This is a genomic window from Streptomyces sp. NPDC002574 (genome assembly GCF_042889545.1).
Lineage (GTDB): Bacteria > Actinomycetota > Actinomycetes > Streptomycetales > Streptomycetaceae > Actinacidiphila.
The window spans coordinates 134,007-189,753 of record NZ_JBIARB010000006.1 but is presented as its reverse complement, the minus strand read 5'-3'; the positions used below and the strand labels follow the sequence as shown (position 1 = coordinate 189,753).

Sequence of the window (55,747 nt, the reverse complement as noted above, 5' to 3'; positions counted from 1 at the left end):
GGTCAGCGGTTGGCGACCGCCTGCTTCACCAGTGTCCTGCCGAACTCCCACATCAGGCCACCGCCACCGTGTGCGTCGTCCATCACGGCGGTGAAGGCGGTCACGAAGCGGTCCACCTCCTCCTCACCGATGATCAGCGGCGGGATCAGCTTGATCACCTCCAGGTGGTCGCCGGAGACCTGGGTGAGGATGCGGTGCCGCTGCAGCAGCGGCACCACCACCATCTGCGCGAACAGCCCCTTGCGGGCCGCCTGGAGCATCGTCCAGCGGCTGCGCAGGCCGAGCGACTTCGGGCGGCCGAACTCGATGCCGATCATCAGGCCGCGGCCGCGGACCTCGTGCAGCAGCTCGTAGCGGTCCACCAGGGCGGCCAGCCGCGTGCGCAGCAGGTCGCCGCTGACCCGGGCGTTGGCCACGATCTGCTCGTCCTCCATCACGGACAGTGTGGCCAGGCCCGCCACCATCGCCTGCGCGTTGGCGCCGAAGCTGGCGGAGTGCACCAGCACCCGGTCCATCGAGGAGTAGACCTTCTTGAAGATCCAGTCCTTGCCGAGGGTGGCACCGACCGGCACGTAGCCGCCGGAGAGCGCCTTGCTGACGCACACCAGGTCCGGCTCCACGCCCTCCTCGTGCTGATAGGCGAAGAAGTCGCCGGTGCGGCCGAGGCCGGTCTGCACCTCGTCAGCGATCAGCAGGGCCTTGTGGCGGTGCAGCAGGTCCTGCGCGGCCCGCAGGTAGCCCGGGGGCGCCGCGTGGACGCCCTTGCCCTGGATGGGCTCGACGATCAGCGCCGCGACGTCCCCGCGGGCCAGCTCGCGCTCCAGAGCGGCGAGGTCGCCCAGCGGCACCGCAGTGTCCGGCAGCAGCGGGGCGAAGCCGTCGCGGAAGCCGCCCTCGCCGTTGACGGACAGGGAGCCCGTCGTCAGCCCGTGGAAGGCGTGGTCGCAGTAGAGCACCCGCGGCCTGCCGGTGACGAAGCGGGCGAACTTCAGGGCGGTCTCCACCGCCTCCGTGCCGCTGTTGCCGAAGAACACCCGGTCCAGGTGGGGGGTGTACGACAGCAGCTTCTCGGCGAGCAGTCCGGGCAGCGGCTGGCAGTCGAAGCGCGTGAGGTCGGCCAGCCCGGCGTCCAGGACGTCGTGCAGGGCCTTGCGGACGACGGGGTGGTGACGGCCGAGGCCCATCACCCCGAACCCGGCGAGCATGTCCAGGTAGTCCTGGCCCTCGTCGTCCCAGAAGTACGCGCCCTCCGCCCGCTCGTAGACCTTGTCGAAGCCGATGGTGTGCAGCATCCGCGGCAGTTGGTGGTTGAGGTAGCGGCCGTGCAGGTCGTAGCGCTCAGCGCCCCGCTCGGCCAGCAGCGTCGCCAGGTCGAAGCCCTTCGGCTCAGGATCGGGCGGTGTCATCGCTCGTGTACTCCTCGGTCCGTTGCTCCGTGTGCGCCCCGATACGGGCGAGGGTCGCGCCGATGCGGCCCGCGATCTCCGCCGGCGTGAGCCCGATGTCGGCCAGCAGTTCACCGCGCTTGGCGTGGGCGAGGAACTGCTGCGGGATGCCGAAGTCACGCACCGGCACATCCGCGTCGGCGTCCCGAAGGGCCTGGGCCACCGCCGAACCGACGCCCCCCGCACGGCCGTTGTCCTCGACGACGGCCACCATGCGGTGCCCGGCCGCCAGCCCTGGCAGGGCCGCGTCCAGCGGCTTGACCCAGCGGGGGTCGACGACGGTGACGCCGATGCCCCGCTCGCGCAGCAGGGCGGCCGCGGCGAGGCAGACGTGCCCCAGCGCGCCGACGGAGACCATGAGGACGTCGGGCCGCTCGCCGCGGTGCAGGACGTCCATGCCGCCGACCCGGTCGATGGCCGGCAGCGGCTCTCCGACCGTCTCCTTCGGGAAGCGGACGACGGTCGGCGCGTCGTCCACGTCGACCGCCTCGCGCAACTGGGCGCGCAACTGGTCGGCGTCGCGCGGGGCGGCGATCCGCAGGCCGGGCACGACCTGGAGGATCGACATGTCCCACATGCCGTTGTGCGAGGCACCGTCGTCGCCCGTCACACCGGCCCGGTCCAGGACGAAGGTGACCCCGCACCTGTGCAGCGCCACGTCCATCAGCACTTGGTCGAAGGCCCGGTTGAGGAACGTCGCGTAGACCGCGACGACCGGGTGCAGGCCACCGGTGGCCAGACCCGCGGCCGACACCGCGGCGTGCTGCTCGGCGATGCCCACGTCGTACACGCGGCGCGGGAATGCCTTGGCGAACTTCTCCAGACCCACCGGCTGCAGCATCGCCGCGGTGATCGCCACGACGTCCTGCCGCTCGGCGCCGATCTTCAGCATCTCGTCACCGAAGACCGAGGTCCACTTCGGACCGCTCGACGGGGTCAGCGGCTCGCAGGTCAACGGGTCCATGGCGCCCACCGCGTGGAAGCGGTCGGCCTCGTCGCGCTCGGCGAAGGCGTACCCGCGGCCCTTCTCGGTGAGGCAGTGCACCAGGACCGGCCCGCTGAAGCGCCGGGCCCGGCGCAGTGCGGACTCCACCGCCGCGACGTCGTGGCCGTCGATGGGACCGACGTACTTCAGGCCCAGGTCCTCGAACATGCCCTGCGGCGCGAAGGCGTCCTTGAAGCCCTTCTTGGCGCCGTGCAGGGACTCGTAGAGCGGCTTGCCGACGACCGGGGTCTGGTTGAGCACCTGCTTGCCCCAGGCGAGGAAGCGTTCGTAGCCGTCGGTGGTGCGCAGTGCGGCCAGGTGGTTGGCCAGGCCGCCGATGGTCGGCGCGTAGGAGCGCTCGTTGTCGTTGACGACGACGATGAGCGGGCGGTCCTTCGCGGCGGCGATGTTGTTCAGCGCCTCCCACGCCATGCCGCCGGTCAGCGCGCCGTCACCGATGACGGCCACGACGTGGTCCTGGCGGCCCAGCACCTGGTTGGCCTTGGCGAGGCCGTCCGCCCAGCCCAGCACCGTGGAGGCGTGGCTGTTCTCGATGACGTCGTGCTCGGACTCGGCGCGCGACGGATAGCCGGAGAGCCCCCCCTTGCCGCGCAGCTTGGAGAAATCCTGACGTCCCGTCAGGATCTTGTGCACATAGGACTGATGACCCGTGTCCCACAGGATCCGGTCGGCCGGCGAGTCGAAGACCCGGTGCAGCGCGATCGTCAGCTCGACCACGCCGAGATTGGGCCCCAGGTGACCACCGGTTCTGGCGACCGCCTGCACCAGGAAGTCACGGATCTCCACGGCGAGTTCGTCCAGCCGCTCCTGCGGGAGGACCTTCAGATCGCGCGGACCACGGATGTTTTCGAGCAGCGACACTTTCCCACCTCGCTCCCCTCCGGGGATGGTTCGCTCAACTCACACTGATCTGCGGCTCCCCTGACGGGACCCCGTCGGCCTCCATCTGCTCGGCGAGCTTCATGGCCTCCTCGATGAGGGTCTCCACGATCTTCGACTCCGGCACGGTCTTGATGACCTCGCCCTTCACGAAGATCTGCCCCTTGCCGTTGCCCGAGGCCACCCCCAGGTCCGCCTCACGCGCCTCACCCGGGCCGTTGACGACACAGCCCATCACCGCGACCCGCAGCGGGACCTCCATGCCCTCCAGACCCGCCGTCACCTCATCGGCCAGCTTGTACACATCCACCTGCGCCCGCCCGCACGACGGGCACGACACGATCTCCAGCCGCCGCTGCCGCAGGTTCAGCGACTCCAGGATCTGGATACCGACCTTGACCTCCTCCGCCGGAGGAGCCGACAGCGACACCCGGATCGTGTCCCCGATGCCCTCGCTCAGCAGCGCGCCGAACGCCACCGCCGACTTGATCGTGCCCTGGAACGCCGGACCCGCCTCGGTGACCCCCAGGTGCAGCGGATAGTCGCACTGCTGCGCCAGCAACCGGTAGGCGTTGACCATCACGACCGGGTCGTTGTGCTTCACCGAGATCTTGATGTCACGGAAGCCGTGCTCCTCGAACAGCGAGCACTCCCACAGCGCCGACTCCACCAGCGCCTCGGGCGTGGCCTTGCCGTACTTCTCCAGCAGGCGCTTGTCCAGGGAACCGGCGTTCACGCCGATCCGGATCGGGGTACCGGCGTCGGAGGCCGCCTTGGCGATCTCCTTCACCTTGTCGTCGAACTGCCGGATGTTGCCCGGGTTCACCCGCACCGCCGCACAGCCCGCGTCGATCGCCGCGAACACGTACTTCGGCTGGAAGTGGATGTCCGCGATCACCGGGATCTGCGACTTCCTCGCGATCTGCGGCAGCGCGTCCGCGTCGTCCTGCGAGGGGCAGGCGACCCGCACGATCTGGCAACCGGCCGCCGTCAGTTCGGCGATCTGCTGCAGCGTCGCGTTGACGTCGGCGGTCAGTGTCGTCGTCATCGACTGGACGGAGACCGGCGCGTCGCCGCCCACCGCCACCGGCCCGACCTGGATGCGCCGCGAACGGCGGCGCTCCGCGAGCGGTCGGGCCGGTACGGAGGGCAGGCCGAGCGACACACGCTCGACTGCTGTCATCGCGACGTCACTTCCCGCGGTTTCCGGCGACAGTCTCGCGGCTCGCCCTGATGGACTCCTTCAGGGAGGTCATCGTGGCCAGGACGGCGGTCGGCTCGTAGCCGCAGTGCGCCATGCAGTTGGCGCAGCGCGGGTCCTTGCCGCGGCCGTACTTGCTCCAGTCGGTGTCCTCGATGAGCTCCTTGTACGTGGTCACGTACCCGTCGCTCATCAGGTAGCAGGGGCGCTGCCAGCCGAAGAGCGAGTAGTTGGGGATGGCCCACGCCGTGCAGGGGAAGTCGACCTTCCCCTCCAGGAAGTCCAGGAAGAGCGGACTGTGGTTGAGCCGCCACCGCGCCCGGTTGCCGCCGGAGAAGGCCTTCCGGAACAGCTCGCGGGTCTGCTCCACGCCGAGGAAGTGCTCCTGGTCGGGAGCCTTCTCGTAGGCGTACGCCGGCGAGATCATCATCTCGTCGACCTGGAGCTCGTCATTGAGGAAGTTGAGCACCTCGATGATGGTCTGCGGGGTGTCGGTGTTGAAGAAGGTCGAGTTCGTGGTGACCCGGAAACCGCGCCGCTTGGCCTCCTTGATCGCCTCGACGGCCTCGTCGAAGACGCCCTCCTTGGCGACCGATTCGTCGTGCCGCTCACGCAGGCCGTCGATGTGCACGGCGAACGCGAAATACCGCGACGGCGTGAACTTCTCCAGCTTCTTGCGCAGCATCATGGCGTTGGTGCAGAGGAAGACGTACTTCTTCTTCGCCACCAACTGCCGCACGATCTCGTCGATCTGCGGGTGCATCAACGGTTCTCCACCGGCGATGGAGACCATCGGCGCACCGGATTCCAGTACGGCGCCGACCGCCTGGGCGACGGGCATGCGCTGCTTGAGCACGCCGGCGGGGTGCTGGATCTTCCCGCAGCCCTCGCATTTCAGGTTGCAGGCGAAGAGCGGCTCCAGTTCGACGATGAGAGGGAACTTCTCGCGCCTGCGGAGCATTTTCTGTTCGAAGAGATAGGTGCCGACCCGGATGGACTGACGAAGAGGCATGGCCATCTAGCTCACCTCCAGGGGAGCGCGGTAGAGCGGTGCCAATCAAGAAACGCGGGAAGAAGATCCCTCAGTACACGGAACGCGGTGATCCCGGTGCGGAGGGTGCCGAGGCGCACGAGCTCGAACTCGGGCGTGTCGACGACCACACGGGCCGCCGCGACGGGGCGTGGGCCCCGGGCGAGCGCGGCCCGCATCATCGCCGCCGACTCCATGTCGACGGCGATGGCGCCGGTGGACCGGAGCGCCAGCCGCTCCGGTCCCCGTACCACATGGTCGGACTCCGCGAGCCGGCCGATGTGCACGGTGTGTCCGGCCGCCTTGAGCGCGGCGGCCAGTGTTGCACCGTCCTGCGGACCGTCGGCGACGACCACGTCGCCGGGCCGCATTCCGGTGGCCAGTCCGGCACAGAAGCCGGTGGTGAGGACGGGGGCCCCGTCGAGCGCGGGGTCGCGCAGCGCCTCCGTGACGGCGCGCTCGGCCGCCTGCGGTCCCATGCCCGTGCGCACGAAGACGACCGGAGGTCCCTCCCCCTTAGCGCGACGCGGGTAGGCCCCCGCCGCGGCGCGCGCACGGCCGCCGCCGCGCAGTGCGAACCGTTCCATCCGCAGCGCGCAGACGATGAGCAGAGGTGGGCCGGACGGCCCCATCAGTCCCCCTTCCGTACTCCGCCGAAGGGCTCCCCGTGCACATAGCGCCCGAGGGCGGTGAGCGGGAACACCATGCGGTAGAGGTGGTAGTTGATGGAGAAGTCGCGCGGGAAGCCGGTGCCCGTGAAGTACGGCTCGTCCCAGGAGCCGTCCTCCTTCTGCGTGTCGACGAGCCGGCGCACACCGCGCACGACGGCCTCGCTCTCCCGCTCCCCGGCCGCCAGCAGGGCCATCAGCGCCCAGGCGGTCTGGGAGGGGGTCGAATCGCCGCGGCCGACCCAGTCGGCGGAGGAGTAGGACCGCAGGTCCTCGCCCCAGCCGCCGTCCTCGTTCTGCACGGACTCCAGCCAGGACACGGCACGCCGGACTGCGGGGTGACTGCCCGGCAGCCCGGCCGCGACGAGGGCGGGGACCACCGACCCCGTTCCGTAGACGTAGTTGACGCCCCAGCGGCCGAACCAGGCCCCGTTGGGCTCCTGTTCGGCGAGCAGCCAGTCGATGCCGCGGCGGGTGTGGGGGTCGTGCTCCAGACCGAGGGCGGCCAGCATCTCGACCACGTGCGCGGTCACGTCGGCCGACGGCGGGTCGATGACCTCGCCGAAGTCGCAGAAGGGCAGCCGGTTGGGGAAGCGGCTGGTGTTGTCGGCGTCGAACGCGCCCCACGCACCGTTCTTGGACTGCATGCCCAGGTTCCAGCGCACGCCGCGCTCGACCGCGGACCGCACCCTGCCCGGCTCGGGGTGGTCGACGCGCAGCAGCGCGAGGACGACCTCGGCCGTGTCGTCGATGTCGGGGTAGGTGTCGTTCTCGAACTCGAACGCCCAGCCCCCGGAAGGCAGGTCGGGCCGCTGCACGGCCCAGTCGCCGCGCTTGCTGATCTGCTCGCCCAGCATCCACTCGGCCGCCTTGACCAGGGCCGGGTCGTCGGCCGGGACCCCCGCGTCGGCGAGGGCGATGGCGGCCAGACAGGTGTCCCAGACCGGCGACTGGCACGCCTCGATCATGCGCGTGTCCTCGTCCGGCCAGACCGCGAAGTCGTCCAGCGCCCGCAGGCCGGCGCGGAGCACGGGGTGGTCCAGGTCGTAGCCGAGCAGGTGGAGCGCGATCACCGAGTAGACGGCGGGAGGCTGGATGCCGCCGAAGCAGCCGTCGTTCTCCTGCCGCTCGATGATCCAGCGGGCGGCGGAGCGCAGTGCGGCCTGGCGCAGCGGGCGGACGCTGACCTTGCGGTAGGCGTGCAGGGCCCGGTCGATCCGCTGGAACACCCCGTCCCAGCTGCCGACGAAGGCGCGCTTGGCCGGCGGATTCGGCCGCGCCGGGTCGACGTGCAGTTCGTCGAGTCCGAAGGAGACCGGCCGCACCGGCCGGTGGGCGGCGACGACGGTGAGCGGCACGATGGTCTGCCGGGCCCAGCTGGCGAACGAGTAGATGTTCAGCGGTGCCCACTTGGGCAGGAAGATCAGTTCCGGCGGCAGCTCGGGCAGGTCCTCCCAGCGCCACCAGCCGAACAGGGCGAGCCAGATCCTCGTGAACACCCGGGCCCTGGCGACACCGCCCTGCTCGCGCACGAAGGCGGAGGCCGCGGACATCCACGGGGCGTCAGGCGCGTCCCCCGCGAGCCGGAGCGCGACGTACGCCTCGACGGTGGCCGAGACATCGCCGGGCCCGCCGTGGAACGTCGGCCAGGCACCGTCGCCGCGCTGCTGGGACCTGATCCAGCGGGCGGCGGCCGCGACGATCCGCTCGTCCTGGATACCGAGGAACTGACGGAGCAACAAGTCCTCGGCGTCCATCGTCACGTTGGTCTCGAGGTCGCCCTTCCACCATCCCTCAGGATGCTGACGGGCCAGCAGGTGGTCGGTGGCGCGGCGCGCCGCGTATGCCGCCGCCTCCACGACCGGACGTGTCGTACCGTCCCGAGACGAACCGGACGTCTGATACGTCGGTCTGCCCGCTGCCTTCGTGCTGGCCGAGGGTGTCCCGGAGGCCGCGATGCCCCCGGAACCGCCGTCGGTCGTCGCTGTCATGGCTTCCCCTTTGCACAGTCGTTCTGTCTGCGGTGTTGGGGCTGCCGTCGGCCGCTACTCGCTACCGGCCGGCGACGTACTGCGCTCCACCTACGTCCTTACTTCTCGCGAACCACCACAAAATCCGCCAGACCCACGAGCTTACGGCGAACTTCACCCGACATGTCCATTTTGTCGAGCGCGGAAATTGCGGTGGCGTACTGGCGTCGGGCCTCCTGGGATGTCCACTCCCGACCCCCAGCCTCCTCGATCAACGCCGCCCTCGTCGCGAACTCTTCCTCGTCGAAGGACTCAATATCATTACGGTCCAACGAATCCGCGGCCTTCGCATCCGCTGCCAGCAGCTCGGCCAGGCGCTCCGAGGCCGGACCCCCCGCGGCCAGCGCGGCCACCACCGGCAGCGACTTCTTGCGCTGGCGCAGGTCGCTCCAGGTCTGCTTGCCGGTCGCCGCCGGGTCGCCCCAGATGCCCAGCAGGTCGTCGATGGCCTGGAAGGCCAGACCCAGGTGGTACCCGTACTCCTCCAGGGCGTCGGCGTCCGCCTCGGAGGCGCCGCCGAGCACCGCGCCGATGGAGGAGGCGCAGGCCAGCAGGGCGCCGGTCTTGTTGCCCTCCATCTCCAGGCACTCCTGGACGGTGACCCGCTCGCGGTGCTCGAAGGAGATGTCCTGCGCCTGACCGTCGATCAGCTTCCGGGTGGCGGTGGTGATCCGCCGGGTGGCGCGGCCGGCCTCAGCGGTGCCCTGCTCCAGCAGGATCTCGTTCGCGAGCGCGAACAGCGCGTCGCCGACCAGGATCGCCTGGGCCGGACCGTGCACCTTCCAGACCGTGTCGCGGTGCCTGCGCTGCTCGTCGCCGTCCATCAGGTCGTCGTGCAGCAGCGAGAAGTTGTGCACCAGCTCGACCGCGACCGCGCCGGGGATGCCGGTCTCCGGGCCCGCGCCCGCGGCCTCGGCGGAGAGCAGGGCGAGTGCGGGACGGACGGCCTTGCCGCTGTCCCCGTGGGTGGGGTTGCCCGCGGCGTCGATCCACCCGAAGTGGTAGGCGGCGACGGTGTCCATGGGGGGTGCGAGACGGTCCACGGCGGCGCGCAGCACCGGCGTGGACAGCTCGCGGCCGCGCTCCAGCAGCGCGGTCACGGTCGCTCTGTCGACGCCCGCGTTCATCTGCTCGTGGCCAGCGGTCACATTGTCTCCTCTGGTTGCACTGGTGAGGCTCATGCCGGCTCCAGGCCTTCGATTTCGAAGGGGCGTGGGTCGAAGGGATGGCGGAGTGCGGTCAAAGCTGCTCGGGAGGCTTGCAAACCGCTGCGGACCGCACTTTCCATGGTCGCGGGCCAGCCGGTGGCAGTCCACGCACCGGCGAGCCAGACGCCCGGTGCCCCGGTACGGGTCCCGGGGCGCAGGGCACCGACACCGGGGGCCGGCGCGAACGTCGCCGTCCGCTCCCGGGTGACGAAGAAGTCGCGTACGACGGCGTCGCGGGCGGCCGGGAGCAGCCGCTCCAGCTCGGGCAGGTAGCGCTTGCGCAGCTCCGCCACCGGGAGGTCGATCTCCTCCTCGGCCGCGGACTGGGACAGGGCGAGGTACTGTCCGCCGCCCGTGAGCCCGGAGGGCTCCGTACGGTCGAAGACCCACTGCACGGGGCTGCCGAGGGCCGCGAAGAACGGCTGCCGCAGCACCTCGCGGTCGTAGACGACGTGGACGTTGAGGATCGGCGCGGTGCCGATGCGCAGCAGGGCGCCGGGGTCCTCCAGGGCGCCCGCGGGCAGCAGTCCGTGCGCCTCCTGCTGCGGGACGGCCAGCACCACGACGTCGGCGGTGATGCGCTCGCCGCGGCCGGGGCCGGTCTCGGCCTCGACCTCCCAGACCGCGCCGCTCTCGCCGCTCCCGCGGGTGTCGGCGGCCGCCCCGGACCGTACCGGCTCGGCCGCGTCCGTGCGGGTGACCGAGGTGACGCGGGCGCGCAGCAGGGTGCGCACCCCGGCCTTGTCCAGGGCCGTGCGGGCGCGGTCGTCGTGCAGCTCGCCGAGCGGCCGGGCGGCCCAGCCGATGTCGGCGGCGCCGGGGTCGGAGAGCAGGCCGGTCTTGAAGACCTTGGCGGCCAGGGCGAGCGAGGAACGGTCCGCGGTGGCGTTGAGCGTCGCGACGCCGACCAGGTCCCACAGGGCCTCGATCGTGCGGGCCGACTGGCCGCGCCGGCTCAGCCAGCTGCCGAAGTCCACGGCGTCCAGCGCGGGATCGTCGAGGTCCAGTCCGCGCAGCGCGAGCGCGGCCCGGCCGACGGAGGCGCGCTCGGCGAGCGACAGGTGCGGGTAGGTGGCCAGGCTCGCGGCCAGGTGCAGCGGGACCGGGAGCGCGGCCCGGCGCAGCCGGCCGAGCCGCGGCCGCGCGCCGCCGACGTCGAGCACGGGCACGTCGAGCCGGTCCTGCACGGTGACGAGGTCGGCCGCGTCGATCCGGTCCAGGAACCCGCGGTACGCGTCGCAGCAGCGCAGGAAGACGTGCTGGCCGTTGTCGACGGTCAGGTCGCCGCGCTGGAAGGAGAAGGCGAGGCCGCCCAGCCGGGGCCGCGTCTCCAGCAGGGTGACGCGCAGCCCGGCGTCGGCCAGGGCCAGGGCCGCGGTCGTGCCCGCGAGCCCGCCCCCGACCACGACAGCCGTGTGCTCAGCCATGCGTCCTCCCCCTCGGCCCGCCCCGTGGGGCGCACCGTACCGTTGCCGACAGTGACGCGCCGGACACGGTGCCGGTTGCCACGCCGGGGCGGAAAAACCCGTTCGTCCGCGGCGGGGCGGATTGCGTGCCCGGTTCGGACGCGCCGCCGGGAGCGGCGGCGCCCGTGGCCGCTGGGGCGGGTGTCACACGCGCCTCCTGGCCGCCCGGCGGGCGTCGAGTCCGGCCAGGCCGCGGGCCGCGACGTACGCCTTCTCGTGGGCGGGCAGCGAGACCCGGCCGCGCAGCACGGCCTCGGGGTCGGCGGCGATGCGCTCCAGCAGTCGGCGGTAGATGCCCGCCATCGCGGAGACGCAGGCGCCGCTGCGGCGGTCCAGCATGGGCAGCAGCCGGTAGCCGTCGGCGAACAGGGCGCGGGCCCGGCGCACCTCGAACTCGATCAGGCCGGCGAAGTCCGCGCCCCGCGGCGGGGTGTCGGAGTGGAATCCCTCCGAACAGCCGAACTTGGCCAGGTCGTTGGCGGGCAGGTAGGTGCGCCCGTTGCTCGCGTCCTCGCGCAGGTCCCGCAGGATGTTGGTGAGTTGCAGGGCGAGCCCGAGGGTGTCGGCGTACTCGGCGGCGCGCTCGCGCTCCTCCGCGGAGGTCGCCGTCCCGAAGACGCCGAGCGACAGCCGGCCGATGGCCCCGGCGACGCAGCGGCAGTAGGCCGCCAGGTCCTCCCAGGTCTCGTAGGTGTCGCCGCGCAGGTCCATCTGGACGCCGTCGATGAGCTCGTCGAGCCCGCCGAGCGGGATCGGGAAGCGCCGCGCGGAGTCGGCCAGGGCCACCGCCACGGGGTCGGTGTCCTCCTCGGTGACCTCGCCGGCGCGCACCCGGGCCAGCGCCGCGCGCGTCTGGTCCAGCCTGGCCTGCTTGTCGGCGGGCGCGAGGTCGCCGTCGCCGATGTCGTCGACCCGGCGGGAGAAGGCGTACAGGGCCGACATCGCCTGCCGTTTGGGGGTGGGCAGGAGCCGGATGCCGTAGGCGAAGTTGCGGGCTTCGTGGCCGGTGACACTCTCGCAGTAGGCGTACGCCGCGAGCACCGGTCCGGACATGCGATCGGAGCCGTTCACTGTCCGGCTCACCCCTCTCTTCGCAATGTCGACCCCACCTCGCGCAGGAGGCTGTACTTGCCCGCCTTCGGCGGCCCAGGCAGCACGTCGTACCCGGCGTCCGCGATCGCCCGGAGGGCGGCGCGGCCTCCCCCGACGAATCCGGCGAGCAGCAGCTTGAGCCTGCCGTGGACGCTACCCACCAAGGGGGTGCCTTCATTCAGAAGATCGCGGGCGCGTTCCGCTTCATGGGCCACCAGCGCGCGCACCGATGCGCCCGCGGTCGCGGCGGTGAGATCGGTTTCGGTCACGCCGAAGTGCTTCATGTCCTCGGCGGGCAGGTAGATGCGGTCGCGGCCGAGGTCCTCGGTCACGTCCTGGAGGTGCTCGACGATCTGCAGTGCGGTGCAGACCGCGTCCGAGCGGCGGATCCGCTCGGGGGTGGAGGTGCCGGTGATGCCCAGTACGAGGCGGCCGACCGGGTTGGCCGACAGTTCGCAGTAGGCCAGCAGGTCCTCGTACGTGGCGTAGCGGCGGACGAGCTGGTCCTGCCGGTTGGCCTCCACGAGGCCGAGGAACGGCTCCGGGGTGAGGCCGTGCCGCTGCACGGTGGGCCGCAGGGCGCGGAGCAGGGGGTGCCGGATCGTGTCCGGCGGGCCGTCGAAGACCCGGCGCAGATCGGCCTCGAAGGCGTCGAGCATGGCCAGGCGGTCGTCGGCGGCGTCGGCGGGCAGCCCCAGGCGCAGGGCGTCCTCGCGGCCGCCGCCGGCCAGGTCGCCGTCGCCGATGTCGTCCACGAGCCGGGCGTAGCCGTAGACCGCCATGAGGTCACCCCGCCAGGAGCGGGGCAGGAAGAAGGGGGCGACCGGGAAGTTCTCCCTTGTCGCCTTGGCGAGGACGGCCTGTGAATGGGCGTCCGGGGCCGTGTCGCCCGAAGCCGCGGGGCGCAGGCCGGTCACCGTGGACGTCCCGGTGTTCGGGCGGTGGGCGCTTTCTCCCCAGGGGTCCACAGAGCCATAGCCGTCACATCCCCCGTTCTACACTGATAGCCCATAACACCCAATTTCGGACACGCCGCTGCCATATCTCCTGCTCCGGGCCACCGCGTACCCGAACCGACTCTCCGGACGTATCGCCTGAGATCCGGCGATTGAGTACCGCTACAGCTTACGGCGCAGGGCCCCCCAGGCGTGCGCCGGGGTGCACAACGATGTCGATCCGCAAGCTCCAACGCGCATTCGGAGAGTCGCCTTCCAGGGTGCTGGCAAAGTCCCGTAAAAATCAGGAGCCACACAGGTCCCGAATGACCGTTTCGACCACACGCCTCACTACGGCGGGCCCAACACGTGATGAATTTCGAGGTCAGCCGCGTCCGTACTGCTCCTCGGCCTTCCAGAAGTAGACGAAACCGCCCACACCGGTCGCCACCGCCCAGCCCAGCGCGACCGGCCACACGTGCGGCGGCAGCTGGTCCGCGGTGAAGCTGTCGATCAGCGCGAAGCGCACGAGGTCGATGTAGACGGCGGCGGGATTGAGCTGCAGGGCCAGCTGGACCGGCGCCGGGGCGTGCGCCGTGAAGTGCGTGATGCTGTACATCACGCCGGAGGTGTACATCCATGTGCGCAGGATGAACGGCATCAACTGCGCCAGGTCGGTCATCTTGCTGCCCAGCCGCGCCATGATCATCGCGAGCCCCGCGTTGAACAGCGACTGCAGCAGCAGCGCCGGCACGACGAGCACCCAGCTCGTGCGCGGCACCTCACCGGTCATGAGCACGATGGCCAGCAGCACGAACATCGACATCAGCAGTTGCTGGAGCTGCACGAGCGTGAACGCCAGCGGCATCGAGGCGCGGGGGAAGTGCAGCGCCCGGATCAGGCCGAGGTTGCCGGAGATCGAGCGGACCCCTGCCATGACCGAGGACTGGGTGTAGGTGAACACGAAGACGCCCGTGACCAGGAACGCGATGAAGTTGTCCACGCCGCGGTCGGTGCCCAGCAGCAGACCGAAGATGAAGTAGTAGACGGCCGCGTTGAGCAGCGGCGTCAGCACCTGCCACAGCTGGCCCAGCCGGGCCTGGGTGTACTGCGCCGAGACCCGGGCCCTGGCGAACGACGAGATGAAGTGCCTGCGGCCCCACAACTGCCGCACGTAGGCGGGCAGGGCCGGCCGGGCGCCGCTGACGGCGAGGCCGTACTTGGCCGCGAGCTCGGCCGAGGTCAGGCCGTCGTCCGCGGACGACGCCGAACCGGCACCCATGGCGACCGTACCGTCGTGCGTTGTCTCGCTCACTGTCGACACTTTCGTCCCGTGGGTGCGCGTCCGGCGGGGGGCACCGGACGCGCCGTGTCCTGTCGACTTTCGAGCTTGTCAGATGATCGGGGGTCGGCCCAGTCGGGCGAGCCGCCAGACGGTGGACCACCGCATGGGCCGGCGCGGGCCGCAGGGGGTCGTCCAGCCCTCCCGGAACCCGCCGAACCAGGCGCGCAGCGCCGGTCGCGACGGCCGCCGCAGCAGGGTCAGCAGCATCCAGACGCCCAGGTACGCCGGTATCAGCGTCCAGGGCAGATTGCGCCGGGCGAGCCACACGCGGTTGCGGGCCACCATGCGGTGGTAGACCGCGTGCCGGCTCGGGGCGGTCAGCGGGTGGTAGAGGACCATGTCGGAGCGGTAGTCGATCAGCCAGCCCGCGTCGAGGGCCCGCCAGGCGAGGTCGGTCTCCTCGTGGGCGTAGAAGAACTCGTCCGGCAAGCCGCCGACCTGCTGGAAGACCTTCGTGCGAACGGCATTGGCGCCGCCCAGGAAGGTCGTGACGCGCGAGGAGCGCATCGGGTCGGAGGCCCGCAGCCGGGGGACGTGGCGGCGCTGGGTGACGCCGGACTCCGGATCGGCGATCCGGAAGCTGACGATGCCGAGGTGGGGGTCGTCGGCGAAGGCCTCGCGGACCAGCGCCGCGGTGTCCTCGTTGGGCAGCAGCCCGTCGTCGTCGAGGAACAGCAGGACGTCGACGTCCCGGCCGCCGGGCCCGAAGACCTCGATGCCGACGTTGCGTCCGCCGGGGATGCCCAGGTTCTCGGGCAGCTCCACGGACCGCACGCCGGCCGGCAGCTCGGGCAGCGGTGAGCCGTTGCCGACCACGGCGACCTCTATGGCCGGGCCGGCCTGCTTGGCGACCGAGTCCAGCAGGTCGCGCAGTTCCTCCGGACGGTTGCCCATGGTGATGATCACCGCGCCGAGGCGCACCGATTCCGCCGACGTCCCCACCGCGCTCACCTCAGCCTGTTCGACGCGAGGATCGAGACCAGGTGCAGCAGCGTCTGCAGCACGGCTATGGCGGCCAGGGCGCAGACCGCGATCCGGGTGAACAGCAGGTCGCCGTGGAAGGAGTCCGCGACGCCTGCGGCCAGGATCAGCAGCGAGGCCTCGACCCCGCCGACCAGCCGGTGGAACTTCAGGGCGGCCGCGGCGCGGCGGGCCAGCGCCAGACCGGACGAACGCGGCACGGACGCCTCGTCCTGCACCGCGGGCAGGCCGCTGCGGGCGCGCGCGACGTCCACCAGGTCGGTCTCCGCCTTGATCAGGATCGCGCCCAGCGCGGCCAGCGTCCCGAGGAACGCCCAGCCCCACTGGGTGCTCGCGCCGTCCCGGTGGAACAGGTCGGCGGCGCGCACGCCGAAGCCGATCAACAGCGCGGCCTCGGACAGGTAGTGGCCCACCCGGTCCAGGTACACGCCGGTGATCGAGGTCTGTCTGCGCCAGCGGGCGACCTCGCCGTCGACGCAGTCCAGCAGCAGGTACAGCTGGATCAACAGGGCCGCGGCCACCGCTCCGGCCGGCCCCGGCACCAGGAGTGCCGCGCCGGCCGCGATGCCCGCGACGATCATCAGATACGTGAGCTGGTTGGGCGTCACCCGGCTGTTCACCAGATGACGGGTCCAGCGCAGGGAGATCTCGCGCATGTATATGCGCCCGGCCCAGTGCTCGCCGCTACGGCGGTCCTTCAGCCCTGCGGGGTGAACGACCGGCCGCAGCTCAGCTACCGATGGTTTTGGCATAGTCTGCGTATGCGTCCCTGATCTCGTCGGTGGACAGTTCCAGGTGCTCGAGGATCGTGTAGCGCCCGGGGCGGGTCTGCGGTGCGTAGGCGACGGCCTTGACGAACTCGTCCTCGGTGAAGCCGATCTCGCCCGGTGTGACCGGGAGTCCGTGGTTGCGCAGGGTCTGCGCGAAGAGCCCGGCCTGTTCCTCGGCGCCGCGCAGGAACATCGCGAAGGCGGCGCCGATACCGACCTGTTCACCGTGGGCGGCGGCCCGCCGCGGGTGGAGCAGGTCGAGCGCGTGGCTGATCTCGTGGCAGGCGCCCGACGCGGGCCGGCTGTCGCCGCTGATCGACATGGCGATGCCGGTGAGCACCAGCGCCTCGGCGAGCACGGTGAGGAACTCGTCGTCGCCTATCCCGCTGGGGTGGCGCAGCACGGACTCGCCCGCGGTACGGGCCATCGCGGCGGCCAGGCCGTCGATCGGCTCGCCCGTCTCGCGGTGGGACAGCTCCCAGTCCGCGATGCAGGAGATGTTGGAGATCGCGTCGCCGATGCCGGAGCGCACGAAGCGGACCGGGGCCTCACGGATCACATCGAGGTCGATCACCATGGCGATGGGGCTCGGCACGCCGTAGGAGCCGCGGCCGTTGTCGTTGTCCAGCGTGGACACCGGCGAGCACAGCCCGTCGTGCGCCAGGTTGGTCGCGACGGCCACCACCGGCAGCCCGACGCGGGCGGCGGCGTACTTGGCGGCGTCGATGATCTTGCCGCCGCCGAGGGCCACCACGGCGTCGTAGCGCTTGCCGCGCATGGCGTCGGCGAGCCTGACGGCACCGTCGATGGTGCCGCCGGCCACCTCGAACCAGTCGGCGGCGGGCAGGGCCGGGGCCAGCCGCTCGCGCAGCACCTGGCCGGAGCCGCCGCTGACCGCGACGGCCAGCCGGCCGGAGCTGGAGATGCGCTGGTCGGCCAGGACGGCCGCCAGGTCGTCGAGGGCACCGGCACGGATGTCGACGACGACCGGCGAGGGAATGAGCCTCGTCAGTACCGGCACGCGATCTCCCGTGCCCGGTTCAGGTCGTCGTGGTTGTCGATCTCGACCCAGGGGACGTCGCCGATGGGCGCGACGTCGACGCGCAGGCCCCGGTCGACCAGTTCCTGGTAGCCGTCCTCGTAGTACAGCTGCGGGTCGCGCTCGTAGGTGGCCCTCAGCGCGTCGGCCAGGTCGGCGGCCGCGGCGGCCTCGATGAGGGTGACACCGATGTACTCGCCGGTGGCCGCGGCCGGGTCCATCAGCTTGGTGATCCGCTGCACGCCCCGGTCCTCGGCCGTGACGACCTTCATCTCCTCGTCGGCCAGGTCCTTGACGGTGTCCAGGGCGAGGATGATGCGGCGGGCACCGCCGCGCGCCTCCAGCAGCGTCTGCTCGACGGAGACGGGGTGCACGGTGTCGCCGTTGGCGAGGATCGCGCCCTCGGCCAGCACGTCACGGGCGCACCACAGGGAGTAGGCGTTGTTCCACTCCTCGGCCTTGTCGTTCTCGACGAGGTGGAGCTTGACGCCGTACTTGGCCTCCAGCGCGGTCAGGCGCTCGTGGACGGCCTCCTTGCGGTAGCCCACGACGACCGCGGCGTCGGTCAGGCCGACCTCGGCGAAGTTGCGCAGCGTCAGGTCCAGGACGGTCGTCTTGCCCTCACCCTGTGGGTCCACCGGCACCAGGGCCTTGGGAAGGGTGTCGGTGTAGGGGCGAAGACGCCGTCCGGCGCCGGCCGCCAGCACGAGGCCGATCATGCGGGTTCTCCTGTTTCGTCGTGTACGGCGGGCGCCCCCGAGGACACCCAGAAGCGGATGCTCTCGGTGAGCACCAGCAGGGCCAGTGCGACGGCCGCAGCCGTCAGCGCCGCCGTCAATCCCGTGGTGTGCGCCAGGGCCACGGACGCGGCCGCGACCAGCAGCGTCCTTCCCTCGTGCCCGCCGGTCGCGCGTACCAGGGCCCGCGGGGGCGCCCCGGTCCCGCCGCGGATGCGGTACACCGTGTCGTAGTGATGGTAGGCGACCGCGGCAACCAGACAGAAAGCTGCGGGCAACGCTCCGTTCACCTTCGAGACGGCCGCGAGCGCCAGAACGGTTCCGTACTCGGCCGCCCGGAAAAGGGGCGGGACCAGCCAGTCGAGGGCTCCCTTGAGCGGTCCTGCGACCGCGAGGCCCGAGGTGACGACGTAGACGGCGGCGGCCGCGAGCGGCCACCAGCTGCCCGCCGGGGCCGCCAGGGACGTGGCGATCATCACTGCCGCGCCCACCGCGGCGGCGGCCGGGAAGCCGCGGCCGCGCGCGATGCGGGCGACTGCCTCGGCGAGGGGTCCGGTGTCGGCGAGCTCGGCCAGCGCCGCGGCGGCCCGGTCGGTGCGCACCGCCCTGCGGGTCAGCGAGCGCAGAACGCGACCGGCGGTGGTGTAGCAGGCGGCGAAGGCGCAGCCGATGATCAGTACCACGAAGGTGACGCGCGGGGTGGTGGCCGCGGTGAGGATCGCGATCAGTGCCCAGCGTTCGCCGATGGGCAGCACGATCATCCTGCGTATCCACACCGTCCAGCCGACCCGGTCCAGCCGGTCGGACAGGGCGGCGGTGGGACTGGTGTTGGCGTCCGCGTCGTGGTTGGCCTCGTTGAACGAGAAGTCGACCACGTGCCGGCAGGTCTGCAGGACCATCGCGCCGAGGGCGAGCGCCCACACGTCGTCACCGCCGCCGGCGCGGGCCGCGCCGAGCGCGAGGCCCGCGTAGTACGCGTACTCCTTGACCCGGTCGAAGGTGGCGTCGAGCCAGGCGCCGAGCGTGGAGTACTGCAACGAGTAGCGGGCGAGCTGCCCGTCGGTGCAGTCCAGCACGAAGGACGCGATGAGCAGCACGCCCGCGGCGACGAAGCCGGGACGGGTGCCGGTGGCGGCGCAGGCGGCGGCGATCAGGGCGACCAGCAGGGAGGCGGTCGTCACCTGGTTCGGAGTGAGCCCGCGCCGGGCGCACCAGCGCGCGATGTAGCGGGAGTAGGGGCTGACGAAGTGCGTGGTGAAGAAGCCGTCACGGGACTTCACGGCGCCGCGCAGGCGCACCGCCTCGTCGTCCACCGCGGCGACGGCCTCCTCGGCACGTGCCCGCTCCTGCGCGTCGGCGGGCACCCGGGCCACCAGGACGCCGAGCTCCGGCCGCTGCACGGCGACGCCTTCGGCGTCCAGTCCCGCGGCCAGTTCGTCGGGCAGGCTCGCGGCGCCGGTGACGGCGGTACGGCCCGCGCCCCGGTCCCGGCCGCCGGCCGGTGCCAGCGCCCGGACCAGCGCGGGGCGGGCGGCGGGACGGACGGACAGGGCGCCCGGCACGGCTGCGGTGTCGAAGCGGGGGTCGGTCAGCGCGAGCCGCAGCGCGTGGACGTGACCGACGAAGCGCGGGTCGACGACCGCGACGCGCTCGGCGGGCGGGACGGCGGCGAGGAGTGCCGCGAGGGCACCGGCGTCGTCCGCCGCGACCACGTCGAAGCCGAGGCCGCGCAGGTCGCCCTCGATCGGTGAACCCGCGACCGGCGGACCGGTGAGGATGGCGGTCGACAGACGGACTCACTCCCTGGGAAACACAAAGGACGGAACGGGGGCGCCCGGTCATGGACACGCCTACCGGACACCGGGGCGCGCCATGTCAGGGCGGCTGTGACGGCAGAGGCTATCCGATTCCCGGAAGGTTCCGTTCACCGGCCGTTTCCCTGGCCTTCGCGCGGATGGCGCGATCATCATCACCGGTTGTGCGCGATGGAACAACCCCCGGTGCGCATCCGCCGATAGGGTGAGCGTCATGACGTGGCTGATCACAGGTGGCACGGGATTCATCGGCTCTCATGTCGTGCGGGCGATGACCCGCGCCGGGGAGCGCGTGGTGGTCTACGACGACGGCTCGGCGGGCGTGGCCTCGCGCGTCCCGGCCGACGTGCCGAGGGTGACCGGTTCCACACTCGACCGGGACCTGCTGGACCGCACGATCGCCGAGCACGGCGTCACGGGCGTCGTGCACCTGGCGGCGCGGAAGCAGGTCGGCGAGTCCGTCGAGCAGCCGCTGCGGTACTACCGGGAGAACGTGGGCGGCCTCGGCACGCTCCTGGAGGCGGTGGCGGCGGCCGGGGTCGGCCGATTCGTCTTCTCCTCCTCCGCCGCGGTGTACGGCCTGCCGGACGTGCCGCTGGTGACCGAGTCCACGCCGTGCCTGCCCATGAGCCCCTACGGGGAGACCAAGCTGGCCGGCGAGTGGCTGGTGCGGGCGGCGGGCAGGGCGCACGGGATCTCCACGGCCTGTCTGCGGTACTTCAACGTGGCGGGCGCGGCCGTGCCGGAGCTCGCCGACACCGGGGTCTTCAACGTCGTCCCGATGGTGTTCCAGAAGCTCACCGAGGGCGAGCCCCCGCTGATCTTCGGCGACGACTACCCGACCCCCGACGGCACGTGCGTGCGCGACTACATCCACGTCGAGGACCTGGCGGACGCGCACCTCGCGGCCGCCCGCTGGGTCACGGGCCGCGAGGCCGCCGAGGACCTGACCGTCAACATCGGCCGCGGCGAGGGTGTCTCCGTTCGTGAACTGATCGACCTCGTCACCGAGATCGCCGGATACCCGGAGGTGACGCCGGTGGTCACCCCGCGGCGTGCCGGGGACCCGGCGAGCGTGGTGGCCTCGGCCGAGCTGATCCGGAAGGAACTGGGCTGGAGCGCCGTGCGCGGGGTGCGGGAGATGGTCGAGTCGGCGTGGCAGGGCTGGTGCCTGCGGTACCCGGAGGCCCGCCGCCCCTAGCGTCCGCCACTCGCCGGAACACGCCCCGTACCCGGACCATCGCCGCAGGTCACCGCACATGACAACGGTGACCAGTGGCGAGTTGCCCACGGACGGTCACCGTTGTTCACTGGGGCACGCCGGCCGAAGCCGGCGGGCGGGTGAGCACGGCGGGCGAGAGGGGAGTCCCAGGCGATGGGGGCAGGGCATGCGCACGACCACGGCCACACGCACGGATCCGCTGCCGGGCTGACCGGCACGGCCGCGTCGCGGTTCCGCGACCGGCTGCGGATCGCGCTCGGCATCACGCTGCTGATCCTCGTGGCGGAGGTGGTGGGCAGCACCCTCACCGGTTCCCTCGCGCTGCTCGCCGACGCCGGACACATGGCCACGGACGCGGCGGGCCTGGCGATGTCGCTGGTGGCGATCCACTTCGCCAACCGCCCGCCGAGCGAGCGCCGCACCTTCGGCCTGGCCCGGGCGGAGATCCTCTCGGCGGTGGCCAACGCCGTACTGCTGTTCGGCGTGGGCGCGTACATCTTCTACGAGGCCGTCTCGCGCCTGATCGCCCCGGCCGAGGTCGAGGGCGGGCTCACCGTCGTCTTCGGTGTGGTCGGCCTGGTGGCCAACTCGGTGTCGCTCCTTCTGCTGATGCGCGGGCAGCGCGAGAGCCTGAACGTCCGGGGGGCCTTCCTGGAGGTCATGGCGGACGCCCTGGGCTCGCTCGCGGTGGTCGTGGCGGCCGTGGTGATCCTGACCACCGGGTGGCAGCAGGCCGACCCGGTGGCCTCGCTGCTGATCGGCGTGATGATCGTCCCGCGGACGTGGAAACTGCTGCGGGAGGCCATCGACGTGCTGCTGGAGGCCGCCCCCCGTGACGTCGACATGGCCGAGGTCCGCAGCCACATCCTCGGGCTGCCCGGTGTCGAGGGACTGCACGACCTGCACGTGTGGACGATCACCTCGGGCATGCCGGTGCTCTCCGCCCACGTCGTGGTGAGCCCGGAGACCCTGGACGCCATCGGCCACGAGAAGGTGCTGCACGACCTGCAGGGCTGCCTGGGCACCCACTTCGACGTGGAGCACTGCACATTCCAGCTGGAACCCGGCGGCCACGCGGAGCACGAGGCACGGCTGTGCCACTGACCCGGTGGCACCGCCGATCGACACAGGGTGACCGACATTGAGCGCGCTGCGACGACGTCCCGGCCCCTCGCGTGAGGCAAACTGAGGTCTTGTCGTCGATGAAAAGGATGGCCATGCCCACGAGTCCCGCTGCCGGCCGGCCCCTCAGCCCTGCCCCGGACCCCTCCTCCAACGGCGCCTCGGCTCCGATCATGCTCGAACTGGTCGACGAGACCGGCGCGACGATCGGCACCGCGGAGAAGCTCTCGGCGCACCTGCCGCCGGGCCGGCTCCACCGGGCCTTCTCGGTCTTCCTCTTCGACGGCGAGGGCCGGCTGCTGCTGCAGCGCCGCGCCCTCGGCAAGTACCACTCCCCCGGCGTGTGGTCCAACACCTGCTGCGGGCACCCCTACCCGCAGGAGCCGCCCTTCGTCGCCGCGGCGCGCCGCACCGCAGAGGAGCTGGGCGCCGCCCCCGCGTCGCTGAGGGAGGCCGGCACGGTCCGCTACAACCACCCGGACCCGGCGTCGGGCCTGGTGGAGCAGGAGTACAACCACCTCTTCGTGGGGCTGATGACCGCGCCGCTGGACCCGGACCCCGAGGAGATCGGCGAGACCGCCTTCGTGACCCCGCGGGAGCTGGCCGCGCTGCAGGAGTCCGGGCCGTTCTCCGCCTGGTTCCCGACCGTGCTGGGGGCGGCGCTGCCCGCCGTGCGGGAGCTCACGGGCGAGCGCGCCGGCTGGTAGCCCCCGCGCCTCACAGCAAAGGAGCGCCGGGCTGCAGCGGAAGCGCCGCCCAGATGACCTTTCCCCCGGTAGCGGTCTGCTGCACGTCGCACATCCCGCCCGCCTCGGCGGTGACCGACTTGACCAGCAGCAGACCGCGCCCACCGGTGTCCGCGTCGTCCACCTGGAGCGCCTTGGGCCGGTAGGGATGGTTGTCCTCGACCGCGACGCGCACCCAGTCGAGGCCGACGGCGACCTCCACCGCGATCTCCGGGGAGAGCAGGGCGGCGTGCCGCACCGCGTTCGTCACCAGCTCGGAGACGATCAGCAGCAGACCCTGCAGCAGATCGTCGTCGACGGGGACGCGCTGCCGTACCAGCAGGTCCCGTACGGCGTGCCGGGCCTGCGGCACCGAGGAGTCCAGCGCGGAGGCGGTGAAGCGCCACACGCCCTCGTAAGGGCGCGGAAAGTCCGGTGCCACCGGAGGCACCGGTTCGGGCGGGACGCTCCCGCGTACGTCCATGGCGACGTTCACCCTCGCATTCAGCGATGCTCCCCGCGGTCCCCCTTCCCGGCCCGCTGGGCGGCGACGGGGTCCGCCTCACGTTCCGAGTGTCGGCAGCACAGGACTCCACCCCGAGTCGCTGACCGTAAATCCATATCTTTCGACCGTCTGCGACACGGGGTGACCGGAGTTGGTGGACTCGATGAGCCCTGATGACACGCCGGCAACCGGTTTCAATGCTCCAGTGGCGTCTGCCGGGCCTCGGCCACCATTCCGACGATCCGCCGGCCGCCCAGGCCCGCCCCGAGCAGACCCAGACCGTCGAACAGCAGCGCCAGCGAGAAGAAGGCGCCGATCACGTAGACACTGCTGTGCGGCCAGTTCGCCAGCACCAGGACGGCCAGCAGGATGCCGATCGCCCCCTGGATCAGCGTCCACACCATCTGCGGCCCGCGCACCACCAGTCCGCCGAACAACCGGAAGATCCCGCCGGTCAGGAAGAGCAGTGCCGCGAACATCGTGAGAGCCGCGGCCGTCTCCGCCGGGTTGCGGATGACGACCACACCCGCCGCGATGTACAGGGCCGCGACGACCAGGGCCAGCCAGAAGTAGTTGGACTCGCGGTTCTGCACGGCCTGCGCCAGGCCGACGATCCCGCCGATGAGGAGCAGCCAGCCGAACAGCACCGTCGAGGTGATGGTGGCGAACCCCACGTAGCAGAGCCCGATCAGGCCGCAGACGACGAGGACCGCGCCGAGCACGGCGACCCAGCCGAAACTGCGCTTGATCCCGGCCTCCGGGGGATCCGGGTACTTCTTGCGTCCCTTGAACGGGGCCATGGCCGCCTCCTTGAACGCGTCGGGAGCCAGTCGTCGCCGGCTAGAGGACATATACCCCGATTGCCCGGAGGGAGCCCCCGATAGGATCGCCCGGGCCGCGCCGCGGCACGACGACAGGACGACGCGACGAGTGGGGGATGCGGGCATGTCCGACCCGTCCGGGCCCGGTCTGCTGCTGGAGACGGCGGGCGCCACCGCCACCGTGACCATCAGCAATCCGGCCAAACGCAACGCCATGACGCTGCGGATGTGGCGGGAACTGCCGCACCTGCTGGCCCGGCTGGCCGACGACCCCGCCGTGCGGGTGCTGGTGCTCACCGGCGCCGACGGCACCTTCTGCGCGGGCGCCGACATCTCCGACCTGCGCGACGCGGCCAGTGGCCCCGGCGCGGCGCAGAGCGCGGCCGTCGAGGCCGAGGAGGCGCTGGCCGCCTTCCCCAAGCCGTCCCTGGCCGCCGTCCGCGGCTTCTGCGTCGGCGGCGGCTGCCAGCTCGCGGCCGCCTGCGACCTGCGCTTCGCCGCCGAGGGCGCGCGCTTCGGGGTCACGCCGGCGCGGCTCGGGATCGTCTATCCGGCCTCGTCGACACGCCGGCTGACCGGCCTGGTCGGCCCGTCCACGGCGAAGCACCTGCTCTTCTCCGCCGAGCTGATCGACCACGAACGCGCCCTGCGCACCGGGCTGGTGGACGAGGTGCTGCCGGACGGCGCCCTGGACAAGCGCGTCGAGGAGTACGCGGTCCTGCTGGCCACCCGTTCCCAGCTCACCCAGGCCGCGGCCAAGGACTTCACGGCCCCGGACCCCGACCCCTCACGTGCGGCGCACTGGGCCGGGCAGGCGGCTCGGAGCAGCGACACCGCGGAGGGTGTGGCGGCCTTCCTGGAGCGGCGCGAGCCGCGTTTCACCTGGTCGGTGGGCGGCTAGCCGCGAAGGTGCGGCGGCAGCGGGATGCCGGCGCGCAACGCGGGGTCGGCGACCGGGGCGCCCCGGGTCGTACCCAGCGGGACCACCCCGGCCCACACCGGCAGGGCGGCGTCGGGGCTGTCGCCGTCGCCGGGGTGGCCGGTGCGGATCTTGACGGAGGCCTCGTCCGTGGCGAGGGCGAGCAGGTCGGTCGCCGCGAGTTCCCTGCGGTCCGGGCGGCGGGCGTAGTCCCACTGGCCGGGGGCGCACTGCTCGGTGAGCACGCGCAGCCCGTGCAGCCGCTCCTCCGGGTCGGTGACCCGGCGCGGGACGCCGATCAGCATCGCGCTGCGGTAGTTGACGCCGTGCTCGAAGACCGACCGGGCCAGGACCAGTCCGTCGACGTGCGTGACGGTGACGCAGACGGCGGCGCCGGGCGCCTGGACGAGGCTGCGGCTGGCGACCGAGCCGTGCAGGTAGAGCGTTCCGGCCTCCGCGTCGTGGCCGTAGACCGTCGGCACGGCCAGCGGGGTGCCGTCGACGACGACGGCCAGATGGCACACGAAGCCGGCGCCCAGCACGGCGTCCAGGTCGTCGCGGGAGACGCTGCCCTGCTCGCGGAGGCGTCGGTGGCGGGTGCGTTCGGTGACCGGGAGCGTGCGGTCGGCGGCGGGCATGGGGGTCTCCAGAGGAACGCGCGACGTCGGGGCGTTCAGACTAGTCATACCGGCATGCCATGCGTGTCGTGACGACGGAATCAGTTTCCACCACTCGCTCCGGCAACGGAATCAGCGGGCCGGGGAGGTGCCTGTCGATCACATGCCAACCGGTCGGTAACCTGTTGCCCATGACCGCGACAGCCCTGGAACCGCGCGCCGGACGGCGCTGCCACAACGCGCTGAACCCCCTTCACTCCGTCGTCTATTTCGCCCCGGAGTACGACGACACGTTCGCGGCGCTCGGGCTGGAGCGCGGCGCCATGGCCTACTTCGCCGGGCGGGCCGCGCCGCTCGGCCAGGTCACGGCGGGCACGGTCGCCGCCACGTTCTACAACTTCAACCACGCGATCATCGCGCCGGTCGTCCCGCGCGCCTGGGAGCTCGCCTCGCCGGCGGCGGTCATCGACGCGCGGGTGCGTATCGCCGACGCCGTCCTGACCCGGCTGCTCGGGCCGGACACGCTCGCCTCGGCCGACCTCGCGGACGCCGCCCGCCTCGCGCTGCGCGCCGCCGAGGCCTGCACCCGCGAAGCCCGCCCCCTCTACGCCGCCAACGCCGAACTCCCGGTGCCCGAGCAGCCGCACCTCGCCCTGTGGCACGCCGCGACGCTGCTGCGCGAGCACCGCGGCGACGGGCACCTCGCGGCGCTCATCACCGCCGGGCTCGACGGGATCGAGGCGCTCGTCACGCACACCGCCACGGGCAAGAGCTTCAACCCGCGCTTCGTCCAGCGCAGCCGGGGCTGGTCCCCCGAGGACTGGGCCGCCGCGCAGGACCGCCTCCGCGACCGGGGGCTGCTCGACGCGGAGGGCGAACTCACGGGGCGCGGCGTCGAATTGCGCCGCGAGGTGGAGGCGATGACCGATCGGCTCGACCGTGCGCCGTACGAGCACGTCGGGGTGGCGGGGGTTGAGCGGCTCACCGCCGTCGCGGGGGCGGTGCTGGGGCGTGTGCTCGAGGGTGGGGGCTTCCCCCAGAGGTATTTCGGCAAGGCCTGACCCTGGGCGCGGTCTTTTCCCGCCCTCCCGCCCGGGTGCCCTGTGACGTCAGTGACCCCGGCGCGTGTTGTGTGGGGGCCGGGTTCGGGGCCTCCGGGGCTGCACGTCCTGGACTGGCATATTTACGCGCCCTTCCAGCACCTGCTCATCCCATCCCGACCCGGACAGTGCGCACATATATGCCGCACCGTCCAGAACATCCACCCTCCCCCAGCCTCCGGCCGGGGTAGCCCCCAACTCCCCCGCCCCCTCCGTAGTTCCAAGCGCCTGATCCCCGGAGGGGGGTAAGTGCGGCACCGTACTCGGGCCACCCGTTGGCGCAGCGCCGTCCATGTGCCCAACCGTCACCGCTGACAGCACCCCCACCGGCCGTCAGTCGCCCAGCCGACCCGGGAGGGGGTGTGGCGGGGTGCCCCCGCTGGGGGCACCTCCCAGCGGTAGCTGGGGGCGTACCCCGGCGCGGCACCGACCCCCCAACGCACGCAGCGCCAGGCGGTCACTGACCGCGCCGGGCTGGGGGCACCCCCGGCCGGAGGTTGGGGGAGGGAGGGCGGGCGGGGGGACCGCCGGCGAAGGGGCGGGGGGCAGCGGGGCGACCGCACGGGCCTCGCCGCGCGCTGCCCCGACGCCGGCCACCACAACCAACCCGGTCCCCACGGCCTGCAAGGCCGTGGGGACCTGTGAGACCAGCACCAGCGCCGCGAGCAGGCTGACGGCCGGCTCCATTCCGGCGAGCGTTCCGTAGGCGGTCTTGCCGACCCGTTGCAGCGCCTTCATCTCCAGCAGGAACGGCACCAGCGGCATCAGCACGGCGATGCCCGCCACCGCCAGGAGGACCTGCCAGGTGCCCCCCGACACGACGCCGGGCGCACCGAAGGGCGCGGTGAAGACGGCGGCGACGGTGAGCGAGACGGCGAGGCCGTGCGCCGCGGAGAAGCGACTGCCGACGTGTTGCGTGCCGATCACGTACAGCGCCCAGCAGGCACCGGACGCGACGCCGAAGAGGACGCCGGCGAGGTCGGCGCCGTCCTGCCAGGGCGAGGTGAGGCAGAGCACGCCCGCCGCGGCCAGCAGCAGCCAGGCCAGTTCGCGGCGCCGCCGCAGGGAGGCGACCGCGACGGCCAGCGGGCCCAGGAACTCCAGGGCGGTCGCCGTGCCGAGCGGGATGCGGTCGGCGGCCTCGGAGAAGAGCAGCATCATCGCTCCGCTGACGGTGCCGAGCAGCACCACCGCGACGAGGTCGCGGAGCGGCGCCGCGCGCAGCGCGGGCCACAGGGAGCGGCCGGTGAACGCCAGCAGCAGCACGGCCGCGAAGCCGACGCGCAGCCATGTGGTGCCGGCCGGGCCCACGTCGTCGAAGAGCTCGGTCGTCAGGGCGCTGCCGGTGTGCAGCACCGTCATCGCGGCCAGGATCAGCACCGCACCAGGCATGCGGCGGCTTGCAAAGGTATGCGGCTCGGTCACCCGCCCATTGCACCGTTCGCCGTCTGTTTCTGTCCACGCGTCATTGGTGGACGGATTGTTTACCATCAGTGGATGATCGAGCCCGCGGACCAGCTCCCCGACCTCGGCAGGCTGCGCCTGCTGGTCGAGCTCAGCCGCCTCGGCACCATGGCGGCCGTCGCGGAGCGCACGGGGTACGGCACGTCGGCGGTCTCCAAGCACCTCGCCGTCCTGGAGCAGGAGGTCGGCGCCCGGCTGCTGGCGCCGGTCGGCCGCCGCGTCCGGCTGACTCCCGCCGGGGAGCGCCTGGTCGAGCACGCCGTCGGGATCCTGGCCGCGGTCGAGGAGGCGCGCGCGGAACTGCGCGGCGAGCCCGGGCCGGTGGGGCGCGTGCGGGTGGCGACCTTCGCCAGCGCGGTCGAGCCGGTCGTGATGCCCGCCCTGGTGGGGCTGCGCGAGCGGCACCCGCGTGTCGAGGTGCAGCTGAACGAGCACGAGCCCGAGCAGACGCTGGAGCTCCTGCTCGCCGGAGACGTCGACCTCGGCATCGTGTACGACTACAGCCTGGTGCCGCGTACCGTGCCCAAGGGGTTGTCGGTGCGGCCGCTCGCCACGCAGCCGATGTTCCTCCTGCTCCCCGCGGGCCATCCCTCCGACCCGGGGCCGGGCGGCCCGGTCCCCCTGGCGGGGCTGCGCCGGCTCGCGGAGGCCGGGTGGATCACGAACTCCCGGGGCAGCGACGACGACGAGCTCGTCCAGCGCGTGTGCGCCCTGGCCGGTTTCGCCCCGCGCATCGTCCACCGCGTCGACAGCCTCCACCTGGTCAATCTGCTCGCGGGGGCGGGGCTCGGTGTCGCGCTGCTGGCCGAGTCGGGCATCGAGCGGAGGCGCGCCGACGTCGTGTGCCGTCCCGTCGACCCCGTTGTGGGCACCCGGCGCCACTTCATCGCCGCCCGCGCGGGCCAGTGGTCCTGGCCACCGCTCGCGGAGGTCGCCCGTCTGCTCACGCGGTGAGCGGAGGCGGTCTACCGCGCCGCGCGGACCGATTCCTCCTCGCCCGTCGCGTCCGGGCGGTCGCCCGTGCGCACGCTCTGGGCGCAGGGCAGCGCGGGGTGACGGCCGAGGAGCACGACGCCCAGGGTGACGGCGACGAGGCCCGCCGCCTCCCAGGCGAGGGCGCCCGGGGTGACGCGGAGGCGGTCGCCGAGGAAGCCGACGCCGCAGGCGATGCCCGCGAGGGGCTGTGCGGCGGTCAGGGCGGGCAGGGACATGCGCAAGGGAGCGGTCTCGAAGGCGCTCTGCACCAGGACGAGGCCGGTGAGCCCGATGCCGAGGATCGCGTAGGGCTGCCAGTGCACCAGGAGGGCCGTGATGCCCTCCAGCTCGGCGATCTGGCCCGAGGTGCGGGTGAGGGAGTCCTGGAGCCCGTAGAGCAGGCCGGCGGCGAGCGCGATGACGGTGGCCTCCGGCGACGGGCGCAGACGTCTCGCGCAGGCGACGAGCAGCAGCGCGATGCCCATGACGATGCCGATGACCAGCCAGTGCCGCAGGGGCCCGCCTATGTGGCCGCCACCCGCGGGCCGTCCGGCCGCGATGAAGGCGGTGACGCCGAGCGCGAGTAAGCCCACGCCCGACCAGCCGTGCCAGCCGAGTCTCTGGCCGGTCAGGTGGCGCGAGAGGGCCATCGCGAAGAGCAGGTTCGTCGCGGTCAGGGGTTCGACGAGGGAGAGCTCGCCCTTGGTGAGGGCGAGCGCGCTCAGCACCATGCCGAAGATCATCAGGAAGATGCCGAGCAGCCATTGCGGCATCCGCATGAGATCCAGCAGCAGCCGGAAGGACAGGAAATTGGACAGCGGGGCACGCTGGGCGGCGAGCTGCTGGAGGACGAAGCCGAAGCCCAGGCAGCACGCTGCACCCACCCCAAGCAGGAAAACGGCCACCTCGTCAACCTCCCGGTGTCGCCGACTGGCCTGACCATAGCCGCTCCCCCGGCTTGATCGCGACGAATGCGGGCGGTCCCTCCGGCCCGGGCGGCTACGTGGTAGGGGCGGGACGCGAGCGCGTGGTGAGGCCGCCGGTGGCGACGCGGATGTGGCGCAGCTCGGTCACGACGTCGGCGAGGGAGGCGCAGGAGGGGGTGCCGGTGAGCTCCGGCCATCCGGTGGCGGGCGTTCGGCCGTCCAGGGAGTCCGCGAGCACGTCCAGGGCGTGGACGACCTCGCCGCCCTCCTCGCGCGAGGGGCGTTCCGCGCCCTGTTCGATGCGGACCGCGCAGGCGGTGGCGGCGTCCATGATCCGCTCGGAGGCGGCGGCGACGGGGAACCAGTCGGTGCGGTGACCGCGGCCCCAGGGCAGTTCCGCCGCGACGGTCTCGGCGGCGGACCGGGCCTCGGCCAGGGAGCTGTAGGCCGCCCGGCGCAGCGCCATGCGGTCCCCCGGGCGCCCTGCCGCGGGAGCGGTGAGGACGTGGGCCAGGTACTCCCGGGTGCGCCGCAGCGACTCGGCCATCAGGTGGGCCACCCGCGCGGTGGGATCGGTGAACCCCGGCAGGTGGCCGACGACGAGCACGATCGCGCAGGCCGTCGTGGTGTCCAGCAGGCGGTCGACGGCCGCCTGCTGGTCGCCGCCCACCCAGACGAACGCCAGCACCATCAAGGTGACCACCGAGGTCTGCAGGCCGAAGTGCCGGAAGGAGACGGGCAGCAGCGCGCCCGCGACCGAGGCGCAGACCACCGTCCACCACACGCCGCCGCCCAGGACCGCGGCCAGGCCGGCGAAGACGACCACCCCGAGCGCCGTCCCGACGAAGCGGTTGACGACGCGGGAGAACAGCGGCCCGATGTCCGGCTTCACCAGGAAGACGGCGGTGAGCGGCAGCCAGTACCAGTGGTCCGCCCGCAGGGCCAGGGCCACCGCGGCACTCGCCGTGACGCACACGGCGACGCGCAGCCCGTACTCGCGTCCGGCCGGCCCCAGGACGCGGCGCCGCACCGTGGGCACGGTTCCCGGGGCGGGAAGCGGGGCCACCTCCTCGGCACTGGTCACGCCGGGCACCGCGCGGGCGAAGACCGCGTCGGCGTACAGCAGTGCCTGGTCGAACGCGGCGCGGGCCGGGGTGCTCGCCTCGGGCGCGGGCAGCGGCCCGGGCGGCTCGCCGCGGCGCAGCGCGGCAGCCAGGCGGCGCGGGCCCTGCGAGGCCTGCGGCGGCAGGGGGTTCCCCTCCCAGAGCAGGGCGGTGCTGGCCTCGCACAGCGCTGTGGCCGCCGCGAAGCGCTCGGCGAGGAGCAGTTCGTCGGGGCGCGCGGACCGGTGGGCCAGCCGCCGGAACAGGCGGCGCAGCCGCAGGGCCTCGTCCCCCCGGTCCAGGGCCGCGGTGAGCCGCCGTCGCGCGGCCTCGGCGCCGGGTCCGCCGACGACGTCCAGAGCGCCCGCGAGCGCGTCGAAGATGCGGGCCAGCGCCGCCTGTTCGCCGGCCAGGGCGCCGCCGACCGGTCGCGGGGGCCGCAGCACGAGCCGCAGCAGGAGGAGCCAGATCGCGCCCGCGAGGAAGTACAGCGCTTTGAGCCAGGGCGCGCCGTGCAGCGGCACCCCGGTCCCGATCACCATCAGGCACAGGGTCTGCATCCCGGTCCGTGAGCACACCGGGCCCACCGTGCTCACGGCGCCCGACCCCAGGCCGACGGCGAACAGCAGGGGCAGCACCCACCACCCGCTCGGGACCGCGTCGGCCGTCGCCGCCCCGATCAGCAGCCCGACCGCCCCGACGAGCACGGGCAGCCCGATGTGGACGACGCCGGTCCTGCGGGTCCCCGGAAGGTCGTTGAAGCCCGCGAACAGCGTCCCGAACCCGGCCAGCACGGCGAATTCGACCGATCCCAGCGCCAGTCCGGCGGCCATCACCGGCCCCGCCGACAGCAGCCCCCGCAGCACCGCCGGCCACGGTACGGGCCCGCGCTGCCAGCGCAGCGGGTGGGCCAGCCACGTGGGCAGGACGACGCGGCCGGGGCCACTCACACGCACGGGCATCCTCACTGACGAAGCAGGCAACACAGGACGAACCGGGATGTTCCGGCCCATGCTTCCTTCTTCAGGGTAGCTGTCCGTGATGCACGCCCCGCGGCCCGGTCATTTCCGCGCCTGCTCCGGGTTCCGCGCGCCCGCGGGGAGGCTGAAGGGACCACCGGCGGCGAAGGCGTGACCGGCGAAGCGTTCGCCGATGCGGAGGTGCGCGGCGGCGTCCGGGTGCAGCTCGTCGGGGAGCGGCAGCTCGGCGAAGTCGGCGGCGCCGTAGAGCTCGCGGCCGTCGAGGTGGTGGAGGTTCGGGTCGTCGGCCGACCGCTGACGGACGATCCGGGCCAGTTCCTCGCGGATGACGGTGAGCGTCAGCTTGCCGCTCGCGCGCTCCGCCGGGTCCCCGGTGGCCAGGAAGCGCGGCTGCCCGGTGGCGAGGGAGGCAGGGTCCATGGCGGTGGGGCCGGGGGTGTCCTCGTGGATGGGGCACAGGACGGGCGAGACCACCAGGAGCGGTGCGGTGGGGTGGCCTTCACGGATGGTGTCGAGGAAGCCGTGGACGGCGGGGGTGAAGGCGCGCAGGCGCATCAGGTCGGTGTTGACCAGGTTGATGCCGATCTTGACGCTGAGCAGGTCAGCGGGAGTGTCGCGCAGGGCGCGGGCGGTGAACGGGTCGAGCAGGGCGCTGCCGCCGAAGCCGAGGTTGACCAGGTCCACGCCGCCGAGGGTGGCGGCGTGCGCGGGCCAGGTGGCGGTCGGGCCGGCGGCGTCGGAGCCGTGGCTGATCGAACTGCCGTGGTGCAGCCACACCCGGCGGCCCCGGTCGGGCGCGGGCTCGACGGGGGCGTCGGTGCGCAGCGCTGTCAGTTCGGTGGTCTCGTTGTGCGGCAGCCAGATCTCGACGTCCTTGTCGCCGCCGGGCAGACCGGTGAAACGGAGGGTGGCGGGCGGTCCGGGCCGGTGCTCGAAGGTCCCGGTGGTCATGTCGATGATCAGGGTGTTGCCGCCGGTGACGCTCTCCCGGCCGGCGAGACGGCCGTCGACCAGCAGGTCGTAAACGCCGTCCGGGCGCGGCGGGACACCCGCGTAGACCCGCTTGGTGGGCACCGTGTCGAGTTCGATCGCGGTGGCCCGGGTACGGAGGACCAGCCGCACCCCGGCGGGCTGGGCCTCGGCCATGGCGAGTTGCCCGTCGGTGTTCTGGGCACGGGCCCGGGCGGGCAGCCGGTGCGGAAGTATGCCGCGTTCGGTGCGTTCCAGTTCCAGGGCGCCGCGTACGAGGTCGGCGGTGATGGGGGTGGTGATCCACTGGTGTCGGGTGTTCATGTCCTCGGCCTGTCGTTCGTGGGTGCGGGAGGGTCGGGACGGCTCGGGTCCGCCTGTCCGTTCAGGGCGCGGGCCAGTTCCGCAGCAGGGCGTCGAGGGCGTCCACGACGCGCGTCCAGGTCTCCTGTGTGTCGGGGGCGCTGTGGCTGAACCCCCCGCCCATTTCGAGGCTGACGTAGCCGTGGAAGACGCTGCCGAGCAGCCGGACGGCGTGCGTCCGGTCCGGCTCGGCCAGGTCGTAGCCGCGCAGGATCGCCCGCGTCATCTGGGCGTGGCGGACGCCCGCGCTGGCGGCCGCCGTCTGCGGGTCGAGCCGGAACTGGGCCGCGGCGTAGCGCCCGGGGTGCTCCCGGGCGTAGTCGCGGTAGACGTTCGCGAAGGCGGCGAGCGCGTCCTTGCCCGACCGTCCCGCCAGGGCGTCGGCGGCCCGGTCGGCGAGCTCCTCCAGCGCGAGCAGGGCGATCCCCGCCTTGAGGTCGTGGGAGTTCTTCAGGTGCGCGTACAGGCTCGCCACCTTGACGTCGAACCGCCTGGCGAGCGCCGAGAGCGTCACGTGCTCGAAGCCGGCCTCGTCGGCCAGTTCCGCCCCTGCCCGGATCAGGCGTGCGGTGGTGAGTCCTGCGCGCGGCGACATGGCCATCTCCTCGTTTGCCTGAAACGAGTATGCATTCACCTAAAGCCTTTAGGCAAATGAGAGCAGAGCAGGCAGGAGGAAGGGCTTCAGAGGCGTTCCGGCTAGTAGCCGGTGACGGCGGTCTCGCCGGACTTCGTGCCGATCGCGATGTGCGGGCCGCGGTCCGGGTCGGCCCAGACGAGCAGGCGGCGCATGGCCTCGACGGGGACGGAGACGCAACCCGCGGTGGGGCCGGGGCCGTTGGCGTGCAGGAAGATGCCGGCGCCGCGCTCCTCCTCCGGCTCGTCGTAGTTGAAGCCGATGACGAAGGCGTGGACGTACGGCTTGCGGTACCTGATCAGGTGCTCGGACTCGGAGGCGGCGCAGTCGGGCGGCAGCGGCTCGACCCAGCGGTTGTAGGACCAGGAGGCGTTGTCCTGGCACCAGTAGGAGTCCGGGGTGACGGCGCGGTAGGGCATGCGGGTGCCCTTCGGCGCGGGCTTGATGCCGAAGGCGTACGGCAGGTCGTACAGGCCGGTGGGGGTGGTCCAGGTGCTCTGGGCCCGTTCCTCGCCCTCGACGAGACCGGCCGCGCCGAAACGGGCGGGCGCGGAGCCCGCGGCGCTCCAGACGCCGTCGCGCAGGTCCCACCAGGTGACCGTGCCCGTGGTGGACCCGGCGTTCGGTGCGACGGCGGTGATGAGCTGGCTGCCGCCGCCGGTGTCCGCCATGTCGGCCGGGAGCGGCGACGCGGGCGGGGCCGGCGCCGCGGTCACAGCGGAGTTCCTGGGCGCGGTCGTGCCCGCGCCCGCCGTGCCGGCCACGGCGGCCAGCACGGCGGAACCCGCCACGACGAGTCGTACGACGCGGTCCATGGTCAACGCGGGAGGTGCGCCTCGATCGCGCCCACGACCTCGTCGGCCTCGGGCTCGGTGCGCGGACGGAACCGGCCGACGACCTGGCCGTCCGCGCTGATCAGGAACTTCTCGAAGTTCCACTGGACGTCACCGGCCGCACCCTCGGCGTCGGCCGTCTCCGTCAGCGCCGTGTAGAGCGGGTGCCGGTCCTCGCCGTTGACGTCCGCCTTCTCGAAGAGCGGGAAGCTGACGCCGTAGGTCGCCGAGCAGAACGTCGCGATCTCCTCGGCGGTGCCCGGCTCCTGACCGGCGAACTGGTTGCTGGGGAAGCCCAGCACGCTGAAGCCGCGGTCGGCGTAACGCTTCTGCAGACGCTCCAGGCCCTCGTACTGCGGGGTCAGCCCGCACTTGGAGGCGACGTTGACGATCAGCAGCGCCTTGCCCTCGTGGTCGGCGAGGGACGCGGGCTCACCGGAGAGCGTGCGCAGCGGAATGTCGTAGATGCTCACGTTGGGAACTCCTCGTCGGGGGACGGGTCAGGGATCACAGAGTGTCCATTCAACCTCGCCCGCTTCCGTGATCTTCCCACGGGAGGGTCCCCGGAACGTGGCAGCGACGCGGGCGTCAGTGCTCCGTGATTCGTCCGGCCTCGACCTGGACGCGGCGCGTGGTGTGCACGGCCTCGAGCATCCGGCGGTCGTGGGTGACCAGCAGCAGGGTGCCGTTGTACGTGGCGAGCGCCGACTCCAGCTGCTCGATGGCGGGCAGGTCCAGATGGTTGGTGGGCTCGTCCAGGACGAGGAGGTTGACGCCGCGGCCCTGGAGGAGCGCGAGGGCGGCCCGGGTGCGCTCGCCCGGGGAGAGCGTGGCGGCCGGGCGCATGACGTGGGCTGCCTTCAGACCGAACTTGGCGAGCAACGTGCGCACATCGGCCGGCGGCATGTCGGGCACCTCGGCGCCGAACGCGTCCAGCAGTGCCTCGCCGCCATGGAAGAGCTTGCGCGCCTGGTCGACCTCGCCGACGACGACCCCGGGGCCGAGGGAGGCCGCGCCCGCGTCCAGCGGCAGCCGGCCGAGGAGGGCGGCCAGCAGCGTCGATTTACCGGACCCGTTGGCGCCGGTGATGGCGACACGATCCGCCCAGTCGATCTGCAGGTCGACCGGACCGAGGGCGAAGTCGCCGCGGCGCACCTGCGCGCCGCGCAGCGTGGCCACGACCGCCCCGGCGCGAGGGGCGGCGGCGATCTCCATGCGCAGCTCCCACTCCTTGCGGGGCTCGTCGACCACCTCCAGGCGCTCGATCATGCGCTGGGTCTGCCGCGCCTTGGAAGCCTGCTTCTCCGTGGACTCCGTGCGCAGCTTGCGGCTGATCTTGTCGTTGTCCGTCGCCTTGCGCCGGGCGTTGCGGACGCCGTGCTCCATCCAGTTGCGCTGCATACGCCCGCGGGCCTCCAGGCTCGCCTTGGTGTCGGCGTACTCCTCGTACTCCTCGCGGGCGTGCCGGCGCGCGGTCTCGCGCTCCTCCAGGTAGGCCGCGTATCCGCCGCCAAAGGTGTTGACCTGCTGCTGGGCGAGGTCGAGTTCGACGACGCGGTTGACGGTGCGGGCCAGGAACTCGCGGTCGTGGCTGACCACGACCGTGCCGGCCTTGAGGCCCGTGACGAACGCCTCCAGGCGCTCCAGGCCGTCCAGGTCGAGGTCGTTGGTGGGCTCGTCGAGCAGGAAGACGTCGTAGCGGCTCAGCAGGAGCGAGGCGAGTCCCGCGCGGGCGGCCTGGCCGCCGGAGAGCGCGGTCATCGGCAGGTCGAGGCCGACGGTCAGGCCCAGCGAGGCGGCCACCTCCTCGGCCCGCTCGTCCAGATCCGCGCCGCCGAGGGCCAGCCAGCGCTCGAGTCCGTCCGCATAGGCGTCGTCCGAGCCGGGCGCCTCGTCCATGAGTGCCTGTGTCGCGGCGTCCAGCGCCTCCTGCGCGGCGGCGACACCGGTACGGCGCGCGAGGAACGCCCGCACCGACTCGTCCGCCCGCCGTTCGGGCTCCTGCGGCAGGTGGCCCACGGAGGCGTTCGGCGGACTCAGCCGCAACTGCCCCTCCTCGGGCGTGCTCAGGCCCGCCAGCAGACGCAGCAGGGTCGACTTGCCGGCGCCGTTGGCACCGACCAGTCCGATCACGTCGCCTGGCGCGACGACGAGGTCCAGGCCCGAGAAGAGGACGCGGTCCCCGTGGCCTGCGGCGAGGTCTTTGACGACAAGAGTGGCACTCATCAGACCGCCGATGTTATCGCCCCGCCCGTCCGCCCCCGCCGGCCGCGCGCAGGTCCGCCGGCAGCCCGGCGCGACCGCCCCGCGCGCCCTGGGCGAACGGGGCGGAGTGAGGGAGCATCACGTTCCGCAAGCCGTTGCCGTCGCGAGGGGAGAGCACGTCATGCCGAGCCGCAAGGCACTTGTCCGGCGTCCGGGTCCGCGTCTGGCGGAGGGGATCGTGACGCACCTCGAAAGGTCGCCGGTGGACGTCGCGCTGGCCCTGCGCCAGTGGGAGGCCTACGTGGCGGCTCTGCGCGCGCACGGGTGGGAGACGGTGGAGGTCCCGCCGGAGGACGCGTGCCCGGACGGGGTGTTCGTGGAGGACACCATGGTGGTGTTCCGCGACGCGGCGCTCATCGCACGGCCGGGCGCGCTGCCCCGCCGTCCGGAGACGCCGGCGGCCGAGGCGGTCGTGACGGGGCTCGGAATGTCCGTCCACAAGGTGCGGGCGCCGGGCACCCTGGAGGGCGGCGACGTACTCAAGACGGGTGACACCATCTACGTGGGCACCGGGGACCGCACGAACGCGGAAGGCGTGCGCCAACTGCGCGCGGCGTTCGAGCCGCTGGGGGCACGGGTGGTGGCGGTACCCGTCACCAAGGTGCTGCATTTGAAATCGGCCGTCACCGCACTCCCCGACGGCACGGTCGTGGGCCACCCCCCGCTGGTCGACACGCCCGAACTGTTCCCCCGATTCCTGCCGGTACCGGAGGAATCGGGCTCCCACGTGGTGCTTCTGGGAGACGGGAAGCTGCTGATGGCGGCGAGCGCGCCGCGCAGCGCGGCGATTTTCGCCGCAATGGGCTATACGCCCGTACTCGTCGACATCGGCGAGTTCGAAAAGCTCGAGGGGTGCGTGACCTGCCTCTCCGTACGGGTTCGCGGGTTGGACACGTAGGACGGGTTGCCATGTGGGCGGGACGTAACCTACGGTTTCGTAACTTACGATTCCGTAGGTACCCTCAGCCAACCGCCAGGAGCACAGCGTGACCATTGCCCCGTCCCAGAACACCGGATCGGACGTGTGGAGTGACACCCGGCTGCTCTACGCCCTGGAAGAGGTCGTCGAGACCGAGCTGAACCGGCATCTGAAGGCGGCCAAGGAATGGATGCCCCACGAGTACGTGCCGTGGAGTCAGGGCCGGGACTTCGACGGGATCATGGGCGGCGAGGCCTGGGAGCAGGGCCAGTCGAAGGTCACCGAGATCGGCCGGATATCGCTGGTGGTCAATCTGCTGACCGAGGACAACCTGCCGAGCTACCACCACGAGATCGCCACGCTCTTCGGCCGTGAGGGCGCCTGGGGCACCTGGGTGCACCGCTGGACCGCCGAGGAGGGCCGGCACGCGATCGCCATGCGCGACTACCTGCTGACGACCCGCGCCGTGGACCCGGTTGAGCTGGAGCGGCTGCGCATGCAGCACATGTCGGAGGGCTTCGAGTCCGACAACTCGCACAGCATGCTGCACTCGGTCGCGTACGTCGCCTTCCAGGAGCTGGCCACGCGCATCTCGCACCGCAACACCGGCCGGGAGTCCGGTGACCCGATGTGCGAGCGCATGCTGGCGCGCATCGCGACGGACGAGAACCTGCACATGGTCTTCTACCGCAACCTGCTCGCGGCCTCGCTGCAGTTGGCGCCTGACCAGGCGATGCAGGCGATCCGCGACGTGGTGGTCGGCTTCCGGATGCCGGGTCACGGCATGCCCGGCTTCGAGCGGTCGGCGGCGCGGATAGCGATCGGCGGCGTCTACAACCTGCGTATCCACCACGACGACGTCCTGCAGCCGGTGCTGCGGCACCTGAAGGTGCTGGAGGTCGCGGGGCTGGGTCCTGAGGGTCTGAAGGCGCAGGAGGAACTGGGCTTCTTCATGGGCGAGCTGGACTGCCAGGCCCGCAAGTTCGAGGAGCGCAGGGACGCGCTGCTGGCGCGGCGGGCCGCCCGCGGGTAACCGGCGTCCACGCCTTTTGGGGCCGCTCCGCTGTCACGCGGGGCGGCCCCGGAGTTTTTCGGCTGCTCCGGTCCGAAAATCATGCAAGCACGCTTGATTGTTTCCCCGGGCGGTGCCAGCCTGTGACGCGCACGGCAACGCTGACGCTGCGTCAACCAGGGGGACATGTGTCCGACCCCACACCCGTACTGGACGATCTGCGGGACGAGAGCGAGGGGCTGGACGCACTCGTGGCCCCGCTGGAGGCGGCCGCCTGGGCCCTGCCCACGCCCGCCTCCGGCTGGACGATCGCCCATCAGATCGCGCACCTGGCCTGGACGGACCGGCAGGCGCTGCTCGCCGCGACGGACCCGGCCGGCTTCGGGACCGAGGCCGAGAAGGCCGCGGCCGCGATCGACACCTTCGTCGACGAGGGCGCGGAGCAGGGTGCGGCCCTGCCGCCCGTCGAGCTCCTGGAGCGCTGGCGCGCCGGGCGGAACGCCCTCCAGGAGGCCCTGCGGGCACAGCCGGCAGGCGCGCGCCTGCCCTGGTTCGGGCCGCCCATGGGAGTCGCCTCGATGGGCTCGGCCCGGCTGATGGAGAGCTGGGCGCACGGCGAGGACGTGGCGGACGCCCTCGGGGTGCGGCGGGAGCCCGCACCACGGCTGCGGCACGTCGCCCGGATCGCCGTACGGGCCCGGGACTACGCCTATGCCGTCAACGGGCTCACCCCGCCCGCCGAGGAGTTCCGGGTGGAACTGACCGCCCCGGACGGCACCTTGTGGGCGTTCGGGCCGCAGGACGCCGCCCAGCGCGTGACGGGCCCCGCCCTCGACCTGTGCCTGCTGGCCACCCGGCGCCGGCACCGCGACGACCTGGCGCTGCGCGCCGAGGGCGCCGACGCCGGCCGCTGGCTGGACATCGCGCAGGCCTTCGCCGGGCCGCCCGGCGAGGGACGCAAGCCGGGACAGCCGGGAACACCGGGAACACCGGAACAGGGGGTCACCGCATGAGCGGGGACAACCGGGCGGTCATGCTGGAGCGGCTCGCCGGGATCGAGGCCGAGCACGAGAAGGCGCTCGCCGGCGGCGGGCCCAAGTACGTCGAACGGCACCGCGGCCGGGGCAAGCTGACCGCACGCGAGCGGGTGGAGCTGCTGCTCGACCCGGACACGCCGTTCCTTGAGCTGTCGCCGCTGGCGGCATGGGGCAGCGACTACCCGGTCGGCGCCTCCCTCGTCACCGGCATCGGGGTCATCGAGGGCACCGAGTGCGTGATCACGGCCAACGACCCGACCGTGCGCGGCGGCGCCAGCAATCCGTGGACGCTGAAGAAGGCGCTGCGTGCCAATGAGATCGCGCTCGCCAACCGCCTGCCGCTGGTCAACCTGGTGGAGTCGGGCGGCGCGGACCTGCCCAGCCAGAAGGAGATCTTCATCCCGGGCGGCGCGCTCTTCCGCGACCTGACCCGGCTGTCGGCGGCCGGCATCCCCACGGTGGCGGTCGTCTTCGGCAACTCGACCGCGGGCGGCGCCTATGTGCCCGGGATGTCCGACCACGTCGTGATGGTCAAGGAGCGCTCCAAGGTGTTCCTCGGTGGCCCGCCGCTGGTGAAGATGGCGACCGGCGAGGAGAGCGACGACGAGTCGCTGGGCGGCGCCGACATGCACGCCCGTGTCTCCGGGCTGGCCGACTACTTCGCCCTGGACGAGCCGGACGCGCTGCGCACCGCCCGCCGCGTCGTGGCCCGGCTGGGCTGGCGCAAGGAGGGACCCGCCCCGGCCGCGGTCTACGACCCGCCGCTCCACGACGAGGACGAACTGCTGGACATCGTCCCCGGCGACCTGAAGACCCCCTTCGACCCGCGCGAGGTCGTCGCCCGCGTCGTCGACGGCTCACGGTTCGACGAGTTCAAGCCGCTGTACGGGACCAGCCTGGTCACCGGCTGGGCCCAGGTGCACGGTTATCCCGTCGGCATCCTCGCCAACGCACAAGGGGTGCTGTTCAGCGCGGAGTCTCAGAAGGCGGCGCAGTTCATCCAGCTGGCCAACCAGCGCGACATCCCGCTGCTGTTCCTGCACAACACGACCGGCTACATGGTGGGCCGCGAGTACGAACAGGGCGGCATCATCAAGCACGGCGCCATGATGATCAATGCGGTGTCCAACTCGCGGGTCCCGCACATCTCCGTGCTCATGGGTGCCAGTTACGGCGCCGGGCACTACGGGATGTGCGGCCGTGCCTACGACCCGCGCTTCCTGTTCGCCTGGCCCAGCGCCAAGTCCGCCGTCATGGGCCCGCAGCAGCTCGCGGGCGTGCTGTCGATCGTGGCGCGGCAGTCGGCGGCCGCCAGGGGCCTGCCCTTCGACGAGGAGGCCGACACGGGCCTGCGCGCCATGGTGGAGCAGCAGATCGAGTCCGAGTCCCTGCCGATGTTCCTCTCGGGGCGGCTGTACGACGACGGGGTGATCGACCCGCGCGACACGCGCACGGTGCTCGGCGTGTGCCTGTCGGCGATCCACAGCGCACCGGTCGAGGGCGCGCGCGGCGGCTTCGGCGTCTTCCGGATGTGAGGGGCAGCGTGACCGTGATCGCATCAGTGCTGGTGGCCAATCGGGGCGAGATCGCCCGCCGCGTCTTCCGCACCTGCCGCGACCTGGGCATCGCCACGGTCGCCGTGCACTCGGACGCGGACTCCGGGGCGGCCCATGTCCGGGAGGCCGACGCCGCGGTGCGCCTGCCGGGCGACGCCCCGTCCGACACCTATCTGCGCGGCGACCTGATCGTGAAGGCCGCCCTGGCGGCCGGCGCGGACGCCGTGCACCCTGGCTACGGATTCCTGTCGGAGAACGCCGAGTTCGCGCGGGCCGTGATCGCCGCGGGCCTCACCTGGATCGGCCCGGCCCCGGAGGCCATCGAGGCGATGGGCTCGAAGACCCGCGCCAAGCGACTGATGGCCCAGGCCGGTGTCCCGGTGCTGGAGGCCGGCCCCGACGACCTGCCGGTCCTGGTCAAGGCGGCCGCCGGGGGCGGCGGACGCGGCATGCGCGTGGTGCGCGAAGCCGCCGCTCTGGAGCAGGAGATGGCCGCCGCCCGCGCGGAGGCGCTGTCCGCCTTCGGCGACGACGAGGTCTTCCTGGAGCCGTACGTCGAGGACGGCCGCCACATCGAGGTCCAGGTGCTGGCCGACGCGCACGGCACCGTGTGGACGCTGGGCGAGCGCGACTGCTCGGTGCAGCGCCGCCACCAGAAGGTGATCGAGGAGACCCCGGCCCCCGGCATCGGCGACGACCTGCGCCGCACCCTGCACGAGGCCGCGGAGGCGGCGACCCGGGCCATCGACTACACCGGTGCCGGGACCGTGGAGTTCCTGGTGTCGGCGGACGGCCGCCCCTACTTCCTGGAGATGAACACCCGCCTCCAGGTGGAGCACCCGGTGACCGAGGCCGTCTTCGGCATCGACCTCGTCGCCCTGCAACTGGACGTCGCCGAGGGCGGCCGGCTGCCGGCCGCTCCCCCGCGGCCCTTCGGGCACGCCGTGGAGGCCCGCCTGTACGCGGAGGACCCGGCGCGCGACTGGCAGCCGCAGACCGGCGTCCTGCGCCGCTTCCGGCTTCCCGCGATGCCCGGACTGCGCGTGGACGCGGGCTTCACCGACGGGGACCGGGTCGGGGTGCACTACGACGCGATGCTCGCCAAGGTGATCGTCCACGCACCGACCCGCGAACGGGCCCTGCGGCAGCTCGCCGGCGCCCTGGAACGCGCCCACGTGCACGGCCTGATGACCAACCGCGACCTGCTGGTGCGCGTGCTGCGCGACCCGGACTTCGTGGCCGGGCGGCTGTCCACGGCCTTCCTCGGCCGGCTCGGGCCGGCCGCCGCCGCGGACCCCGGCACGGCAGGGCTGGCCGCGCTGGCCGCCGCCCTGGCCGACGCCTCCGGGCGGCACGCCCTGGGCGGCTGGCGCAACGTGCCCTCGGCGCCGCAGCGCAAGACGTACCGCGCCGAGCCCGACGGGACGGAGCACGAGGTGCGCTACCGCCTGGGACGCGGCGGCCTGACCGCCGAGGGGCACCCGGACGTGCGGCTGCTGTCCGCGGCGGCGGGCGAGGTCGTGCTGGAGGTCTCCGGCATCCGCCGCACCTTCGAGATCGCCGTGTACGGGGACGAGGTCGACGTCGACGGCGCGCTGGGCGCGCACCGCTTCACCGCGCTGCCTCGCTTCCCCGATCCGGTGGACAGGATCGCGCCGGGCTCCTTGCTGGCGCCGATGCCGGGGACCGTGGTCCGGATCGCGGACGTGGCCGTCGGCGACAAGGTGGAGGCCGGCCGGCCGCTGCTGTGGCTGGAGGCCATGAAGATGGAGCACCGTGTCGCCGCCCCGGCGGACGGCGTGCTCACCGCACTGCACGCCGAGGTCGGCCGTCAGGTCGACGTCGGGACCGTACTGGCCGTCGTTCAGGAGGAGGACCCGGCATGAGCGGGATGACCGCTGCGAACGGACCGACAGGCACCTTCGACAACGCCCTTGTGGAGAGCGAGGAACGCCGCGCCCTGCGCAAGGCCGTCTCCGACCTCGGCCGCCGCTATGGGCGCGACTACTTCGCCACGGCGGCCCGGGAGGGCAAGCACACGGACGAGCTGTGGCAGGAGGCGGGCGCCCTCGGCTACCTGGGCGTCAACCTGCCGGAGGAGTACGGCGGCGGGGGCGGAGGGCTGGCCGAACTGGCCATCGTCCTGGAGGAACTGGGCGCGGCCGGCTGCCCGCTGCTGCTGCTCATCGTCTCCCCCGCGATCTGCGGCACGGTGATCGCGCGCTTCGGCACCGAGGAGCAGAAGCGGCAGTGGCTGCCCGGGCTGGCCGACGGGTCCATCCGCATGGCCTTCGGCATCACCGAACCGGACGCGGGCTCCAACTCGCACCGGCTGACCACCACCGCGCGCCGCGACGGATCGGACTGGCTGCTCACCGGCCGCAAGGTCTTCGTGTCCGGCGTGGACATCGCCGACGCCACGCTCGTCGTGGGCCGCACCGAGGACGCCCGTACGGGCCGGCTGAAGCCGTGCCTGTTCATCGTCCCGCGCGAGACGCCGGGCTTCGAGTTCCGGCAGATCGAGATGGAACTGACGGCCCCGGAGAAGCAGTTCCAGCTCTTCCTGGACGATGTGCGGCTGCCGGCCGAGGCCCTGGTGGGCGACGAGGACGCGGGCCTGCTGCAGCTGTTCGCGGGGCTGAACCCCGAGCGCGTGATGACCGCCGCCTTCTCGATCGGCATGGGCCGCTACGCTTTGGAGAAGGCGGTCGGCTACGCCCGTACGCGGCAGGTGTGGCAGTCGCCCATCGGCGCGCATCAGGCGATCGCCCACCCTTTGGCGCAGGCGCACATCGAACTCGAACTGGCCCGCCTGATGATGCAGAAGGCCGCCTTCCTCTACGACAGCGGCGACGACGCGGGCGCCGGCGAGGCCGCCAACATGGCCAAGTACGCCGCGGCGGAAGCGGGGGCCAGGGCGGTGGACCAGGCCGTGCACACACTGGGGGGCAACGGCCTCACCACCGAGTACGGTCTGGCCTCGATGCTGACGGCGTCCCGCGTGGGCCGCATCGCGCCCGTCAGCCGGGAGATGATCCTCAACTACGTCTCGCACCACACGCTGGGCCTGCCCAAGTCCTACTGAGCACGTCCTATCGAGGAGGGGGAGCGGTCATGGCACAGCCGGCCGTGTTCCACAGCGAGTACCCCGCGGTTCCCGCCATCGACCTGCCGATCCACGAGGCCGTGCTCGGCCGGGCCGCCGAGTTCGGCGAACGGCCCGCGCTGATCGACGGCGTGGACGGCACGACCCTCACCTACACGCAGCTCGACGCCTTCACCCGGCGCATCGCCGCCGCCCTCGCGGAGGCCGGGCTGCGCAAGGGGGACGTCCTGGCACTGCACAGCCCCAACACCGTCGCCTATCCGCCGGTGTTCTACGGGGCCACGCGTGCCGGGGCGGCCGTCACCACGGTGCATCCGCTCGCCACCGCCGAGGAGTTCGCGCGACAGCTGCGCGACAGCCGCGCCTCGTGGATCGTCACCGTCTCGCCGCTGCTGGAGACCGCCCGCAAGGCGGCGGAACAGGCGGGCGGGGTGCGGGAGATCTTCGTCTGCGACACCGCCGACGGGCACCGCTCGGTCCTGGACTTCCTCGCCTCCACCGCGCCCGAGCCCGCGATCGCCCTCGACCCTGCCGAGGACCTGGCCGCGCTGCCGTACTCCTCGGGCACCACGGGCATTCCCAAGGGCGTGATGCTGACCCACCGCAACATCGCGACCAACCTCGCCCAGCTCGACCCGATGCTGTCCACCGAGCCGGGGCACCGCATCCTGGCCGTGCTGCCGTTCTTCCACATCTACGGCCTGACCGCGCTGATGAACCTCCCCCTGCGCAAGGGCGCCACCGTGGTGGTGCTGCCGCGCTTCGACCTGGAGCAGTTCCTCACCGCCATCGAGACGCACAAGGTGCAGGGTCTGTACGTGGCCCCGCCCATAGTGCTGGCGCTCGCCAAGCACCCGGCCGTGGCCGGGCACGACCTCAGCTCCCTGGAGTACGTGATGTGCTCGGCCGCGCCCCTGGACGCGGATCTGGCGCGGGCCTGCTCGGAGCGGCTCGGCCTGCCGCCCCTCCTGCAGGCGTACGGGATGACGGAACTGTCACCTGGGACCCATGTGGTGCCGCTGGACGCGCGGGACGTGCCCGCGGGGACGGTCGGCAGGCTCGTCCCCAGCACCGAGATGCGCATCGTCCCGCTGGACGGCGAGAGCGGAACCGGGGCGGACGGCACCGGGGAGATCCACATCCGCGGCCCCCAGGTCATGAAGGGCTACCTGGGGCGGCCCGACGAGACGGCCGCCATCGTCGACGAGGACGGCTGGCTGCACACCGGTGACGTCGGGCGGGTCGACGAGGGCGGCTGGCTGCACGTGGTCGACCGGGTCAAGGAACTGATCAAGTACAAGGGCTACCAGGTGCCGCCCGCCGAGCTGGAGGCGGTGCTGCTCACCGACCCCCGGGTCGCCGACGCGGCCGTCATCGGCGTCCTGGACGAGGACGGCAACGAGATCCCCAAGGCGTACGTCGTCCCGCAGCAGGGCGGCCCCCTCACCGAGGACGACGTGATGGCGCACGTGGCGGCGCAGGTCGCCCCGTACAAGAAGGTGCGGCGGGTGGAGTTCACCGACGTGATTCCGCGTGCCGCGAGCGGAAAGATCCTGCGGCGCGAACTCCGCGCCCGCGAAAGGGGCGGCAGTTGATGGCCGACGATTCGGCACCCGTGGTGCGCTCCGCGTACGAGCGGGGCATCACCACACTCACCCTGGACTCCCCCGCCAACCGCAATGCGCTGTCCGCGCGCATGGTGGACGAGCTGTCCGACGCGCTCGCGCGGGCCGGCAAGGACCCGGCGACCCGTGCGGTGCTGCTCACGCACACCGGCGGCACCTTCTGCGCCGGGGCGGACCTGAAGGAGGCGACGTCGGCGCAGGGCCCGCGCCGGCTGGTCGCCCTGCTGCGGTCGATCGTGGAGCTGCCCAAGCCGGTGGTGGCCAGGGTGACCGGGCACGTGCGCGCGGGCGGACTCGGGCTGCTGGCGGCCTGCGACCTCTCGGTCGCGGGGCCCGGGGCGAGCTTCGCCTTCACCGAGGCGCGACTCGGCCTCGCCCCCGCCGTGATCTCGCTGACGGTGCTGCCGCGGCTCGACGGGAGGGCCGCGGCCCGCTACTACCTCACCGGGGAGGTCTTCGACGCGTCGGAGGCCGTCCGCACCGGCCTGGTCACCGCCCCCGAGGAGGCGCTGGAGGGCATCCTCGCGGGCCTGCGCGCCGGCTCGCCCCAGGGGCTCGGGGAGTCCAAGGCGCTGACCACGGCGGAGGTGCTGCGGGCCTTCGACCGGGACGCGGACGCGCTGACGGAGCGGTCGGCCCGGCTGTTCGCCTCGCCCGAGGCCGCGGAGGGGATGCGGGCCTTCCTCGAACGCCGGGCGGCGCCATGGGCGTTGTGAGCGCCCGCGTACCCAAGCAGGACCGCAGCCGCGCGACCCGGCAGCGGCTGCTGGAGGCGGCCGTCGCCTGCCTGGCCGACCGCGGCTGGGCGGGCAGCACGGTCGCCGTCGTCGCCGAGCACGCGGGTGTCTCCCGGGGAGCGGCACAGCACCACTTCCCCACCCGGGAGGACCTGTTCACCGGGGCGATCGAGTTCGTCTCCGAGCAGTGGCTGGTCGCGCTGCGCGAGCGGACCCTCGACCTGCCGGACGAGGGCGTGCCCCGTACCCGCGGCGTCGTCGAGCTGGTCGTCGACCTGTACACCGGCCCGATCTTCCGCGCCGCGCTGCACCTGTGGATCGCGGCGGCCAACGAGGAGCAGCTGCGGCCCCGCGTCACCGCCCTGGAGTCCCGCATCGGCCGCGAGGCGCACCGCCTGGCGGTGGAGATGCTCGGCGCCGACGAGTCCGTGCCCGGGGTGCGCGAGACCGTCCAGGCCACCTTGGACATGGCGCGCGGGCTGGGGCTGGCCAATCTGCTCAGCGACGACAGCGCCCGGCGCGCGGGCATCGTCCGCCAGTGGTCGGCGGTCCTGGACGGGGCGCTGCGCGGCGGATTTTGACTCGCCCGCCTCCGCGGCGTCCGGACCTCGCCGGTGATGTTGTCGGCGCCGCACCCCGCTCCGCGCCTACGATCGGGCTGACGCCGCCCGATCGTCCCCGAGGAGGCCCCCGTGCCCGTCGCCCCCGATCCGCTCGACGTCCGGGAGAAGGTCCGCGCGTTCGCCCTCGCCCTGCCCGGGGCCGGGGAGGAGTTCCCCTGGGGCGAGAGCGTCGTGAAGGTCAACAAGAAGGTCTTCGTCTTCCTCGGCGTCGGCGACGGCAGCCACCCGCCCCGGATCGGCGTGAAGCTCACGGACCCCGAGGTCCACGCGCACGCGCTGACCGTGCCCGGCGCCGAACCCAGCGGTTACGGCCTCGGCAGGGCGGGCTGGGTCTCCGTCCCGTTCGCCGAGGGCACTCCGGCCGCGGAGGTGCTGTGCGAGTGGGTGGAGGAGAGCTACCGCGTCATCGCACCGAAGCGGCTCATCGCGGAGCTGGACGCGCGCTGAGTTCCGTCGTCGCGCCGATCGCCGCGGCGGTCGCCGCGTCGAGCGGGTACGGCGGCTCGGCCGGCAGCAGGGCGGCCGCGCCCGCCGTGTCGCCCGAGCGCACCAGGTCGCGGACGGCGTGCGCCAGGCCGGTGACGTCACGGACAGCGCGGAGCCAGTGGTCGGCGTAGTCCTTGGTCGCCCGCCCGGTGAGGCCCAGTTGGAGGGACCGGTACGGCAGCGGGCGCAGGCCGAGGTCGCGCTCGGGGTCCCACTGGACGCGGACCGAGGTGGCACCCAGGCGCTCGGCCCACGCCGCGCGGTCGGGGTACGTCCTGCGGTCGTAGTGGGACAGGCACGCCCCCCGCAGCGCGGACTCGAACCCCTCGCGGCTGATGTCCAGGGCGAGCACCCGTTCCTGGCCCCCTTTGCCCGCCCATCCGCTGCGGTACATCATCCACAGGAACGACGGCTTGATCCACGTCATGCGCGACCGGCTCCAGCTCGCGGGGAAGCGGCCGTGCCGTGCGGCGTAGTCGCCGATCTCGGGACGGTACGCCTGGTACACCGTCACGGTGTCGGTGGTGTGCGCGGCTCTGATCCGGCGGTGCGGGGGCGTGGTGGTCGGGGTGGTGTTCATGATGCGGGGATCCTGCCTCCGCGGCCCCGGCGGACGCCATCGGTTTTCGCCCGACTGCCGCTCCGCCCCGGCTCTGTGGCCCGCAACCGTTCGGTCGCGGCGGCGTGTTCGCGCCGTTCGCGCTCGACCGGACGACTACGTGGGCATCGAGGTCGGCTGGTCGAGTTCACGCACAGGCGCACGCCCCGCGCCCGCGCGTCGCGGGGTCGGCGCCCTCCTCGCCGTGCCCTACCCGCCGGGCAACGCGAGGGCCTTGTCCACCCGCCGGGACGTGCCCTCGTGCGTGACCCATCGGCTCAGGGTCTCCAGCTCGGCCCGCGCCGCACGGTCCCCGAGCAGGCCCAGCGCCGCGACGCCTGCCTCGGCCACGTGGGGTGATCGGGGAGCGGTGCCCGACCGGTGGTCCAAGGAGGTCTCGACGAGACCGGCGAGGGCACGGGCGGTGTCGGGCTGCGGCGGCAGGAAGGAGAGCATCCACGCCAGTCCGCGCAGTACATGGGAGTTGTGGGGGTCGAAGCACGTGTTCACGTCGAACCGGAGGTGCGGATGGCCGAGAAGCGGGACGGTTCGATCCAGGTGGGCCAGTTCCAGCCACCGGTGCAGCGCCCGTCGCGCCTCCTCCGGGCCGACGGCGTCCAGAAGGGCCGATCCGGTCCGTCTCCACTTCGCCGACGGCGCGCCGGCCGTCGCGGGGGCCGGGTGCTCCAGCAGTCGCTGCCACGGTTCTCCTCCGGCAGCAGCCGTCCTGAGGGCCGCGTCGGCCCACGGTTCACCCGGATTGAGCGCCGGGCCGGGGCAATGAGCCAGCAGCTTCCGCATTCCGGGTTCCGTGCCGTTCGCCGCCGCGAACGTGCGACGGGAGCCCGGCACACTCGCCGCCGCGCCGGTGCGCCGGAAGGCTGCCAGGACGGCGGTGTCGGGAGTACGCCCGGCCGCCAGTTCCGCCTCGGCCAGTTCCCAGATCCGGTGGCCCGACCAGACGAACCACTGGTCCCTCAACCGGGAGAGTTCTTCCTGACGTTCGGCGGCCAGCAGGTCCCCGTCGAGGCCGCGGACGACTCCGGAGGCGACCGTGAGCAACTCGGTGCGGAGGTATTCCCGGTCCCGCCTGAACTCCTCGGCCGACCAGTCCTCTTCCACGTGGGCGTACCAACGGGCCCATATGCCGCCGAGTTCCAGCCGGTCCTTGTCGGGCAGCGCCCGCAGGAGCTCCATGTTCTCGGACCCCACACCCGTCATGGAGCCGTTGTTGCAGGCGGCCCTCATGACGGCGCGCGACAGTTCCGGCAGATCGCCGCGCTCGGCGAGGGCCTGGTGGAGAGCGGCCTGTTCCGCCAGGACCTGGGTGTTCCCCATCCATCTGCTCATGGCCGGAAGCGTAGGAGGGGCCACTGACATCGCACCCGGCCCCGTACACGTCCACGGAGACACGGACGTGGGCGCGGTCCCCGTATGGCGGCGCGGGCGGTGCGGCCCGCAGGCCAGCCGCTTAGCGTGAAATCCCGACGCGACATCAGCACAAAGGGCCCGGTCCGCCTCGCGGCACCGGGCGGGAGGTCCCCGGTGGGCTCTGTCACGTTCCTGCTCGTGGTGGTCATCGTCACGGCACTCGCCTTCGACTTCACCAACGGATTCCACGACACCGCCAACTCCATGGCGACCTCGATCGCCACGGGCGCGCTCACACCCCGGGTCGCCGTCTCGATCGCCGGAGCGCTGAACCTGCTGGGCGCGTTCTTGTCCACGGAGGTCGCGAAGACCATCTCCAACGGCATCGTCGACGACAGCAAGGTGTCGCTGGTGATGATCTTCGCCGGGCTGGTGGGCGCGATCCTGTGGAACCTGCTCACCTGGCTCGTGGGGCTGCCGTCCAGCTCCTCGCACGCCCTGTTCGGCGGGCTGATCGGGGCGGTGTGGGTCGGCGCCGGAGGGTCCGCGGTCAACGTCGCCGAGGTCGTGGAGAAGATCGTCGTCCCGGCGGTGGCCTCGCCGATCGTGGCCGGCGTGGTGGCGATGCTGGCCACCTACCTCGCCTACGTGATCACGCGGCGGACGTCCGGCCGTGAGGTCGACCGCGGCTACCGCGCGGGCCAGATCGGTTCGGCCTCGCTCGTGGCGCTGGCCCACGGCACCAATGACGCGCAGAAGACGATGGGCGTCATCACGCTGACGCTGATCTCCGCCGGTCTCCTCTCGCACGGTGCGGGGCCTCCGTGGTGGGTGGTGCTGAGCGCGGGTCTGGCGATCGCGCTGGGCACGTACGTGGGCGGCTGGCGGATCATCCGGACGATGGGCAAGGGGCTGACCGACATCCAGGCCCCGCAGGGTTTCGCGGCCGAGACGAGCGCGACGGCGGTGATCCTCGCGTCATCGCACCTGGGTTTCGCGCTGTCGACCACCCAGGTCTGCACGGGCAGCATCCTCGGGGCGGGACTGGGCCGCAAGCTCGCCGAGGTGCGCTGGGGCGTGGCCGGGCGCATCGCCGTCTCCTGGGTGCTCACCCTGCCCGCGGCGGCCGCCGTGGGCGGTTTCGCCGCCTGGGTCGCCGGCCACGGGGACATGGGCGTCGCGCTCGTCGCGGGCACCGCGCTGGCCGCCGCCACCGGCTTCTACGTCCTGTCCCGGCGCAGGCCGGTCACCCCCGACAACGTGAACGAGGACCGCCCGCGGGTGCCGGAGGCCGCGCAGCGGTCGGCCGTCTGAGCGGCGAGGAGCGACGCGTGGACATCAAGTGGGGCAGTCTCGGCTCGGTGTTCGGTGCCAGCCTGGGCATCACGATCCTGGTGGTCGTGATGTTCTCGCTCGGCATCGCCGCCTGGGGCCGCGCCGGCGGCGGGCCGGAGGGCGCGAGCGGGCCGGAGGGAACGCGGAACGTCCACCGCGGGGTCGCCCTCGGCTCGGCGGCGCTGTGCTTCGCCGCGTGCCTGGCGGTCGCGGCCTACGGCATCGAGCTGATCATCCCGGGATGACGGCCGCCGCCTGCCCGCTCCCTCGTCCGGCCGGCGAACTCGCGGGCTTGGGCACCCGGTTCTCGGCGGCTCAGACCCTCGTGCCGTCCATCGCCGCCGCGGGCGCCGGGAGCGGGGTGACGGTGCCGCCGTCGTCCTTGCCGGTGGACGGCGCGGGGACGGGGCCGGGAGCCGGCTGCTCGGGCGCCAGGGCGGCGGCCACCTTCTTCTCCACGACCTTCTCCGCGGCCTTGCCGCCGAAGTAGAAGCCCACCATCACGATCATGAAGGTGTTGAAGCTGTCGTAGACGTCGTCCAGGAACCCCGTCTTGTCCGCCATCGCCCGCGCGACCTCGCTGTTGAACGAGGCGGCGACGAAGCCGAAGTAGAGGACGGTGAAGGCGGACATCACGGCGGTGCGGACGTCGCGCGAGTCGGTGAACAGCACCAGGAAGGTGCACAGGCTCATCGCGGGCAGCGCCACGGACAGCCCCGCGATGCCGATGTCCTGGCCGAAGAACCAGAAGGTGGAGCCCACGCCCAGCGTGAGCAGGGCCACGTTCACGACGACGAGCAGCGAACCCACTCGCCAGTTGATCCGGCCGTCGCCGATGCGGCCGGAGAACATGTCAGGCGGTCTCTCCCCGTTCACGGCGCACAGGCTACACCGGGGGCGCGGCGCCGGTTTCCTCCGCGAGGCGTTTGATCGCGTCGAGCCGGGCGTCCCACTGCGCGGCGACGCGGTCCATCCACCGCGCCGCCGCGATCAGCCGCTCCGGCCGTACGACGTAACGCATTTCGCGCCCCGCGCGGCGTCCGGCGACCAGTCCCGCCTGGTCCAGCACGGCCAGGTGCTTGACGATCGCCTGGCGCGTGACGGGGAGTTCGGCGGCGAGCACGGTGGCGGTGGCGTCACCGTGCCCGGCAATGGCGTCCAGGATGCGCCGTCGCATCGGATCGGCCAGCGCGGCGAAGACGTCCTCCTCGCCGCCCGCCTGACGGTCTGTCATACGGGCAGCTTCTCCGTGTACGCGGCGAATCCGGCCAGGACCTGCGTCCACCCCTCCGAGTGGCTCTCGTAGCCGGCGTACGGGATGCGCTCCTCGGGGATGTCGAGGGCCGCGAAGCCGGTCTCGACCACCCGCAGGAGGGTGCCCTCGCCCTCGGGGGTGAGGGTGAACTCGACCAGGGTGGAGTTGCCCTCCGCCGCCTCGACGCCAGGGAAGGCGCTGGCCCAGCGGTAGGCGAAGTAGCGCGGCGGCTCGACGCTCACGATCCGCGTCGGGTAGACGCCCGCGCCGTGGTCCAGGCGCATGATGCCGCCCGGGCGCAGTTCCATGGACTTGGGCTCGCCGCTGCCGCCCACGTCCCGCCCGAACCAGCGGCCGATGTGCTCGGGGCGGGTCAGCACCTCCCACACCCGCTCGACGGGTGCTCCGATGCTGATCTCGCGTTCGATCCGGTCCTGGGTCTCGGTGCTCATGGCCGTACCTCCATCGACGACAACCTTACGTGCAACCTCATGGTTGCACGACATCGACCCGTCCCGCAACCTAAGGGTTGCACGTGCCCGATGTCCGGGTACGCGAAGGGCGGCCGCCCCGGTCGCGAGGACCGGGCGGCCGCCCGAGGTCACGGGGTCACGGCTGCCCCGTCAGAAGATCCCCTGCCCCGGGACGAGCACGTCGCGCGGGTCGAAGCACCGCTTCGCCTCCGCCAGGGCGGGCCACACCGGGCCGAAGTGCGCCCGCCAGTCGGCCGGGCCGAACGGGACGGAGCCGACGGGGTACTGCGTGCCGCCCGCGGCACGCGCGGCCTCGTAGGCGGCGCGGTTGGCGGCCAGCAGGCGGTCGACGCCGGCGGTGTCCTCCGGCGGCGCGGTGCGCAGTACCGCCAGCAGGTACGGGACCGGGTCGTCGGGCACGCGCAGCATCGGCCGGTGCAGCCGCTCGCGCAGCAGGGGGTAGAGCAGCACCACACCGGGACCGAGGTCGGCCGGTGTCAGCGCGTCGAGGATGCCCCCGGCCACCGCGGCGGCCTGCGCGCCAGGGATGAGCAGGTTGAGCCACGGGTGCGCCCACGCCCACAGGCCGGCCGACTTCAGCGCCGCCACGGAGGCGGCCAGCCGGTCGAGGAACACGTAGTAGTCCAGGTCCTCCGCCTGGACGCCCGCGGGGTCGTGGCGCAGGCCCGCGAGGAGCACGGCGTCGTCCGGGTGGGCGTCGTAGGACACGGCCTCCAGGACGTAGCCGTTGAAGGCGCCGTTCCCGTCCGGCACCACCTGGCCCTCGACGTAGCCGAAGCGGCCGTCCGTCACCAGCAGCCGCTGGTCGGCCAGGAACGTCTCCAGGTCGCTGTAGGGCAGCAGATAGTGCCGGACCGTCGTCGGTGCCTTCCGCAGCCGGACGGTGGCCGAGACGATCACCGCGCACTGGCCGAGCCCCGCCAGCACGGCTTCGAAGAGCTCGCGGTGCCGGGTCGGCGAGCAGCGCACCAGCTCGCCCGCGCCGGTGACGACGCGCAGTTCGGTGACGTTGTCGACCTGCGCGCCGTGGTGGTGGCTCTGACCGCCCAGGCCGCCCACCGACAGCGTGCCGCCGACGGACAGTTCGAGGTAGTCGGTGAACACCGGCGGCGTCAGCCCGTGGACGAGCGTCGCCCTGGTGACGTCGCTCCACTTGGCGCCCGCGCCGACCGTGACGGTGCGGCTGTGCGGGCCGACCGGGCCGATCCGCGCCAGCGGCGTCGTCTCGACGACGAGCCCGCCGGCGACCTGCGCCTGGCCGTTCGTGCCGTGGCCCTGGCCGCGCGGGGCGACCTTGAGGCCGTGCCGGTTGCAGAACCTGACCATCGCCACGACGTCGTCCACCGACCCCGGGCGCAGCACCGCGACCGGCCCGCGGTGCACGATGTGCCCGAAGTCGTCGGCGGCCGCGGTGAGCGAGTCCTCGTCGGTCAGCAGCACCCCGTCCAGGCGGGGCAGCCCCACCAGCCCGGCCGCGCGCTCCGTGCCGGGCGCCGCCACGGCCCAGCTGCGGCCTGCCGGGTCGAAGCCGACGACCACGGCGCCAGTGGCGGCGGCCACTGCGCGCAACGCGGTCCGCCGGGTGGGCAGTTGGGACATGCGCTCCCCCTGATCGGGTCGGACGACGAATCAACCGTGCGGGAGTGTAGGCCGGGGCGGCCCGACCCGCAGGGGACTCGTCCCAACCCGCGGCGACCCTGATCACGCGGTCGCGCTGGTCCACTGCGGGAGCGGGCCGAGCCGTCGCCGGCGGTCAGGTGGGCGTGGCCGTCGGTCCCCCGCTGATGCCCCCGGGTGGAGCGGGCGCGGGGAAGGCGCCGAAGACCTCGTCCCAGCGGGAGGAGCGGGCGACCGCAGCCAGTTGGCCGGCGGTCAGGGGCGGATCGGGGCGGGTGGCCGGGGTCCCCTTCTCGGTCGCCGCGTTCCATTCGTTGACGTCCACCTGGTGGCCCTCGGGGGTGGTGAGCGTGGCGCGCCAGTTCCTGGGACCCACCCGTTCGTCGTTGTACTCCCACCCCCGGATGACAACGAGTACGGATTTCCCGGGCAGTTCGGTCCGTGAGCACCGGCTGCCCTGCTTCAGCACCGCGGGATCCGGGCACTGGTTCTGCCGCTGCCCGTCGGGCACGACGCTCAGGCCGACGGAGAGCAGGGACGCTCCCTTGCCGTCGTCATGGACGAGTTCGGCGTACGGCGACGGACGCGTCCCGGCCTCGATCTCGGTGCCCATGGCGCGCTCACCGGAGATCGTGCCTTTGGGCAGCAGCGCCTTGAAGATGTCCAGCATTTCCTGGCCGGAGACCGTGGTGCGCGGCGTGCCGAGGGAGCTCGGCCGCTTCGCGGGCGGCTCCGCGTGCCGGGACGCGGCACCGGGCACGACCACCACGGCACCGACGCCCGCCGC

Annotated in this window: 52 protein-coding genes (1 of these 52 running past the window's edge); 18 read left to right on the top strand and 34 right to left on the bottom strand. The window is 72.6% G+C overall.

Going from position 1 to position 55,747, the window contains the following annotated elements:
• Positions 1 to 2 precede the first annotated feature (2 nt).
• The 16 genes from ACFYXS_RS15990 to ACFYXS_RS15915 form a co-directional block, all read right to left on the bottom strand.
• Positions 3 to 1,406: an aspartate aminotransferase family protein gene (locus tag ACFYXS_RS15990; RefSeq protein ID WP_389248301.1), complete on the bottom strand. Its 1,404-nt coding sequence runs from the start codon at positions 1,404 to 1,406 to the stop codon at positions 3 to 5.
• Positions 1,387 to 3,312 (bottom strand): 1-deoxy-D-xylulose-5-phosphate synthase, encoded by a 1,926-nt coding sequence (gene dxs, locus ACFYXS_RS15985; RefSeq protein WP_389248299.1) that lies wholly within the window; start codon positions 3,310 to 3,312, stop codon positions 1,387 to 1,389. The genes ACFYXS_RS15990 and dxs overlap by 20 nt, the downstream gene beginning before the upstream one ends.
• A gap of 34 nt (positions 3,313 to 3,346) precedes the next feature.
• Entirely contained in the window at positions 3,347 to 4,513 is a 1,167-nt protein-coding gene (gene ispG / locus ACFYXS_RS15980; RefSeq protein WP_389248297.1) for a flavodoxin-dependent (E)-4-hydroxy-3-methylbut-2-enyl-diphosphate synthase, read from the bottom strand.
• A 7-nt stretch (positions 4,514 to 4,520) separates the two neighbouring features.
• Positions 4,521 to 5,549 (bottom strand): adenosyl-hopene transferase HpnH, encoded by a 1,029-nt coding sequence (gene hpnH / locus ACFYXS_RS15975; RefSeq protein ID WP_389248295.1) that lies wholly within the window; start codon positions 5,547 to 5,549, stop codon positions 4,521 to 4,523.
• Positions 5,550 to 5,554: 5 nt separating this feature from the next.
• The gene (locus tag ACFYXS_RS15970; RefSeq protein ID WP_389248293.1) at positions 5,555 to 6,193 is read right to left on the bottom strand and encodes a 1-hydroxy-2-methyl-2-butenyl 4-diphosphate reductase; all 639 of its coding nucleotides are present in this window, start codon (positions 6,191 to 6,193) and stop codon (positions 5,555 to 5,557) included.
• The gene (gene shc / locus ACFYXS_RS15965) at positions 6,193 to 8,220 is read right to left on the bottom strand and encodes a squalene--hopene cyclase (RefSeq protein ID WP_389248291.1); all 2,028 of its coding nucleotides are present in this window, start codon (positions 8,218 to 8,220) and stop codon (positions 6,193 to 6,195) included. The genes ACFYXS_RS15970 and shc overlap by 1 nt, the downstream gene beginning before the upstream one ends.
• A 98-nt stretch (positions 8,221 to 8,318) precedes the next feature.
• Positions 8,319 to 9,440: a polyprenyl synthetase family protein gene (locus tag ACFYXS_RS15960; protein WP_319657922.1), complete on the bottom strand. Its 1,122-nt coding sequence runs from the start codon at positions 9,438 to 9,440 to the stop codon at positions 8,319 to 8,321.
• A complete protein-coding gene (gene hpnE, locus ACFYXS_RS15955; RefSeq protein WP_389248289.1) occupies positions 9,437 to 10,894 on the bottom strand; it encodes a hydroxysqualene dehydroxylase HpnE in 1,458 nt (485 codons plus the stop codon). Before hpnE ends, ACFYXS_RS15960 begins: the two co-directional genes overlap by 4 nt.
• A gap of 183 nt (positions 10,895 to 11,077) precedes the next feature.
• Positions 11,078 to 11,986: a presqualene diphosphate synthase HpnD gene (hpnD, locus tag ACFYXS_RS15950; RefSeq protein WP_389248868.1), complete on the bottom strand. Its 909-nt coding sequence runs from the start codon at positions 11,984 to 11,986 to the stop codon at positions 11,078 to 11,080.
• A gap of 26 nt (positions 11,987 to 12,012) precedes the next feature.
• Positions 12,013 to 12,942 (bottom strand): squalene synthase HpnC, encoded by a 930-nt coding sequence (gene hpnC, locus ACFYXS_RS15945; RefSeq protein ID WP_389248287.1) that lies wholly within the window; start codon positions 12,940 to 12,942, stop codon positions 12,013 to 12,015.
• 403 nt (positions 12,943 to 13,345) lie between these two features.
• Entirely contained in the window at positions 13,346 to 14,275 is a 930-nt protein-coding gene (locus ACFYXS_RS15940) for an ABC transporter permease (RefSeq protein WP_389248285.1), read from the bottom strand.
• Between the two features lie 78 nt (positions 14,276 to 14,353).
• Positions 14,354 to 15,199, bottom strand: coding sequence for a glycosyltransferase family 2 protein (locus ACFYXS_RS15935; protein ID WP_389248866.1), 846 nt, complete (start codon positions 15,197 to 15,199; stop codon positions 14,354 to 14,356).
• Positions 15,200 to 15,252: 53 nt separating this feature from the next.
• Positions 15,253 to 16,038, bottom strand: coding sequence for a CDP-alcohol phosphatidyltransferase family protein (locus ACFYXS_RS15930; protein ID WP_389248283.1), 786 nt, complete (start codon positions 16,036 to 16,038; stop codon positions 15,253 to 15,255).
• Positions 16,016 to 17,077, bottom strand: coding sequence for an iron-containing alcohol dehydrogenase family protein (locus tag ACFYXS_RS15925; protein WP_389248281.1), 1,062 nt, complete (start codon positions 17,075 to 17,077; stop codon positions 16,016 to 16,018). Before ACFYXS_RS15925 ends, ACFYXS_RS15930 begins: the two co-directional genes overlap by 23 nt.
• A complete protein-coding gene (locus tag ACFYXS_RS15920) occupies positions 17,065 to 17,814 on the bottom strand; it encodes a sugar phosphate nucleotidyltransferase (protein WP_389248279.1) in 750 nt (249 codons plus the stop codon). The genes ACFYXS_RS15925 and ACFYXS_RS15920 overlap by 13 nt, the downstream gene beginning before the upstream one ends.
• Positions 17,811 to 19,622, bottom strand: a complete 1,812-nt coding sequence (locus ACFYXS_RS15915) for a DUF5941 domain-containing protein (protein WP_389248864.1) — start codon at positions 19,620 to 19,622, stop codon at positions 17,811 to 17,813. The genes ACFYXS_RS15920 and ACFYXS_RS15915 overlap by 4 nt, the downstream gene beginning before the upstream one ends.
• Positions 19,623 to 19,860: 238 nt before the next feature.
• Between ACFYXS_RS15915 and galE the strand changes: the two genes are divergently transcribed.
• The 3 genes from galE (at position 19,861) to idi (ending at position 22,697) form a co-directional block, all read left to right on the top strand.
• Positions 19,861 to 20,847, top strand: a complete 987-nt coding sequence (gene galE, locus ACFYXS_RS15910) for a UDP-glucose 4-epimerase GalE (RefSeq protein WP_389248277.1) — start codon at positions 19,861 to 19,863, stop codon at positions 20,845 to 20,847.
• Positions 20,848 to 21,021: 174 nt separating this feature from the next.
• The gene (locus tag ACFYXS_RS15905) at positions 21,022 to 21,972 is read left to right on the top strand and encodes a cation diffusion facilitator family transporter (protein WP_389248275.1); all 951 of its coding nucleotides are present in this window, start codon (positions 21,022 to 21,024) and stop codon (positions 21,970 to 21,972) included.
• A gap of 113 nt (positions 21,973 to 22,085) precedes the next feature.
• On the top strand, positions 22,086 to 22,697 hold the full coding sequence (gene idi / locus ACFYXS_RS15900; protein WP_389248273.1) for an isopentenyl-diphosphate Delta-isomerase: 612 nt from the start codon (positions 22,086 to 22,088) through the stop codon (positions 22,695 to 22,697).
• A 10-nt stretch (positions 22,698 to 22,707) separates the two neighbouring features.
• On the opposite strand, the gene ACFYXS_RS15895 is transcribed toward idi, so the two are convergent.
• A complete protein-coding gene (locus tag ACFYXS_RS15895) occupies positions 22,708 to 23,199 on the bottom strand; it encodes an ATP-binding protein (RefSeq protein ID WP_319657912.1) in 492 nt (163 codons plus the stop codon).
• A 215-nt stretch (positions 23,200 to 23,414) separates the two neighbouring features.
• Positions 23,415 to 24,020 carry an HdeD family acid-resistance protein gene (locus tag ACFYXS_RS15890; protein WP_389248270.1) on the bottom strand — a complete coding sequence of 202 codons (606 nt, stop codon included), beginning with the start codon at positions 24,018 to 24,020 and terminating at the stop codon, positions 23,415 to 23,417.
• Positions 24,021 to 24,165: 145 nt separating this feature from the next.
• Between ACFYXS_RS15890 and ACFYXS_RS15885 the strand changes: the two genes are divergently transcribed.
• The gene (locus ACFYXS_RS15885) at positions 24,166 to 24,942 is read left to right on the top strand and encodes an enoyl-CoA hydratase/isomerase family protein (protein ID WP_389248268.1); all 777 of its coding nucleotides are present in this window, start codon (positions 24,166 to 24,168) and stop codon (positions 24,940 to 24,942) included.
• Here the strand turns inward: ACFYXS_RS15885 and ACFYXS_RS15880 are convergent.
• The gene (locus tag ACFYXS_RS15880) at positions 24,939 to 25,598 is read right to left on the bottom strand and encodes a pyridoxamine 5'-phosphate oxidase family protein (RefSeq protein ID WP_389248862.1); all 660 of its coding nucleotides are present in this window, start codon (positions 25,596 to 25,598) and stop codon (positions 24,939 to 24,941) included. The two genes, ACFYXS_RS15885 and ACFYXS_RS15880, sit on opposite strands and share 4 nt — an antisense overlap.
• Positions 25,599 to 25,768: 170 nt before the next feature.
• On the opposite strand from ACFYXS_RS15880, the gene ACFYXS_RS15875 reads away from it, so the two are divergent.
• Positions 25,769 to 26,638 carry a hypothetical protein gene (locus ACFYXS_RS15875; RefSeq protein ID WP_389248266.1) on the top strand — a complete coding sequence of 290 codons (870 nt, stop codon included), beginning with the start codon at positions 25,769 to 25,771 and terminating at the stop codon, positions 26,636 to 26,638.
• Between the two features lie 372 nt (positions 26,639 to 27,010).
• On the opposite strand, the gene ACFYXS_RS15870 is transcribed toward ACFYXS_RS15875, so the two are convergent.
• A complete protein-coding gene (locus ACFYXS_RS15870; RefSeq protein ID WP_389248264.1) occupies positions 27,011 to 28,069 on the bottom strand; it encodes a DMT family transporter in 1,059 nt (352 codons plus the stop codon).
• A gap of 105 nt (positions 28,070 to 28,174) precedes the next feature.
• On the opposite strand from ACFYXS_RS15870, the gene ACFYXS_RS15865 reads away from it, so the two are divergent.
• On the top strand, positions 28,175 to 29,095 hold the full coding sequence (locus ACFYXS_RS15865; RefSeq protein WP_389248262.1) for a LysR family transcriptional regulator: 921 nt from the start codon (positions 28,175 to 28,177) through the stop codon (positions 29,093 to 29,095).
• A gap of 11 nt (positions 29,096 to 29,106) precedes the next feature.
• On the opposite strand, the gene ACFYXS_RS15860 is transcribed toward ACFYXS_RS15865, so the two are convergent.
• The 7 genes from ACFYXS_RS15860 to ACFYXS_RS15830 all read right to left on the bottom strand — a co-directional run bounded on the left by ACFYXS_RS15860 (position 29,107) and on the right by ACFYXS_RS15830 (position 37,150).
• Positions 29,107 to 30,021, bottom strand: a complete 915-nt coding sequence (locus tag ACFYXS_RS15860; protein ID WP_389248260.1) for a DMT family transporter — start codon at positions 30,019 to 30,021, stop codon at positions 29,107 to 29,109.
• Between the two features lie 94 nt (positions 30,022 to 30,115).
• Positions 30,116 to 32,095, bottom strand: coding sequence for an FUSC family protein (locus tag ACFYXS_RS15855; protein ID WP_389248258.1), 1,980 nt, complete (start codon positions 32,093 to 32,095; stop codon positions 30,116 to 30,118).
• A gap of 111 nt (positions 32,096 to 32,206) precedes the next feature.
• Entirely contained in the window at positions 32,207 to 33,418 is a 1,212-nt protein-coding gene (locus ACFYXS_RS15850; RefSeq protein WP_389248256.1) for a GDSL-type esterase/lipase family protein, read from the bottom strand.
• 61 nt (positions 33,419 to 33,479) lie between these two features.
• Positions 33,480 to 34,052, bottom strand: a complete 573-nt coding sequence (locus tag ACFYXS_RS15845; RefSeq protein WP_389248254.1) for a TetR/AcrR family transcriptional regulator — start codon at positions 34,050 to 34,052, stop codon at positions 33,480 to 33,482.
• 101 nt (positions 34,053 to 34,153) lie between these two features.
• Positions 34,154 to 34,906 (bottom strand): L,D-transpeptidase, encoded by a 753-nt coding sequence (locus ACFYXS_RS15840; RefSeq protein ID WP_389248860.1) that lies wholly within the window; start codon positions 34,904 to 34,906, stop codon positions 34,154 to 34,156.
• Positions 34,907 to 34,908: 2 nt separating this feature from the next.
• A complete protein-coding gene (locus ACFYXS_RS15835) occupies positions 34,909 to 35,397 on the bottom strand; it encodes a glutathione peroxidase (protein WP_389248252.1) in 489 nt (162 codons plus the stop codon).
• Between the two features lie 115 nt (positions 35,398 to 35,512).
• Positions 35,513 to 37,150 carry an ABC-F family ATP-binding cassette domain-containing protein gene (locus ACFYXS_RS15830; RefSeq protein WP_389248250.1) on the bottom strand — a complete coding sequence of 546 codons (1,638 nt, stop codon included), beginning with the start codon at positions 37,148 to 37,150 and terminating at the stop codon, positions 35,513 to 35,515.
• 160 nt (positions 37,151 to 37,310) lie between these two features.
• On the opposite strand from ACFYXS_RS15830, the gene ddaH reads away from it, so the two are divergent.
• From ddaH to ACFYXS_RS15780, 10 genes are all read left to right on the top strand, one after another.
• Positions 37,311 to 38,087: a dimethylargininase gene (gene ddaH, locus ACFYXS_RS15825; protein WP_389248249.1), complete on the top strand. Its 777-nt coding sequence runs from the start codon at positions 37,311 to 37,313 to the stop codon at positions 38,085 to 38,087.
• A gap of 88 nt (positions 38,088 to 38,175) precedes the next feature.
• A complete protein-coding gene (locus ACFYXS_RS15820; RefSeq protein ID WP_389248247.1) occupies positions 38,176 to 39,141 on the top strand; it encodes an acyl-ACP desaturase in 966 nt (321 codons plus the stop codon).
• Positions 39,142 to 39,308: 167 nt separating this feature from the next.
• Complete coding sequence (locus tag ACFYXS_RS15815; RefSeq protein WP_389248245.1) at positions 39,309 to 40,133, top strand: TIGR03084 family metal-binding protein; 825 nt, start codon at positions 39,309 to 39,311, stop codon at positions 40,131 to 40,133.
• On the top strand, positions 40,130 to 41,692 hold the full coding sequence (locus tag ACFYXS_RS15810; RefSeq protein WP_389248243.1) for an acyl-CoA carboxylase subunit beta: 1,563 nt from the start codon (positions 40,130 to 40,132) through the stop codon (positions 41,690 to 41,692). The genes ACFYXS_RS15815 and ACFYXS_RS15810 overlap by 4 nt, the downstream gene beginning before the upstream one ends.
• 14 nt (positions 41,693 to 41,706) lie before the next feature.
• The gene (locus ACFYXS_RS15805; RefSeq protein ID WP_389248241.1) at positions 41,707 to 43,599 is read left to right on the top strand and encodes a biotin carboxylase N-terminal domain-containing protein; all 1,893 of its coding nucleotides are present in this window, start codon (positions 41,707 to 41,709) and stop codon (positions 43,597 to 43,599) included.
• 5 nt (positions 43,600 to 43,604) lie between these two features.
• On the top strand, positions 43,605 to 44,798 hold the full coding sequence (locus ACFYXS_RS15800; protein WP_389248858.1) for an acyl-CoA dehydrogenase family protein: 1,194 nt from the start codon (positions 43,605 to 43,607) through the stop codon (positions 44,796 to 44,798).
• A gap of 29 nt (positions 44,799 to 44,827) precedes the next feature.
• On the top strand, positions 44,828 to 46,414 hold the full coding sequence (locus ACFYXS_RS15795) for a 4-coumarate--CoA ligase family protein (RefSeq protein WP_389248239.1): 1,587 nt from the start codon (positions 44,828 to 44,830) through the stop codon (positions 46,412 to 46,414).
• Positions 46,414 to 47,160 (top strand): enoyl-CoA hydratase family protein, encoded by a 747-nt coding sequence (locus ACFYXS_RS15790; RefSeq protein WP_389248237.1) that lies wholly within the window; start codon positions 46,414 to 46,416, stop codon positions 47,158 to 47,160. Before ACFYXS_RS15795 ends, ACFYXS_RS15790 begins: the two co-directional genes overlap by 1 nt.
• Positions 47,148 to 47,762 carry a TetR/AcrR family transcriptional regulator gene (locus tag ACFYXS_RS15785; protein WP_389248235.1) on the top strand — a complete coding sequence of 205 codons (615 nt, stop codon included), beginning with the start codon at positions 47,148 to 47,150 and terminating at the stop codon, positions 47,760 to 47,762. Before ACFYXS_RS15790 ends, ACFYXS_RS15785 begins: the two co-directional genes overlap by 13 nt.
• A gap of 111 nt (positions 47,763 to 47,873) precedes the next feature.
• On the top strand, positions 47,874 to 48,251 hold the full coding sequence (locus ACFYXS_RS15780) for an MmcQ/YjbR family DNA-binding protein (protein WP_389248233.1): 378 nt from the start codon (positions 47,874 to 47,876) through the stop codon (positions 48,249 to 48,251).
• On the opposite strand, the gene ACFYXS_RS15775 is transcribed toward ACFYXS_RS15780, so the two are convergent.
• Together ACFYXS_RS15775 and ACFYXS_RS15770 are read right to left on the bottom strand one after the other, a co-directional pair.
• Entirely contained in the window at positions 48,226 to 48,870 is a 645-nt protein-coding gene (locus ACFYXS_RS15775) for a DUF4291 domain-containing protein (RefSeq protein WP_389248231.1), read from the bottom strand. The two genes, ACFYXS_RS15780 and ACFYXS_RS15775, sit on opposite strands and share 26 nt — an antisense overlap.
• A gap of 228 nt (positions 48,871 to 49,098) precedes the next feature.
• Complete coding sequence (locus tag ACFYXS_RS15770) at positions 49,099 to 50,238, bottom strand: hypothetical protein (RefSeq protein WP_389248229.1); 1,140 nt, start codon at positions 50,236 to 50,238, stop codon at positions 49,099 to 49,101.
• Between the two features lie 195 nt (positions 50,239 to 50,433).
• Here ACFYXS_RS15770 and ACFYXS_RS15765 point away from each other — a divergent pair, with 195 nt between their 5' ends.
• Positions 50,434 to 51,573 (top strand): anion permease, encoded by a 1,140-nt coding sequence (locus ACFYXS_RS15765; protein WP_389248227.1) that lies wholly within the window; start codon positions 50,434 to 50,436, stop codon positions 51,571 to 51,573.
• Positions 51,574 to 51,590: 17 nt separating this feature from the next.
• Entirely contained in the window at positions 51,591 to 51,839 is a 249-nt protein-coding gene (locus ACFYXS_RS15760) for a hypothetical protein (protein ID WP_389248225.1), read from the top strand.
• 70 nt (positions 51,840 to 51,909) lie between these two features.
• Here the strand turns inward: ACFYXS_RS15760 and ACFYXS_RS15755 are convergent, their stop codons facing one another.
• The 5 genes from ACFYXS_RS15755 to ACFYXS_RS15735 form a co-directional block, all read right to left on the bottom strand.
• The gene (locus tag ACFYXS_RS15755) at positions 51,910 to 52,470 is read right to left on the bottom strand and encodes a hypothetical protein (protein ID WP_389248223.1); all 561 of its coding nucleotides are present in this window, start codon (positions 52,468 to 52,470) and stop codon (positions 51,910 to 51,912) included.
• Positions 52,471 to 52,480: 10 nt separating this feature from the next.
• Positions 52,481 to 52,828: an ArsR/SmtB family transcription factor gene (locus ACFYXS_RS15750; protein ID WP_384289749.1), complete on the bottom strand. Its 348-nt coding sequence runs from the start codon at positions 52,826 to 52,828 to the stop codon at positions 52,481 to 52,483.
• Positions 52,825 to 53,301, bottom strand: a complete 477-nt coding sequence (locus tag ACFYXS_RS15745; protein ID WP_389248220.1) for an SRPBCC family protein — start codon at positions 53,299 to 53,301, stop codon at positions 52,825 to 52,827. Before ACFYXS_RS15745 ends, ACFYXS_RS15750 begins: the two co-directional genes overlap by 4 nt.
• 171 nt (positions 53,302 to 53,472) lie before the next feature.
• Positions 53,473 to 54,942, bottom strand: a complete 1,470-nt coding sequence (locus tag ACFYXS_RS15740) for an FAD-binding protein (protein ID WP_389248218.1) — start codon at positions 54,940 to 54,942, stop codon at positions 53,473 to 53,475.
• A gap of 154 nt (positions 54,943 to 55,096) precedes the next feature.
• Positions 55,097 to 55,747 carry the 3' portion of a hypothetical protein gene (locus ACFYXS_RS15735; protein WP_389248216.1) on the bottom strand. 156 nt of this gene lie beyond the right edge of the window, so 651 of the gene's 807 nt are visible here — the last part of the coding sequence; the start codon falls outside the window, past its right edge; it ends in the stop codon at positions 55,097 to 55,099.

Bases quoted from the DNA above. Each gene is read 5' to 3' on its own strand.
- ACFYXS_RS15990 (WP_389248301.1), bottom strand. From the start codon at position 1,406: ATGACACCGCCCGATCCTGAGCCGAAGGGCTTCGACCTGGCGACGCTG.
- ispG (WP_389248297.1), bottom strand. From the start codon at position 4,513: ATGACAGCAGTCGAGCGTGTGTCGCTCGGCCTGCCCTCCGTACCGGCC.
- hpnH (WP_389248295.1), bottom strand. From the start codon at position 5,549: ATGGCCATGCCTCTTCGTCAGTCCATCCGGGTCGGCACCTATCTCTTC.
- ACFYXS_RS15970 (WP_389248293.1), bottom strand. From the start codon at position 6,193: ATGGGGCCGTCCGGCCCACCTCTGCTCATCGTCTGCGCGCTGCGGATG.
- shc (WP_389248291.1), bottom strand. From the start codon at position 8,220: ATGACAGCGACGACCGACGGCGGTTCCGGGGGCATCGCGGCCTCCGGG.
- ACFYXS_RS15960 (WP_319657922.1), bottom strand. From the start codon at position 9,440: ATGAGCCTCACCAGTGCAACCAGAGGAGACAATGTGACCGCTGGCCAC.
- hpnE (WP_389248289.1), bottom strand. From the start codon at position 10,894: ATGGCTGAGCACACGGCTGTCGTGGTCGGGGGCGGGCTCGCGGGCACG.
- hpnD (WP_389248868.1), bottom strand. From the start codon at position 11,986: ATGTCCGGACCGGTGCTCGCGGCGTACGCCTACTGCGAGAGTGTCACC.
- ACFYXS_RS15935 (WP_389248866.1), bottom strand. From the start codon at position 15,199: ATGGGCAACCGTCCGGAGGAACTGCGCGACCTGCTGGACTCGGTCGCC.
- ACFYXS_RS15930 (WP_389248283.1), bottom strand. From the start codon at position 16,038: ATGCCAAAACCATCGGTAGCTGAGCTGCGGCCGGTCGTTCACCCCGCA.
- ACFYXS_RS15920 (WP_389248279.1), bottom strand. From the start codon at position 17,814: ATGATCGGCCTCGTGCTGGCGGCCGGCGCCGGACGGCGTCTTCGCCCC.
- galE (WP_389248277.1), top strand. From the start codon at position 19,861: ATGACGTGGCTGATCACAGGTGGCACGGGATTCATCGGCTCTCATGTC.
- ACFYXS_RS15905 (WP_389248275.1), top strand. From the start codon at position 21,022: ATGGGGGCAGGGCATGCGCACGACCACGGCCACACGCACGGATCCGCT.
- idi (WP_389248273.1), top strand. From the start codon at position 22,086: ATGCCCACGAGTCCCGCTGCCGGCCGGCCCCTCAGCCCTGCCCCGGAC.
- ACFYXS_RS15895 (WP_319657912.1), bottom strand. From the start codon at position 23,199: ATGGACGTACGCGGGAGCGTCCCGCCCGAACCGGTGCCTCCGGTGGCA.
- ACFYXS_RS15890 (WP_389248270.1), bottom strand. From the start codon at position 24,020: ATGGCCCCGTTCAAGGGACGCAAGAAGTACCCGGATCCCCCGGAGGCC.
- ACFYXS_RS15885 (WP_389248268.1), top strand. From the start codon at position 24,166: ATGTCCGACCCGTCCGGGCCCGGTCTGCTGCTGGAGACGGCGGGCGCC.
- ACFYXS_RS15880 (WP_389248862.1), bottom strand. From the start codon at position 25,598: ATGCCCGCCGCCGACCGCACGCTCCCGGTCACCGAACGCACCCGCCAC.
- ACFYXS_RS15875 (WP_389248266.1), top strand. From the start codon at position 25,769: ATGACCGCGACAGCCCTGGAACCGCGCGCCGGACGGCGCTGCCACAAC.
- ACFYXS_RS15870 (WP_389248264.1), bottom strand. From the start codon at position 28,069: ATGCCTGGTGCGGTGCTGATCCTGGCCGCGATGACGGTGCTGCACACC.
- ACFYXS_RS15865 (WP_389248262.1), top strand. From the start codon at position 28,175: ATGATCGAGCCCGCGGACCAGCTCCCCGACCTCGGCAGGCTGCGCCTG.
- ACFYXS_RS15850 (WP_389248256.1), bottom strand. From the start codon at position 33,418: ATGAACACCCGACACCAGTGGATCACCACCCCCATCACCGCCGACCTC.
- ACFYXS_RS15845 (WP_389248254.1), bottom strand. From the start codon at position 34,052: ATGTCGCCGCGCGCAGGACTCACCACCGCACGCCTGATCCGGGCAGGG.
- ACFYXS_RS15840 (WP_389248860.1), bottom strand. From the start codon at position 34,906: ATGGACCGCGTCGTACGACTCGTCGTGGCGGGTTCCGCCGTGCTGGCC.
- ACFYXS_RS15830 (WP_389248250.1), bottom strand. From the start codon at position 37,150: ATGAGTGCCACTCTTGTCGTCAAAGACCTCGCCGCAGGCCACGGGGAC.
- ddaH (WP_389248249.1), top strand. From the start codon at position 37,311: ATGCCGAGCCGCAAGGCACTTGTCCGGCGTCCGGGTCCGCGTCTGGCG.
- ACFYXS_RS15810 (WP_389248243.1), top strand. From the start codon at position 40,130: ATGAGCGGGGACAACCGGGCGGTCATGCTGGAGCGGCTCGCCGGGATC.
- ACFYXS_RS15800 (WP_389248858.1), top strand. From the start codon at position 43,605: ATGACCGCTGCGAACGGACCGACAGGCACCTTCGACAACGCCCTTGTG.
- ACFYXS_RS15795 (WP_389248239.1), top strand. From the start codon at position 44,828: ATGGCACAGCCGGCCGTGTTCCACAGCGAGTACCCCGCGGTTCCCGCC.
- ACFYXS_RS15790 (WP_389248237.1), top strand. From the start codon at position 46,414: ATGGCCGACGATTCGGCACCCGTGGTGCGCTCCGCGTACGAGCGGGGC.
- ACFYXS_RS15785 (WP_389248235.1), top strand. From the start codon at position 47,148: ATGGGCGTTGTGAGCGCCCGCGTACCCAAGCAGGACCGCAGCCGCGCG.
- ACFYXS_RS15775 (WP_389248231.1), bottom strand. From the start codon at position 48,870: ATGAACACCACCCCGACCACCACGCCCCCGCACCGCCGGATCAGAGCC.
- ACFYXS_RS15770 (WP_389248229.1), bottom strand. From the start codon at position 50,238: ATGAGCAGATGGATGGGGAACACCCAGGTCCTGGCGGAACAGGCCGCT.
- ACFYXS_RS15750 (WP_384289749.1), bottom strand. From the start codon at position 52,828: ATGACAGACCGTCAGGCGGGCGGCGAGGAGGACGTCTTCGCCGCGCTG.
- ACFYXS_RS15745 (WP_389248220.1), bottom strand. From the start codon at position 53,301: ATGAGCACCGAGACCCAGGACCGGATCGAACGCGAGATCAGCATCGGA.
- ACFYXS_RS15740 (WP_389248218.1), bottom strand. From the start codon at position 54,942: ATGTCCCAACTGCCCACCCGGCGGACCGCGTTGCGCGCAGTGGCCGCC.